The 57,671-nt window shown below is 43.5% G+C and carries 55 protein-coding genes (1 of these 55 running past the window's edge); 34 read left to right on the top strand and 21 right to left on the bottom strand.

Translation table 11 applies throughout. The features are described from left to right. From WR49_RS03775 to dbpA, 7 genes are all read left to right on the top strand, one after another. Positions 1–149, top strand: the 3' end of a protein-coding gene (locus WR49_RS03775; protein WP_017057995.1) for an HlyD family type I secretion periplasmic adaptor subunit. 1,177 nt of this gene lie to the left of the window's left edge; 149 of the gene's 1,326 nt are visible here — the last part of the coding sequence; the start codon falls outside the window, past its left edge; the stop codon is at positions 147–149. A 34-nt stretch (positions 150–183) separates the two neighbouring features. Next, on the top strand, positions 184–1,497 hold the full coding sequence (locus tag WR49_RS03770; protein ID WP_046223117.1) for a TolC family outer membrane protein: 1,314 nt from the start codon (positions 184–186) through the stop codon (positions 1,495–1,497). Then, complete coding sequence (locus WR49_RS03765) at positions 1,497–2,135, top strand: OmpA family protein (RefSeq protein WP_017057997.1); 639 nt, start codon at positions 1,497–1,499, stop codon at positions 2,133–2,135. The genes WR49_RS03770 and WR49_RS03765 overlap by 1 nt, the downstream gene beginning before the upstream one ends. Then, the gene (locus tag WR49_RS03760; RefSeq protein ID WP_017057998.1) at positions 2,135–3,079 is read left to right on the top strand and encodes a PstS family phosphate ABC transporter substrate-binding protein; all 945 of its coding nucleotides are present in this window, start codon (positions 2,135–2,137) and stop codon (positions 3,077–3,079) included. The genes WR49_RS03765 and WR49_RS03760 overlap by 1 nt, the downstream gene beginning before the upstream one ends. Before the next feature lie 209 nt (positions 3,080–3,288). Continuing rightward, positions 3,289–3,882 carry a hypothetical protein gene (locus WR49_RS03755; protein ID WP_046223116.1) on the top strand — a complete coding sequence of 198 codons (594 nt, stop codon included), beginning with the start codon at positions 3,289–3,291 and terminating at the stop codon, positions 3,880–3,882. Positions 3,883–4,099: 217 nt separating this feature from the next. Next, positions 4,100–5,008 carry an aldo/keto reductase gene (locus tag WR49_RS03750; RefSeq protein ID WP_017058000.1) on the top strand — a complete coding sequence of 303 codons (909 nt, stop codon included), beginning with the start codon at positions 4,100–4,102 and terminating at the stop codon, positions 5,006–5,008. A gap of 148 nt (positions 5,009–5,156) precedes the next feature. Then, a complete protein-coding gene (dbpA, locus tag WR49_RS03745) occupies positions 5,157–6,536 on the top strand; it encodes an ATP-dependent RNA helicase DbpA (protein WP_046223115.1) in 1,380 nt (459 codons plus the stop codon). 72 nt (positions 6,537–6,608) lie between these two features. On the opposite strand, the gene WR49_RS03740 is transcribed toward dbpA, so the two are convergent. Next, entirely contained in the window at positions 6,609–6,782 is a 174-nt protein-coding gene (locus WR49_RS03740) for a hypothetical protein (RefSeq protein WP_017058002.1), read from the bottom strand. 286 nt (positions 6,783–7,068) lie between these two features. On the opposite strand from WR49_RS03740, the gene WR49_RS03735 reads away from it, so the two are divergent. Then, positions 7,069–7,905, top strand: coding sequence for a DUF6279 family lipoprotein (locus WR49_RS03735; RefSeq protein ID WP_046223114.1), 837 nt, complete (start codon positions 7,069–7,071; stop codon positions 7,903–7,905). An 85-nt stretch (positions 7,906–7,990) separates the two neighbouring features. Here WR49_RS03735 and WR49_RS03730 read toward each other — a convergent pair whose 3' ends face one another. From WR49_RS03730 to WR49_RS03715, 4 genes are all read right to left on the bottom strand, one after another. Continuing rightward, on the bottom strand, positions 7,991–8,614 hold the full coding sequence (locus tag WR49_RS03730; protein WP_046223113.1) for a 3'-5' exonuclease: 624 nt from the start codon (positions 8,612–8,614) through the stop codon (positions 7,991–7,993). An 85-nt stretch (positions 8,615–8,699) separates the two neighbouring features. Then, positions 8,700–9,104 carry a PPC domain-containing DNA-binding protein gene (locus WR49_RS03725; RefSeq protein WP_046223112.1) on the bottom strand — a complete coding sequence of 135 codons (405 nt, stop codon included), beginning with the start codon at positions 9,102–9,104 and terminating at the stop codon, positions 8,700–8,702. 108 nt (positions 9,105–9,212) lie between these two features. Then, complete coding sequence (locus WR49_RS03720; RefSeq protein ID WP_046223111.1) at positions 9,213–10,412, bottom strand: DEAD/DEAH box helicase; 1,200 nt, start codon at positions 10,410–10,412, stop codon at positions 9,213–9,215. A 175-nt stretch (positions 10,413–10,587) separates the two neighbouring features. Continuing rightward, positions 10,588–12,219, bottom strand: coding sequence for an NAD(P)/FAD-dependent oxidoreductase (locus tag WR49_RS03715; protein WP_046223110.1), 1,632 nt, complete (start codon positions 12,217–12,219; stop codon positions 10,588–10,590). 254 nt (positions 12,220–12,473) lie between these two features. On the opposite strand from WR49_RS03715, the gene fdxA reads away from it, so the two are divergent. Continuing rightward, entirely contained in the window at positions 12,474–12,797 is a 324-nt protein-coding gene (fdxA, locus tag WR49_RS03710; RefSeq protein WP_017058008.1) for a ferredoxin FdxA, read from the top strand. A 96-nt stretch (positions 12,798–12,893) separates the two neighbouring features. Here fdxA and WR49_RS03705 read toward each other — a convergent pair whose 3' ends face one another. The 3 genes from WR49_RS03705 to WR49_RS21425 all read right to left on the bottom strand — a co-directional run bounded on the left by WR49_RS03705 (position 12,894) and on the right by WR49_RS21425 (position 15,356). Continuing rightward, positions 12,894–13,628 (bottom strand): RNA methyltransferase, encoded by a 735-nt coding sequence (locus WR49_RS03705; protein WP_046223109.1) that lies wholly within the window; start codon positions 13,626–13,628, stop codon positions 12,894–12,896. Between the two features lie 172 nt (positions 13,629–13,800). After that, a complete protein-coding gene (locus WR49_RS03700) occupies positions 13,801–14,853 on the bottom strand; it encodes an aldo/keto reductase (protein WP_046223108.1) in 1,053 nt (350 codons plus the stop codon). 356 nt (positions 14,854–15,209) lie between these two features. Further along, complete coding sequence (locus WR49_RS21425; protein ID WP_197078518.1) at positions 15,210–15,356, bottom strand: hypothetical protein; 147 nt, start codon at positions 15,354–15,356, stop codon at positions 15,210–15,212. A gap of 346 nt (positions 15,357–15,702) precedes the next feature. Here WR49_RS21425 and pepT point away from each other — a divergent pair, with 346 nt between their 5' ends. The 3 genes from pepT (at position 15,703) to WR49_RS03685 (ending at position 18,423) form a co-directional block, all read left to right on the top strand. Continuing rightward, positions 15,703–16,935, top strand: coding sequence for a peptidase T (gene pepT / locus WR49_RS03695; protein WP_046223107.1), 1,233 nt, complete (start codon positions 15,703–15,705; stop codon positions 16,933–16,935). A gap of 76 nt (positions 16,936–17,011) precedes the next feature. Beyond that, positions 17,012–17,479: a DM13 domain-containing protein gene (locus WR49_RS03690; protein WP_046223106.1), complete on the top strand. Its 468-nt coding sequence runs from the start codon at positions 17,012–17,014 to the stop codon at positions 17,477–17,479. A gap of 101 nt (positions 17,480–17,580) precedes the next feature. Then, a complete protein-coding gene (locus WR49_RS03685) occupies positions 17,581–18,423 on the top strand; it encodes a mechanosensitive ion channel family protein (protein ID WP_017058014.1) in 843 nt (280 codons plus the stop codon). A 96-nt stretch (positions 18,424–18,519) separates the two neighbouring features. Here WR49_RS03685 and WR49_RS03680 read toward each other — a convergent pair whose 3' ends face one another. Continuing rightward, the gene (locus tag WR49_RS03680; protein WP_017058015.1) at positions 18,520–18,963 is read right to left on the bottom strand and encodes a dCMP deaminase family protein; all 444 of its coding nucleotides are present in this window, start codon (positions 18,961–18,963) and stop codon (positions 18,520–18,522) included. A gap of 259 nt (positions 18,964–19,222) precedes the next feature. Between WR49_RS03680 and WR49_RS03675 the strand changes: the two genes are divergently transcribed. From WR49_RS03675 to WR49_RS03665, 3 genes are all read left to right on the top strand, one after another. Continuing rightward, on the top strand, positions 19,223–20,359 hold the full coding sequence (locus WR49_RS03675; RefSeq protein ID WP_046223105.1) for an efflux RND transporter periplasmic adaptor subunit: 1,137 nt from the start codon (positions 19,223–19,225) through the stop codon (positions 20,357–20,359). A gap of 11 nt (positions 20,360–20,370) precedes the next feature. Beyond that, positions 20,371–23,523: an efflux RND transporter permease subunit gene (locus WR49_RS03670; RefSeq protein WP_046223104.1), complete on the top strand. Its 3,153-nt coding sequence runs from the start codon at positions 20,371–20,373 to the stop codon at positions 23,521–23,523. Positions 23,524–23,809: 286 nt separating this feature from the next. Further along, a complete protein-coding gene (locus WR49_RS03665) occupies positions 23,810–24,496 on the top strand; it encodes a MaoC family dehydratase (RefSeq protein WP_017058018.1) in 687 nt (228 codons plus the stop codon). Between the two features lie 114 nt (positions 24,497–24,610). Here the strand turns inward: WR49_RS03665 and WR49_RS03660 are convergent, their stop codons facing one another. After that, entirely contained in the window at positions 24,611–25,426 is an 816-nt protein-coding gene (locus WR49_RS03660; protein WP_017058019.1) for a phosphate ABC transporter substrate-binding protein, read from the bottom strand. Between the two features lie 253 nt (positions 25,427–25,679). On the opposite strand from WR49_RS03660, the gene WR49_RS03655 reads away from it, so the two are divergent. Beyond that, positions 25,680–26,042, top strand: a complete 363-nt coding sequence (locus WR49_RS03655; RefSeq protein ID WP_017058020.1) for a DUF3024 domain-containing protein — start codon at positions 25,680–25,682, stop codon at positions 26,040–26,042. A 99-nt stretch (positions 26,043–26,141) separates the two neighbouring features. Here WR49_RS03655 and WR49_RS03650 read toward each other — a convergent pair whose 3' ends face one another. After that, positions 26,142–26,966: a helix-turn-helix transcriptional regulator gene (locus tag WR49_RS03650; protein ID WP_046223103.1), complete on the bottom strand. Its 825-nt coding sequence runs from the start codon at positions 26,964–26,966 to the stop codon at positions 26,142–26,144. Positions 26,967–27,093: 127 nt separating this feature from the next. Continuing rightward, positions 27,094–29,100 (bottom strand): exoribonuclease II, encoded by a 2,007-nt coding sequence (gene rnb / locus WR49_RS03645; RefSeq protein WP_046223102.1) that lies wholly within the window; start codon positions 29,098–29,100, stop codon positions 27,094–27,096. Between the two features lie 308 nt (positions 29,101–29,408). On the opposite strand from rnb, the gene WR49_RS03640 reads away from it, so the two are divergent. The 3 genes from WR49_RS03640 (at position 29,409) to WR49_RS03630 (ending at position 34,851) form a co-directional block, all read left to right on the top strand. Beyond that, entirely contained in the window at positions 29,409–31,487 is a 2,079-nt protein-coding gene (locus WR49_RS03640) for a DEAD/DEAH box helicase (protein WP_082082738.1), read from the top strand. 703 nt (positions 31,488–32,190) lie between these two features. Then, complete coding sequence (locus WR49_RS03635) at positions 32,191–33,384, top strand: acetate/propionate family kinase (RefSeq protein ID WP_046223100.1); 1,194 nt, start codon at positions 32,191–32,193, stop codon at positions 33,382–33,384. A gap of 741 nt (positions 33,385–34,125) precedes the next feature. Continuing rightward, on the top strand, positions 34,126–34,851 hold the full coding sequence (locus tag WR49_RS03630) for a hypothetical protein (protein WP_046223099.1): 726 nt from the start codon (positions 34,126–34,128) through the stop codon (positions 34,849–34,851). A 275-nt stretch (positions 34,852–35,126) separates the two neighbouring features. On the opposite strand, the gene WR49_RS03625 is transcribed toward WR49_RS03630, so the two are convergent. Together WR49_RS03625 and WR49_RS03620 are read right to left on the bottom strand one after the other, a co-directional pair. Beyond that, a complete protein-coding gene (locus WR49_RS03625) occupies positions 35,127–35,420 on the bottom strand; it encodes a hypothetical protein (protein ID WP_046223098.1) in 294 nt (97 codons plus the stop codon). Positions 35,421–35,733: 313 nt separating this feature from the next. Continuing rightward, complete coding sequence (locus WR49_RS03620; protein WP_017058026.1) at positions 35,734–36,636, bottom strand: LysR family transcriptional regulator; 903 nt, start codon at positions 36,634–36,636, stop codon at positions 35,734–35,736. Positions 36,637–36,720: 84 nt separating this feature from the next. Between WR49_RS03620 and WR49_RS03615 the strand changes: the two genes are divergently transcribed. Continuing rightward, the gene (locus WR49_RS03615; RefSeq protein WP_046223097.1) at positions 36,721–37,644 is read left to right on the top strand and encodes a DMT family transporter; all 924 of its coding nucleotides are present in this window, start codon (positions 36,721–36,723) and stop codon (positions 37,642–37,644) included. A 287-nt stretch (positions 37,645–37,931) separates the two neighbouring features. After that, positions 37,932–38,138 carry a hypothetical protein gene (locus WR49_RS21295; RefSeq protein WP_137027431.1) on the top strand — a complete coding sequence of 69 codons (207 nt, stop codon included), beginning with the start codon at positions 37,932–37,934 and terminating at the stop codon, positions 38,136–38,138. Positions 38,139–38,523: 385 nt separating this feature from the next. Here WR49_RS21295 and WR49_RS03610 read toward each other — a convergent pair whose 3' ends face one another. Then, on the bottom strand, positions 38,524–38,868 hold the full coding sequence (locus WR49_RS03610; protein ID WP_046223261.1) for a hypothetical protein: 345 nt from the start codon (positions 38,866–38,868) through the stop codon (positions 38,524–38,526). 162 nt (positions 38,869–39,030) lie between these two features. Between WR49_RS03610 and WR49_RS03605 the strand changes: the two genes are divergently transcribed. The 3 genes from WR49_RS03605 to WR49_RS03595 all read left to right on the top strand — a co-directional run bounded on the left by WR49_RS03605 (position 39,031) and on the right by WR49_RS03595 (position 40,927). Continuing rightward, the gene (locus WR49_RS03605; RefSeq protein ID WP_017058029.1) at positions 39,031–39,558 is read left to right on the top strand and encodes a DUF2975 domain-containing protein; all 528 of its coding nucleotides are present in this window, start codon (positions 39,031–39,033) and stop codon (positions 39,556–39,558) included. Position 39,559: 1 nt separating this feature from the next. After that, the gene (locus WR49_RS03600) at positions 39,560–39,787 is read left to right on the top strand and encodes a helix-turn-helix domain-containing protein (RefSeq protein ID WP_017058030.1); all 228 of its coding nucleotides are present in this window, start codon (positions 39,560–39,562) and stop codon (positions 39,785–39,787) included. Between the two features lie 336 nt (positions 39,788–40,123). Then, positions 40,124–40,927 carry a MetQ/NlpA family ABC transporter substrate-binding protein gene (locus tag WR49_RS03595; RefSeq protein ID WP_046223096.1) on the top strand — a complete coding sequence of 268 codons (804 nt, stop codon included), beginning with the start codon at positions 40,124–40,126 and terminating at the stop codon, positions 40,925–40,927. A 158-nt stretch (positions 40,928–41,085) separates the two neighbouring features. Here the strand turns inward: WR49_RS03595 and WR49_RS03590 are convergent, their stop codons facing one another. Continuing rightward, entirely contained in the window at positions 41,086–41,709 is a 624-nt protein-coding gene (locus WR49_RS03590; protein ID WP_046223095.1) for a bifunctional 4-hydroxy-2-oxoglutarate aldolase/2-dehydro-3-deoxy-phosphogluconate aldolase, read from the bottom strand. 124 nt (positions 41,710–41,833) lie between these two features. Here WR49_RS03590 and WR49_RS03585 point away from each other — a divergent pair, with 124 nt between their 5' ends. Beyond that, complete coding sequence (locus tag WR49_RS03585) at positions 41,834–42,511, top strand: DNA alkylation repair protein (RefSeq protein WP_017058033.1); 678 nt, start codon at positions 41,834–41,836, stop codon at positions 42,509–42,511. Positions 42,512–42,724: 213 nt separating this feature from the next. Here WR49_RS03585 and araH read toward each other — a convergent pair whose 3' ends face one another. Genes araH through WR49_RS03570 form a run of 3 tightly spaced genes read right to left on the bottom strand, consistent with a single transcriptional unit; the run spans position 42,725 to position 46,315 of the window. Beyond that, positions 42,725–43,714, bottom strand: coding sequence for an L-arabinose ABC transporter permease AraH (araH, locus tag WR49_RS03580; RefSeq protein WP_017058034.1), 990 nt, complete (start codon positions 43,712–43,714; stop codon positions 42,725–42,727). A gap of 24 nt (positions 43,715–43,738) precedes the next feature. Continuing rightward, a complete protein-coding gene (araG, locus tag WR49_RS03575; protein WP_046223094.1) occupies positions 43,739–45,256 on the bottom strand; it encodes an L-arabinose ABC transporter ATP-binding protein AraG in 1,518 nt (505 codons plus the stop codon). Between the two features lie 60 nt (positions 45,257–45,316). After that, positions 45,317–46,315: an arabinose ABC transporter substrate-binding protein gene (locus tag WR49_RS03570; RefSeq protein ID WP_136997110.1), complete on the bottom strand. Its 999-nt coding sequence runs from the start codon at positions 46,313–46,315 to the stop codon at positions 45,317–45,319. Between the two features lie 370 nt (positions 46,316–46,685). On the opposite strand from WR49_RS03570, the gene WR49_RS03565 reads away from it, so the two are divergent. The 7 genes from WR49_RS03565 (at position 46,686) to WR49_RS03535 (ending at position 53,504) form a co-directional block, all read left to right on the top strand. Further along, positions 46,686–48,389 carry a ribulokinase gene (locus tag WR49_RS03565; protein WP_046223093.1) on the top strand — a complete coding sequence of 568 codons (1,704 nt, stop codon included), beginning with the start codon at positions 46,686–46,688 and terminating at the stop codon, positions 48,387–48,389. Continuing rightward, positions 48,382–49,122: an L-ribulose-5-phosphate 4-epimerase gene (locus tag WR49_RS03560; protein ID WP_046223092.1), complete on the top strand. Its 741-nt coding sequence runs from the start codon at positions 48,382–48,384 to the stop codon at positions 49,120–49,122. The genes WR49_RS03565 and WR49_RS03560 overlap by 8 nt, the downstream gene beginning before the upstream one ends. Before the next feature lie 9 nt (positions 49,123–49,131). Next, entirely contained in the window at positions 49,132–50,619 is a 1,488-nt protein-coding gene (gene araA / locus WR49_RS03555) for an L-arabinose isomerase (protein ID WP_046223091.1), read from the top strand. A gap of 48 nt (positions 50,620–50,667) precedes the next feature. Next, a complete protein-coding gene (locus WR49_RS03550; protein ID WP_082082736.1) occupies positions 50,668–51,180 on the top strand; it encodes a hypothetical protein in 513 nt (170 codons plus the stop codon). Positions 51,181–51,244: 64 nt separating this feature from the next. Further along, entirely contained in the window at positions 51,245–52,084 is an 840-nt protein-coding gene (gene araC / locus WR49_RS03545; RefSeq protein ID WP_017058041.1) for an arabinose operon transcriptional regulator AraC, read from the top strand. Between the two features lie 51 nt (positions 52,085–52,135). Continuing rightward, entirely contained in the window at positions 52,136–52,963 is an 828-nt protein-coding gene (locus WR49_RS03540) for a Cof-type HAD-IIB family hydrolase (protein WP_046223089.1), read from the top strand. A gap of 154 nt (positions 52,964–53,117) precedes the next feature. After that, entirely contained in the window at positions 53,118–53,504 is a 387-nt protein-coding gene (locus tag WR49_RS03535) for a hypothetical protein (RefSeq protein ID WP_017058043.1), read from the top strand. 145 nt (positions 53,505–53,649) lie between these two features. Here the strand turns inward: WR49_RS03535 and WR49_RS03530 are convergent, their stop codons facing one another. Further along, the gene (locus tag WR49_RS03530) at positions 53,650–54,582 is read right to left on the bottom strand and encodes a LysR family transcriptional regulator (protein WP_046223088.1); all 933 of its coding nucleotides are present in this window, start codon (positions 54,580–54,582) and stop codon (positions 53,650–53,652) included. A 268-nt stretch (positions 54,583–54,850) separates the two neighbouring features. On the opposite strand from WR49_RS03530, the gene WR49_RS03525 reads away from it, so the two are divergent. Together WR49_RS03525 and WR49_RS03520 are read left to right on the top strand one after the other, a co-directional pair. Next, complete coding sequence (locus WR49_RS03525; protein WP_082082740.1) at positions 54,851–55,618, top strand: glycine betaine ABC transporter substrate-binding protein; 768 nt, start codon at positions 54,851–54,853, stop codon at positions 55,616–55,618. Between the two features lie 155 nt (positions 55,619–55,773). Beyond that, positions 55,774–56,799, top strand: a complete 1,026-nt coding sequence (locus tag WR49_RS03520; protein ID WP_017058046.1) for a zinc-binding alcohol dehydrogenase family protein — start codon at positions 55,774–55,776, stop codon at positions 56,797–56,799. Between the two features lie 168 nt (positions 56,800–56,967). Here the strand turns inward: WR49_RS03520 and WR49_RS03515 are convergent, their stop codons facing one another. Next, entirely contained in the window at positions 56,968–57,234 is a 267-nt protein-coding gene (locus WR49_RS03515) for a DUF3081 domain-containing protein (RefSeq protein ID WP_046223086.1), read from the bottom strand. Between the last annotated feature and the right edge of the window lie 437 nt (positions 57,235–57,671).

Raw genomic sequence — 57,671 nt, 5'->3', positions numbered from 1 at the left:
TAAACGAAGACCAACAACAAAACTCTGCTTTTAGCATTATCCCTGGGATGCAAGTCGCGGTTGATATCTTGACCGGAGAAAAAACAGTATTGAGCTATTGGTTAAAACCTATTTTGCGAGCTAAGGCAAATTCACTTCGCGAACGATGAAGTGAATTAGAGCATAAACATAAAAGGAAGTGTAATGCATTCAAAATTCTTACTCTCTTCTTGCTTACTAATGAGTGGGCTGTCTCAAGCCGCCTCATTAGAAGAGTCAGTGGCGTTTGCTATCGACTATAGTCCAGAGATATTGGCGCAGTATTCCCGATACCAATCGATGATAAGAGACGGAGACGCTGCGGGTGGTTTATATATGCCACAAGTTAACCTTTATGCGGCGGCAGGTTACGAAGAGACGCGCTATAACAGCGGCAGCAAACTTGATACCGATGACCGTGGCCTAACGCGAACGGAAATTGGCGTTAAAGTATCTCAGTTACTATTCGATGGCTTTAAAACCACGTCGAATGTTGATCGACTAACGTACGAAGCAGAAGCTGAACGTTTAACTCTGATTTCACGAGCTGAAAATGTATCGTTAGACGTAGTTAGAAACTACTTAGATATCCTGAAAGCCGAAACGCTTTTGGAGCTTTCTAAACGTAACGTAAAAGAGCACCAAGAAATCTATCAAGACATCCAAGATAAAAAGAGCAAAGGGTTGAGTAGTAACTCGGATCTGGCTCAGATCTCTGCTCGCGTCGCGACCGCGCAATCTTCACTAATTGCCGCTCAGAACAATCTGTTTGATTTACAAACTCAGTATCTACGGCTAGTCGGCAAGCCTGCGGTCAATATGGTTTACCCACGTTTTGATTACGCGTTGTTACCGAGTTCTGCACAGGTAGCCCTTGAACAGGCGATAGAGAATCACCCTGAAATCAAAGCCGCTTTGCTTGATATCGACGCAGCTCGTAAAGAGATGCGTCGCGAGAAAGGGGACTACTATCCAGAGGTGAAACTTGAGCTTCATGCTAATAAAAACGACAACGTGTCTAACCCGCCAGGCGGTGTCGATGAAGATGCTCGACTAATGCTAACGATGGATTATGACTTGTTTAATGGCTTCTCTACTGATTCTAGAGTTGAATCATCGGCTTGGCGAGTTGAAGAGGCTAGGGCGATACGGTTAAGAACGGAGCGTGAGGTTAAAGAGGGTACTCAGCTAGCTTGGAATGCATATAAGATGCTTGAACAGCAAAAATCCCTACTTCAACAGAATGTTGATGCTGCCAAAATCGCAGAGCTTGGCTATATCCAACAATTCAATGTTGGTAGGCGGAGCCTTTTAGATGTGCTGGATGCGAAGGTCGAAGTATTCTTGGCTCGACGAAATTTCATCAGTACTGAATATGATCAAACATTAGCGGCATATCGAGTACTGAATGCGATGGGCATGTTGACTTACGCATTAAGGATTGAACATCCAGATGAGTGGCAAGGGGAGAATAAGTAATGAGATATTTTAAACTAGCGCTACTTAGTTCTATCTTGTTGATGGGATGTGCGGAAACGCCTGATACCACAATGACTCGACATCAAATTGATGACTTAGCGGATAATGATCGCGATGGTGTGATAAACCAGCGAGACCTTTGTGATGATACGCCAGAAGGCGTACTTGTTGATATTAAAGGGTGTGCCGATTGGAAGATTATCGAAGATGTTGAGGTCTTAAGCGTGGCATTTGATTTTGATAAATATGACCTTAAACCAGAGCACACAACCGTGTTAAATGAGTTAGTGCGTTTACTGGGTGAGCAGCCAGAGACCTCAGTTACCTTGGTCGGCGATACAAGTTCAGAAGGCACCAACGTTTATAACAAAGCTCTGGCTAAGAAAAGAACGGGTGTCATTCGAGATGCACTGGTTGATAGAGGTGTCGATGGTGAGCGAATTTTCGAACAAGAATTTACTCAGATAACCAGCTTAACTCAGCACCTTCACAAGCGTAAGCGCAGAACGATAGCGGTGTTAAAAACAGAGAGCATGGAAGTTAACCCATCTTGGAACATATTCACCTCAGAGATGCAACTCGACAGTAACAGCGATGTTGAATCTAAGACACCGATTGATCCAGTAGGGGGCATGTAATGAAGCGTCTATTTAATAAATCGGGCGTGCTGCTTGCTGCTGTGCCTGTGCTTTTTTCGGTATCGGTGTTGGCTAGTGATGTCCGTGATATTGGTTTGGTGGCGATTGAACCGAATATGCAGGGGCTCGTTGAAGACTTGCTTAAAAGCCAAGAGATCGATCTAGAGCTTTTACTGAGTGACAGTGTTCCAGAGCAGATGATCATGCAGCGCTCGCGTGTTGGTATCACTTCTAAAAAGTGGACTGACAAGGAGATGGCTAGATTTGACATGCGTTATGGTTATAGGCCGACAGAGCTGATGTTTACCGCTGATGTGATTGCGATTCTAGCGAATGAGAATAACCCTGCGACGTCAGTTACTGTAGCAGAATTAATAGATGTGTTTGGTTGTTCTAATGAGCTTAAACATCCCAAATGGAAACCAAGCAGTGATATTCGCGATGGTGAAAGCTTAGATACCCACATGTTGCCTTTTGCTATCGACCACAATCTGCAAGGCCATACTACGTTTTCGAGTTGGGTCGAGTGTGGAACTAACGGGGAATATGCGAATACGCAATTCTTAGCGGATCTGCCTGAGCTTGTTAATAAGATTGAAGGCGAAGAAGCGGCAATTGGTTATACCGTTTACTCGGACCAAATCTCGGATGTGAAATGGTTGAGCGTGGTCGATAACCTAGGCGTGAACTACGACCTAAACAAGGAAACGATCCTCTCTGGTCGCTACCCGTTAGCAACGGTTTATTATATGTACCTGAATATTCCGGCGCACCGAAAGGGGTTCACTGAACAAGAGAAGTTCTTTATCGGGCTCACGCTCTCACAAGACCATCAAGCAGTGTTGAACCGTTACGGTTTCATCAGTTTGCCACAGGAAGCGATTCAGCGTAATAAAGTTAGGTTATCGCTTGAAGAACCAGCGATCGAAGGCGGTTATAAGTAATTGATGAGACGTTCTGTACTGAAGTTGACGGAGTGATCTTGTCACTATCGTAATGGTTGTCAATGTGACGGGTTATGTGATTCGGCGATAGAATTTATTTAGCGGGCATGTATGCCCGTTTTTTTGCCTAAAATTTGTGCCTTGATCGGTTGTTTGGTCATTGGTCACGTATAATGTGTGCTCCATAGTAAGCAAAATAAGCACAATTAATGAGAACTCGTCCTGTCTTAATTCTCCCTTTTTTATTGGCTCTGAATGTTATGTCACTTTCCGTACAAGCGACCGAGGCTTGGTGGCTACGAACGGTATTCAACAGCAGTTCAGTTCAAGCGAGTTCCAAACACTATATTAACGATATCGACCTTATGGATTGCGGCGAGATCGAAGGCACTGTGTTGTGCAGTGACCTCACTCAATATTACGACCTGGATGTTTACGTTGAACTGGAGTTGGATGAATCGAGTATCGAAGTGGTTCGCTTAAGCCTACCGTATTCAAAATTAAGTTATACGAAGCTTCAGGCTTACCTTCGTCAAGATGGCTTTGCTCTGAGTTCAATTCGTATAGGGGAAGATGAGTTCGATGTCGTCGCTCAACTCGAACAAGCGGAACGTGAAGGCGTAGGTTTTGGTGAGGTAGATAAGCAGCTCGTTGAGTTTATCAATGCGCCACACCATTCATCCGAGCAAATGAGCCTATGGAATGTTCCTAATTCTTCCTCATCTTCTTCTCGTACTTCAGAGCCTTGGGTTCAGTTGCATACTGATGGTGGCGACTTAACTGTTGAACTAAATCGTTTTTAATCGCTCAAATTTATAGATACTCTCGTATTTCATTAGAGCAACAAGCCTTTTGGGTTAACGGTTCACGGGCAGACAGCAAGCTATTCTTCATTTCTGTGCTCGTTTTTCATGTGGCTCTCACATTTTTAGTAAGCGTTTAGTTTTGCCAATTGTTATACGTTGAGCCTTCAGTAAAACGAGCATAGGATACGCTCAGTATTGATAAAGGAGACAACCCATGGTTGCAAAAGTAACGACAGCGCCGCAAGGCTTAGAACTTTCTGAGCTGGTGCAAGGATACTGGCGTACAGCAGAGTGGGGCATGACCCCTAAACAACGCCTGACTTTCCTTAAGCAGCATATTGATCTTGGTATCACAACGGTTGATCACGCCGATATTTACGGTAACTACCAATGTGAAAAGTTATTTGGTGAAGCATTAGCGCTTGAGCCAAGCCTTCGTGATGAGATCCAAATCGTCACCAAGTGCGACATCAACTTGTGTGGTGACCACACTCCTGTTCGTAAGATCAATCACTATGACACCAGCGCGCACCATATTTACCAATCCGTAAATAATTCTCTTGAACGTTTGGGTGTAAGCGAACTTGATGTATTACTGATTCATCGCCCTGATGTACTTATGGATGCGGATGAGGTTGCAGAAGCTTTTGCAGAATTGCATAAGGTCGGCAAAGTTAAACACTTCGGTGTATCAAACTTTTCACCGCGCCAGTTTGAACTGCTGCAATCTCGACTAGGTAAGCCACTCATTACCAACCAAGTAGAAATTAACCCGTTGAACTTCGAAGTTGCCCATGATGGCACCTTAGATCAACTGCAGATGAATCGTATACGCCCAATGGCGTGGTCTTGTTTAGGTGGTGGTAGCATTTTCAATGGCGATTCAGAGCAAGCGATTCGCGTACGTGATGAACTAGAAGCGATTCGCCAAGAAGTGGGTGCAGACAGCATTGACCAAGTTATTTATGCTTGGGTTCGTCGTTTGCCGTCTAACCCAATTGCGATTATCGGTTCAGGTAAGATTGAACGTGTGAAGACAGCCGTTGATGCATTGAAAATTGAACTGACTCGCGAACAATGGTATCGCGTTTGGGTTGCATCTAAAGGTCACGGTGTGCCATAGGAAGCAATTCGAAAATGACTATAAGCCAGCTAACAAAGCTGGCTTTTTTGTGTCTGCCTAACATGTTTCTTCAAAACTGTGATTAAGGTGGAATAATTTTCAAAAACACTCATAATGCACTCTGTTTTTCACCAGTTGGATATTTCCATTGAGCATTTCAAAATTCTCTTCAATCGCCCTTAAGCCAGAGCTTCTAAATACGTTAGATTCTCTTGGTTATACTGAAATGACGCCGATCCAAGCGTTAAGTCTTCCTACAATCCTAAATGGTAAGGACGTTATCGGTCAGGGTAAAACGGGTTCAGGTAAAACAGCTGCTTTTGGTTTAGGCGTGCTGCAGAACCTACGCGTTAAGCGTTTCCGTGTTCAGTCTTTAGTGTTATGTCCGACTCGTGAGCTTGCAGACCAAGTAGCAAAAGAGATCCGTACTCTTGCTCGTGGTATTCACAATATTAAAGTGCTGACACTATGTGGCGGTATGCCAATGGGCCCACAGATTGGTTCACTAGAGCATGGCGCACACATTCTTGTGGGCACGCCTGGCCGTATCCTTGACCATCTAGAAAAAGATCGTATTGACCTATCTGAGTTGAACACGCTTGTGTTGGATGAAGCCGACCGCATGCTAGAAATGGGTTTCCAAGACGCTTTGGATGCAGTGATTGAAGCGGCTCCAAAAGAGCGTCAAACTCTGCTCTTCAGTGCAACTTTCCCTAAACAGATGAAATCTGTTGCAGACCGCATCATGCGTGATCCAGAAATGGTGAAGGTTGAATCAACGCATGATCACTCAAGCATTCAGCAACACTTCTACAAAGTGGAAGGGACTGAAGCTCGTGATGACGCGTTAGAGTTACTTCTTCTTCATCATCAACCAGAATCAGCGGTTGTGTTCTGTAACACTAAGAAAGAAGTACAGAACGTAAACGATGAGCTAAGCCACCGTGGTTTCAGCGTGATCGAGCTTCATGGCGACATGGAGCAGCGTGAACGTGACCAAGCTTTGGTTCAGTTCTCAAACAAAACGATCTCGATTCTAGTCGCGACAGACGTTGCGGCTCGTGGTCTTGATGTTGATAACCTAGATGCTGTATTCAACTTTGAGCTATCTCGCGACCCTGAAGTTCACGTACACCGCATTGGTCGTACTGGCCGTGCAGGAAGCAAAGGCGTAGCTATCAGCTTCTTTAGCGAAAAAGAGATGTACCGTGTTGCTCAAATTGATGAGTACATGGACATGCCTATCGAGCCATCTGAGCTTCCAGCAAAGCCAATTGCCAAGCCTTACTACTCAAATATGGTAACCATCCAGATTGATGGCGGTAAGAAAGCTAAGCTTCGTGCAGGTGATATTCTTGGTGCATTGACGGGTCAAGGTGGTATTGATGGTAAATCAGTCGGTAAGATCAACTTGTTTGCAATGCGTGCTTACGTAGCGGTAGAAAGATCTGTGTCTAAGAAAGCGCTAGGTAAAATAGAATCAGGAAAAATGAAGGGTCGCCAATTCCGCGCCCGAATCCTGAAGTAATTCGAGACTAAAGCCCTTTACTGCAAAGTGCAATATTTACGACAATGCAGTAAAGGGGTTTCCACAGTTGATCTATTCATCAGGTCTGATGGAATAAAGATCGTTGATATGTTTTCCTTCGCTAAGATACCAAGTCATCGCTTCCTGTCGATTATTAGCGAATATCGTAATTGTGGTTATTTTTCCAGCGTCAAAATAGCAAAGCTCATATTCTAACTCGCTTGTATGATGAGGAATAGCGGCCATAGCTTGCCTCCCAAATACTAACCATTATAATTCTATGCAAAATACATACCGTTAATATGTATTGCATTGTTCTTCAATGAACAATAAAAAGTCGAATAATATCACTGCTAGTCGTAATTTTTATTTTAATCATTTGCCTAAATAGACGGTTTAGCAAGGTGAAGTCTCAATTTATCTGAAAGTTTTTACGATAAGGTGCTTTTATAGCTAATGTTATAAGGTCAACAGTAATCTGATAAGACCATTTTGGTGTTCGTTGACCAGTAACATGTGATGAGAGGGTGTAATGAGGAAATGCCGTTGGTTAGTCGTATTCGTGTGCTTTCTATTTGCTGGGTGTGGGACGAAATTCGCCTATAACAATATCAGTTGGTTTGCGGTTAGCTATATCGAAGATTTTGTTTCTCTATCTAATAGTCAAGAATCAGAGCTCGAAGAACGCTTCGATTTATTACAGCAATGGCATAAAGAAACTCAACTGCCGCTGTATATTTCGCAATTAGAAGTGATTCAAAGTATTGCTCGTTCCGATATTAATTCTGCGTTTATCGTTGACCAGAGTGAGCAAGTTAAACATCATATTCGTTCTATCGTTAATAAATTAGCTCCCAATGTTTACGGATTAAGTATGCAGCTTACCCTTAAGCAAGATAACGAATTCTTAAAGAACTTCAGGGAAAAGCAGCAAGACTATTACGAAGAAAGATTATCATTGAATGATGAAGACTCGAGGGAACGTTATCGAAGTCGAATAGAAGATAGGCTAGAGCGGTGGCTTGGGTCTGTATCGAAAGAGCAACAACAGATTATTTCTACTTGGTCTCAAGAGTGGATTAATACCAATGATAGCTGGCGCCAATATCAAAATAACACTTATCAAGATCTATCGACACTGATGCAAAAGAAGACCGATCTGCATATTGCGCAGCCAATTATTATGAACCTGCTTTTGAATAACGAAGCTTATTATCCAGAGCAACTGAAGTCTCAGCTTAATAAGAATATGCAGACATCAGCTAGGTTCTTAGTCGAGATCGCCACAGTGAGCAGTGAGAAGCAATGGTCTTATTTCATGAGTGAATTAGAAAGTATCAAATCAACGCTGGTGACACTGCAGGAGTAGGGAACAAGTAATCTTCGTTAATAGATGATAAGGCTGATCTTGTTAAATCAATCAACTTTCCAGCCATTATCGTACTGTAAGGGTATTAACCTCGATTACTCATCAACAGTTTTGGAATAGAGCCTTTAGCGGTCTTCGATATTTTCTGCATCAATTGAAAGCTCGGTTGTTGAATACCGTGATCACTTTGCAGTTCATCAATCATTAATAACCATAAGCGTGCTGTCATTTCTGAATCGGCTAACGCTCTGTGGAAAGTACCGTCGTTGTCGATATTCTTAAAGCGCACAAGGTCGCCTAGCTTATGGGTCGGTGCATCTTGGATCAAGCGGCGAGCAATCAACATTGAGCAAGCGAACTTACCTGTATAGTCTCGGCCAATAAAGTCGAACTCGGCATCGAGAAAGCGCTTATCAAACGACGCATTGTGAGCAACAAGTTGGCTGCCTTGAATGAAGTCTGCAAACTCATCCATCACTTCACTACAACTGGCCGCTGTGATTAACATACGGTTACTGATCCCTGTATAACCTTCAATGAATCCACTGACACGAAACCCAGGGTTCATGAGTTGTTGGAAGGTGTCGACAACTTCGCCGTTAACGAGCTTAACTGCACCGATCTCAATCGCTCGGTCGCCCATGTTGGGAGATAAGCCTGTGGTTTCGAAATCGAGAACGATAACGGAATCTGCGGAGTTTGAAGCCATCGTATTTCCTAATTGCTGTTTAGTAGTATTGCTTTATATGGGGCGTTTGCTGTTGCTATGGGTCAATCTATTGCGTGTTGTTGTTCTATTGAGTGTTGCTACTGACAGTGAGCTCAGTGTAACCCGTCGAATCATCATGCTCTCTGTTGAAGGTCAAGGTATCGTAGCGGTGAACAATCAATTCAGCGGTGGTCGCTATAATCGTTCCTTCAAGTAAATGCCCGCCAATCACATCGCCATTTTCATCAGCAACGGATATATGAACGTGCTGGTGGTTAGGCGTTAGGGTTGCCATTACTGATACGATTTCGAACGGAGCTTTGATTAGCTTGGTGTTGTTCGCATTGGCCAAACGAATATTGAGTTGAGAAACACACCCGACACAAGACGCAATAGAGCCTGCCGAGACATTATGTGCTGTGACTAACCTCTGGATCTCAAGCTTTAGATCTTGGCCTCGGGTTAATCTCTTTGCGATAGGAGTGAGCATCTTATTGCCTCCGTTTTATTTGTATTTCAAGAACAAAACGAAGCCACATTGGGCTTCGTCTTATTTTTGTTTTAGCTAACGCGACTTTCGCATTTTCTAAATCTGAAATTACTCAGGTTGCTGCAGATCTCTTTTCTTTTTAGGCACGAAGTTCAATACAGAGATTGGCACTTCTTTGCGTGGTTCGAAACCTTCAACTACGCGACGCTCAATCAAGTGACCAAGACGTTTTTCGATAATGCACAGGTTCTTAAAGTTGTCTTTCGATAGGAAAGAGATCGCTTCACCAGACGCATCAGCACGGCCTGTACGACCAATACGGTGAACATAGTCGTCCGCTGGGAATGGTATGTCGTAGTTGACTACGCGGCTTAGGTTGTCGATATCAATACCACGAGCAGCAACGCCTGTCGCTACTAAGTATTTTAGGCGACCTTTCTTGAAATCAGCCAAGTTCTTTTCGCGGATCGCTTGGCTACGTCCACTGTGGAAAGCTTCTGCCTGAATGCCACGCTTTTCAAGTTGAGCCACCAACTTAGCCGCACCATGCTTGGTTTCGATAAAGATAAGCGCTTGGTCCCAGTTACCTTCGGTAATCATGTGGCTCAATAGTGCTGACTTACGGTCTTTATCTACGGTCACTAACCATTGCTCAATGTTCGCTTTAGACGCATCAGTCTTGGCAATCGAAATCTCTTCCGCTTCACTGATTGCACTTTTCGCTAGCGCACGCACTGGCGTTGAAAGTGTTGCCGAGAACAGCAGGTTTTGGATGTCTTGTGGTAGACGTGCGATGATCTTGTTGATGTCTTCAATGAACCCCATGTCTAGCATGCGGTCAGCTTCATCAAGAACCAGAACTTCAACTTCATCAAAATGAACCGCGCGTTGTCCGTACATGTCGATTAAACGACCTGGTGTTGCCACAAGAATATCGACGCCTTCAATCAAGCGGTCTTTCTGGTGCTGGTAAGACACGCCACCGTACATCGCTAGTGATGTTAGGTTTAGGAACTTCGCGTACTTAGTAATGTTCTGCTCAACCTGAATCGCAAGCTCACGAGTTGGTGTCAAAATAACAGCACGAATACGTTTTTTACGTTGTGTTTCACCTTTACTTAGCATTTCTAAGATAGGGAGAACAAAGCTCGCAGTTTTACCTGTACCTGTTTGTGCTGCCGCAATAAGGTTCTTACCAGAAAGCACAATCGGAATTGCTTTTTCTTGAATAGAGGTTGGCTTTTCATAGCCTTGTTTTGCAACGGCTTTAACAATAGGTGAGCTTAATCCAAGCTTGGAAAATGGCATAAGTTTCTCGGTATGATTTGGCTAAATAGCGATGGAAAGGTTCAACAATCTTATACAAGGATAAGATTAATGGCGGCATTCTACCATGTTGCTTGTGTACCGCTAGTCACATGCACATAAAAAATCCAGTGCGTTTAGGGCACTGGATTTTTTGGTTTTGGCTTATGGTTAACAGCTAAGCAATATCAACCTTCTCAGCTTGGTTCTGTTCTGCCATAGACAGTGCTAAAGCTTCAGCGACTTTAATGCCGTCGATACCAGCAGACAGGATGCCGCCTGCGTAGCCTGCGCCTTCACCTGCAGGGAAGAAGCCCTTGAGGTTGATGCTTTGGAAGTCTTTGCCACGCTTGATACATACAGGAGAAGACGTGCGAGTCTCAACACCGGTTAATAGGCCGTCCGGCGTAGAGAAACCTTTGATCTTCTTCTCGAACGCTGGGATGGCTTCACGAATCGCTTCAATAGCAAAATCAGGCAGCGCTTTTGAAATATCAGTCAGGTGGATACCTGGCGTGAATGACGGTTGTACTTCACCGATTGCACTTGGATCGCGACCTTTCAAGAAGTCACCGATTTTCTGAGCTGGGGCATCGTAGTTTTCACCGCCAAGAACATAAGCGCCGCTTTCTAGTTCACGCTGTAAACGGATACCAGCCAGTGCATCACCAGGGTAATCACGTTCTGGGTCGATACCTACAACGATTGCGCTGTTTGCGTTACGCTCTGCACGAGAGTATTGACTCATGCCGTTCGTTACTACACGGCCTTCTTCAGACGTCGCAGCTACTACAGTACCGCCTGGGCACATACAGAAGCTGTATACAGTGCGGCCATTCTTACAGTGGTGAACGAGTTTGTAGTCCGCCGCACCAAGAATAGGGTTGCCTGCGTTCTTACCGAAACGCGCTTCATCAATCATTGATTGCTTGTGTTCGATACGGAAACCCACAGAGAAAGGCTTCGCTTCCATGTAAACGCCACGGTCGTGTAGCATTTCGAACGTGTCACGAGCACTGTGGCCAACAGCCAGTACAACGTGACGAGATTTGATCTCTTCACCGTTAGAAAGCGTTAAGCCAGTGATTTGGCCATCTTCCATATGAACGTCGTCAACACGAGTGCTGAAACGGATTTCGCCGCCGAGTTCAATGATAGAAGCGCGCATCTTTTCGATCATGGTAACCAGTTTAAAGGTACCGATGTGCGGCTTACTTACGTATAGGATTTCTTCTGGTGCACCCGCTGCAACGAACTCTTCGATTACTTTACGGCCGTAATGTTTTGGATCTTTCACTTGGCTGTACAGTTTACCGTCAGAGAAAGTACCTGCGCCGCCTTCACCAAACTGTACGTTTGATTCTGTGTTTAGCGTACGCTTACGCCAGAAACCAAAGGTATCTTTCGTACGTTCACGAACTTCTTTACCGCGCTCAACAATAATTGGGTTGAAACCCATTTGAGCAAGCACTAGGCCAGCGAACAGACCGCATGGGCCAAAACCGATAACCACAGGGCGCTCAGTTTGGTTCTCAACGGCCTTAGCGACAAACTTGTACTCCATATCAGGAGTCACTTTTACGTGCGGGTCGCTGATGAATTGTTCTAGCAGCTCAGCTTCGTTTTCAACAAGAACATCCAGCGTGTAGATCAGTAGGATATTCGATTTCTTACGAGCATCGTAGCCACGTTTAAAGATATTAAAAGAAAGTACCTGATCAGAGTTAATACCAAGCTTCGCTTCAATCGCGTCTTGAATGGCAGACTCTTCGTGGTCTAGTGGGAGTTTAATTTCGGTTAAACGTATCATTTCGATGTCTCGTTTTTTATAGGTGTCTTAGCTAGACCACATCTAAACACAGAGTTTGATGAAAACGCTGATGTTGAAAGAAGCGATAAGCTCACAATGGCGCGCATTTTACGAGAAATTGATTTATCTGTCATACTAATTTGGAAACATGGAGCAAATAGACAGGATATTAGAGTCGTATGATGTTGAATTTTGCTTTGGGATGAGTATTATCCCCATTCTTCAATTTTGACTAACTTATAGAGCAGAGCATCATGGCATTTGTCGTAGGCGATAATTGTATTCAATGTAAATACACAGACTGTGTGGCCGTGTGCCCCGCAGATGCGTTCCATGAAGGCCCGAATTTCATGGTAATTAACCCAATCGAGTGCATTGATTGTGGTTTATGTGTACCTGAATGTGATGCTCAAGCAATCTTCCAAGAAGATGAACTGCCAGAAGATCAAAAGATCTTTATCGAAGTGAATGCAGAGCTCGCTGAGGTTTGGCCTGTGCAAACGGAAGTAACAGCACCGATGGATGACGCTGAAAAGTGGAATGGGGTAGCTGATAAGTTGGCAATGCTAGAAAAGTAATTGTTGAAAACAACTCAAATAAAAAGGCGTACTGATTTAATCAATACGCCTTTTTTAATATCTGAACACTGTCGATTGGCTAGTTAGCTTAGAGGTCTAGCTATGCTGACGACGCATGTTGTCGAGAATGATGCCAGTCGCCATAGCAACGTTCAAAGACTCCGCGCCGCCGAATGCTGGAATCGTAATCTTATCAGTCACGTATTTAGCCGCATGTTCACGAATACCGTGAGACTCGCTGCCCATCAACAAAATACCGTTGGCAGTAAACTCAGTCTTATGAACACTTTCGCCTTCTAAGAAAGCACCGTAAACAGGTAGATTCGCTTGCTCTAAGTAAACTGGCAAGTCAGTTTGGCTTACGTGTACACGTCCAAAGCTGCCCATGGTCGCACTGATCGTTTTAGGGTTGTATGGGTCTGCGCAATCGCTGCTCGCAATGATATGCTTAATGCCATACCAGTCTGCCACGCGAATAATCGTACCTAGGTTGCCAGGGTCTGAAACGCCATCAAGCGCAATCATCAGTCCTGTTGCTTCTGGTAGTTCAAACGTTGGGATCTCAACAACCGCAATCGCGGCATTGTTGCTTACCAAAGTGCTCGCTTTGGTGAGGTCATCCAGCGAGGCTTCAACACAATCAAACTCAATCAGTGAAGCATGATTTTCAGATAAGAAATCAGCAGTAGCAAAGACGTTCTTCACCACTAAGTCACTATTGAACAGCTCAAGAACGTTCTTTTCACCTTGAACTAGAAACAGGCCGTGGGCTTTACGTTGTTTCTTTTGACCCAAAGCACGAAGGAGTTTTAATTGGTTTTTTGAAATCATGTTTTTATCCTAGATATAAGCCCGCGCATTATAGAGCAAAGGTTGGATAACCAAAAGCGTGATAGCTCAATGCGATCCATATAAAAAGCAAAAGCGATCCACTTAAAAAAGAAAAGCGCACTAAATAGCGCGCTCTTATGGGATTCTCACCTAAGTTAAGCTGAACTGCACCCTAATACGGAGCAGGATAGCGCTTAAAGACCGTGTTGATATCAGTCAGGATCTCTTCTGAAAGCGGCTTACTGAAAGCGGCTACGTTTTCTTTAAGCTGTTCCATGGTGGTTGCACCAATAATGGTCGAGGTAACACCGTCGACTTGATTACACCACGCTAATGCAAGCTGACTCGGAGTGAACCCGTGAGCGTTTGCCACTTCAACATAGCCTTTAACCGCTTCATTGGCAGATTCAGTATCACGGAAAATGCCTTTACGCTGCATGTATGTCCAGCGGCTACCTTTTGGTCTTGCGCCATCAATGTACTTTCCACTCAACATACCTGCGGCTAAAGGTGACCACGGCAGGTAAGCGACGTCTTCATGCACACAGTTCTCAATTAAATATGGCCAATCTTTCGCGTGTAGTAGGCTGAATTCATTCTGAATCGAGACCATTCGTGGCAAATCATGTTTTTCACTTAGCTTAAGATACGTGTTAATGCCCCAAGTGGTGTCATCTGAAAGACCGACATGGCGGATCTTACCCGCTTTAATACAGCTCGCTAATGCTTGTAGGATCTCCAACATCTCCGCTTCATGCTGTTTTCGGTCGATATCGCTGAATCGAATGTGATTTGGGATATGTTTGCCAAAGTGAGGTGTGGTGCGATTTGGCCAATGAAGTTGATAAAGGTCGATATAGTCTGTTTTAAGGCGTTTTAATGATGCATCAACGGCTGCAATCACTGCTTCACCGGTTATCGGGCCACCATCTCGAACCCAAGGAAGCCCTGGCCCGGCAATTTTGCTCGCAATGATCAACTCTTGACGACGCTGTGGGTTACGCGATAACCAGTTACCAATGATTGCTTCTGTTTTGCCATAGGTATCTGGAGAAGGTGGAACCGCGTACATCTCTGCCGTATCGATAAAGTTAATACCTTGGCTTAATGCGTATTCGATCTGTTGGTCGGCTTGCTGTTGCGTATTTTGTAGCCCCCAAGTCATGCTACCAAGGCAAATACGGGAAACGGGAATTTGACTACTTCCTAGTTTTGAATATTCCATTGAATTAGGGATTCCTGTGGTTAAGTTCTCTGGTACTCGCATAAAATCATTTGAAAAGACGGCGAGTGAGGAATGAAAACGAATATGAATTATTAGCACAAAATTGCACGACAAGGTATGGCTGGGGGATGTTTAATGAGTCATTTTTCAGCGCGATAAGCTAGCGTGTGTCATGCGTGAAAATACATTCGCGAGAAATTACGAGCCGAACGGTGAGCGAGAAGTGAAGAGCAAGAAGCGACGAGTGAAGGTTTAATGTTCAGCTTTTTTGGTAGTTGGGGAGAGGAGAACAGTTCAAAAATAAAAAAGCTCTACAGGATAGAGCGCAGAGCTTTTTTATAGGGGGCTTTATTGAGTTACGAGGTCGCGTTTGTGTCTAACCCACCCTGGGTCTGCGCCTGTCTTAGAGCTTCTTGCCTTTGAACTTCTTTCTCAGTCAATATTGGTTGAAGCGTTTCCTTAGAGGCTTGAGGAGAGAAAATAAAATACTTATTAATCGTCATAACTGTGTCTCCGTGTAACGTATGACAGATACTGCATGAAGGATAAACCGTGATCATCATCCCCTTTGTACTTTTTTAGGCTGAGAGCGGAGGGCGTAGAATGCGTACAAAGTCATCATTTATCATCCTTATACAGGGTGTAACTGACGAAACCTTCTTTTTACAGTATAGGCGGCTCATTTAACTTCGATCAACAATGATTTAGAGCAATTACATACGCGGTCAGGGGCGTAAGATGAAAACCTCGTGACTGACTCTACGTAAGTAACTCTTCAATAATAAATTACTTAACTACATTTATTATTAAGTCAGTGAACCAATTACTTAATCCATGGTGAGATGAATTATGGAAAAGCTTGTCGAACGCTTTCTGAATTACGTTACTTTTGATACCAAATCCGATCCCTCTCATCCGCTATGTCCAAGTTCGCCGGGTCAAACCACGTTTGCTGAAGCCTTAAAGTCAGAATTGAATGAATTAGAGTTAGCTAACATTTCTTTAGATGAAAATGGCTATTTGATGGCGAAACTGCCATCGAATGTCGATTACCCAGTGCCAGCGATTGGTTTTGTGGCGCACATGGATACCGCTCCTGATGCTTCTGGTGCGAACGTGAAACCGCAGGTGATTAAAGATTACCAAGGCGGATCCATTGAACTAGGAGCAAGTGGTGAGTGCTTAACCCCGAGCCAATACCCAGACCTCGATGCTCTGCACGGTCATGACCTGATCACGACCGATGGTACGACTCTGCTTGGTGCCGATAACAAAGCGGGCATCGCTGAAATCATCAGCGCGATTGCTTACCTGAAAGCGAATCCAGACATCAAACATGGCGATATTTGTATTGGATTCACGCCAGACGAAGAGATTGGCCGCGGTGCGAACCTGTTTGACGTTGAACAATTTGGCGCCGAGTGGGCGTACACCATCGACGGTGGGCCAGTAGGGGAATTTGAATTTGAGAACTTCAATGCCACGAGCGCTGACGTTATCTGTCATGGCGTGAACGTTCACCCGGGTACCGCAAAAGGTAAAATGGTGAACTCGATGAATATAGCGGCGCAATTCCAACTGATGATGCCAACGCAAGAAACACCAGAATGCACCGAAGGTTATGAAGGTTTTTATCATCTGAAATCGGCTGAAATGGGCGTGGCTCGCTCTGAACTGGGTTACATCATCCGTGATTTTGAGCGTGATGGCGTAGAAGCGCGTAAGATATTCATGCAGCAGAAAGTGGATGAACTGAACGAGCGTCTTGAGAAAGGTCGTGTCGAGTTAGTGCTAACAGACGGCTACTTTAATATGAAAGAGATGGTTGAGCCGCATCAACATATTATTGAGTTGGCGAAGCAAGCAATGATTGAGTGCGATGTTGAGCCAATGATCAAGCCTATTCGAGGCGGTACAGACGGTGCTCGCCTATCATTCATGGGTTTACCCTGCCCGAATATCTTTACTGGCGGTTATAACTTCCACGGTATTCATGAGTTCATTACCATTCAAGGTATGGAACAGGCAGTGAAAGTGATTGTTGAGCTGTCTCAACGTACTGCTTTGTACTACCAAAAATAGCAGCTTATAACGCGATATCTCTTTGTATTTTTGGGACTATTCAATAATACTCTCTTTAAGTATAAGGGAGTACGCGATGAAAAAGTTAGTTTTACTTTGCACCCACCTAGCCGTGGGTGTTGTTGGTTTTGGGCTTGGTGTTTACGCCTTACCTATCTTAATTGAGCCTGATTCTCCATCTTCGAGTTCGGTTGAAGCTATCTCACAACAAGCTATTTACACGGGCGAATTTAGCAAAGATCGCCAAGACAGTGATTTCTTGCATTGGGGAGTGGGCATCGTCTCGGTGTCTGAAAGTGCGATTGCGTTTGAAGGCGAATTGGCTCCGGGACCTGACTACAAGGTTTATCTCTCACCTAAGTTTATTGAAACTGAGCAAGCCTTCAATGACAGCAAGAGTGAGTTACTTAAAGTCGGAGATGTGAAAACATTCGACCGATTTATGGTTGAGCTTCCCGAAGGTGTTGATTTTAATAGATTTAATACCGTAGTGATTTGGTGTGAAACTTTTGGCCAGTTTATTACTTCTGCCAAGATAAAATGATAGCCTAATAGCTGATATCAGCATGAAAGAGCGTTCTACAATTGAGTGCTTTTTCATAGCGCAGTTTTTCGCTAATCGTTGTAATGCTAAAGGGATAAGTAATGGAAAAGATGTGGCAAGTAATAGACTTTCTACTCACTCATAAGTTTATTTTTAGTGCTCTGATCATTTGCATTATTTTGATCATTCGCCGAATCACTTTGTCTCAAATTCGAGGTGATGTTGCTTTTCTAAGCGAAGACCAACGTAATTGGATGTCACGAACTAAGAACGGTACGGTTGCCGTGGTTGTGTTTACGATGTTTGTTTTATGGAAATCTGAAATCAGCGAATTTGCACTGTCGGTAACCGCTATTGCTGTCGCGATCGTTGTAGCCTCGAAAGAGATTATCTTGTGCTTCACTGGCTCAATTCAACGGGCAAGCTCACGTTCATTTCGAATCGGTGATTGGATTGAGGTAGGGAAAATAAGTGGTGAGGTGATAGAGCATAATCTGATGGCGACTGTGATCCAGGAAATTGATCTTTATCATGGGCAATATCACTTCACAGGTAAGACAGCAACACTACCCAACAGTATGTTTTTCACTTATCCCGTGAAGAACCTTAATTTCATGAAGCGGTACGTCTATCATAATTTTTCAGTGACGGTGAGGGACTTTGTCAACTTGTATCCTATGTTGCCAGATCTTACCGTTAAAATTGAAGAGCATTGTGAAGAGTTTATTGATGTTGCGCGTCGTTATAACGGTATGATTGAGAAACACGCAGGTGTCGATCTTCCAGGCTCAGAACCTCATATCCACATCACTAGCAGCCCTACGGGTGAGCAAGAAGTTCACTTTATGATTTTCTGCCCAACCGAAAAAGCGGTCCACCTAGAGCAAGATATTCGCAAAGATTTTATGGAAGCGTACGCTGAAGAGTTTCCTGTTACCGCTTAATCCTCGTTTTTGTGAATGAAATTAGCCGAATAAAAAGAAAGCCGAGAGCGATATAATCGACTCTCGGCTTTTTTGTCTGTTTCTAATCAATCGAGACTAGTCTAAGTCAGCAATTGGCAACCAATCGACTTGCACGCCAGCTTGTTCGAACATATCTTGGCTAACTTTGATTTTATCTCCCCAACGAGAAAGGAAGTCTTCACTTTGCTCAGGACAGTGAACCGCGGAGATACCCGTTTGGATGATCTTTGCAGCACAGTTTGGACAAGGGAAGTGAGTCACCCAGATTTCACAACTGTCTAAATCACGCTTAGCGAACAAGATTGCGTTTTCTTCTGCATGCAACGTTTTTAGGTATTTCATTTCACGATCATCAGTATCAGCACTATCAGATACGCCATGAGGGTAGCCGTTAAAGCCTACTGAAACGATACGGTTGTGTTTGGTGATGACAGCACCAACTTGAGTGGATGGATCTTTACTCCAAGAGCCAACCAGCTCTGCCATTTGATAGAAACGTTTAGCCCATTTTGAAATCATGAGAATTACCTTAAGTAATTAAATATGAATGCTTATGTTGGAAGATACATGATGTTAGTCAAAACACCTAGTTACTAAGCGCGAGAAAGGTTCATTTGAGGCAAATTTGTTATCTGTTTGTAAGTGTTTTATAAGCATCAGGTTGCCCGTTACACGTTGAAACACTTTTCAAGTGATAATTGATACTCCTCGGACATTTTAGACATTTGTGTTACGTAACTTTTATGCTGTTCAATTTATCATAAGTGACGGTATAACCATGCGTAAAAAGTTAATCCTTACGGCTCTTGCAAGCTCTCTTATTCTTGCTGGGTGTGGGCAAGATGCTCAAAATGCCAAGCAAGCGCCATTACCTCTCGTAGCTGTACAGGATGTTAGCGTCGTTTCTCACCAACAAAGTAAGTCGTACATCGGTCGTATTGAAGCGGTTGAAGACACGGCAATTACTGCACAAGTCTCTGGCTACCTGCAAAGCCGCCATTTCAACGAAGGTCAAATGGTCGAAAAAGGGCAACTGCTTTACTCGATTGAGCCTTCATCATTTGAAGCTGAAGTCGCAAGTGCTAAAGCGGCTGTTGCTCAAGCTAACGCCAATCTTAAGAAGGCTGAGCTAGATTTTAACCGTGGTAAGAACCTACTTCCTAAAGGCAGTATTTCTCAATCGGAATTCGATGCTTTAACCGCAAACTTGTTAGGTTCTCAAGCACAGCTTGAAGCTGGTCAAGCTCAGTTAAATGCTGCTAACGTTCAGCTTTCTCATACTAAGATTGTTGCGCCTTTCTCTGGACGTATTAGTGATACCAAAGTCAGCACGGGTGACCTGGTTTCTCCATCTTCCGGCGTATTAACGACTTTAGTTATCTTAGACCCAATCCATGCATCGTTCAGCATTAGTGAGCGTGAGCGTATCGAGCTAGGTATGGATCGTATTGAAGGTGACGGTACTGGTGACAGTGAGCGAGTGGAAGTTCAGATCATGTTTGAGAATGGTGAAGCGTTCGAACACCTAGGTCAGCTTGACTTTTTGGGTAACCGTATCAACCTCAATACTGGTACGATTGCGATGCGTGCGATTGCTAATAACCCAGATCAACAACTGCTCCCGGGTCAGCATGTTCGTGTTAATCTTCGTGAGAAGCAATCTATTGATGTAGTGACCATTCCTCGTCGCGCAGTGCAGACCGACCTCGAAGGTGACTTCGTGATGATATTGGTTGAAGGCGAAGCTGAACCCGTTGCTGAGCGTAGAAACATCGAGATGGGTCGCCAGGTTGAAGGTGGCGTGATTGTTCGCTCTGGACTAGAGAGGGATGATGCGGTCATCACTCAAGGCTTACAGCGTGTACGTAATGGTATGTCTGTTCGTATTCAAGCTTCTGCTGACCAAGCTGAGTAAGGGGGCTATTTATGTTAAGTCGTTTCTTTATTCAAAGGCCTAAGTTTGCCCTTGTCATATCCATAATATTAACGCTGGCGGGTGCGATCTCTCTCGCTATCTTACCAGTGGCCGAATATCCAAAAATTAGTCCCCCATCGGTCAGTGTATCGGCATTCTACACAGGTGCCAGTGCTGAAGTGGTGGAACAGGCGATAGCTGACCCCATAGAAACGTCGGTTAACGGTGTAGAAGATATGATCTATATGTCTTCCAAAAGTGCGAACGATGGTTCATACAACCTTAACGTGACCTTTGATGTTGGTACTGATCCAGATATGGCTCAGGTCAACGTTCAAAACCGAGTGGCTCAAATCGAATCGAAGCTTCCACAAGAAGTTAGAATGGTAGGTGTAACGGTTAAGAAGCGTTCACCTGACCTGTTGATGGTATTGAATTTCTATTCGCCAAACGGTGAGTACGACGACCAGTTTCTTATCAACTACATCAACTTAAACGTTAAAGACCAGTTAGCGCGTGTTACTGGTATTAGTGAGGTGAATGTACTGGGTGGTGGTGAATACGCAATGCGTGTTTGGTTAGATCCTGAAAAAATGGCTAACCTCAATATCACCACCTCTGATGTGAATCGTGCGTTGGCGGAACAGAACGTTCAAGTCGCTGCTGGCCGTATTGGCGCAGCACCTTATAACAACGCGCAAGAAGTGCAGTTTAACTTGGTAACAAAAGGCCGACTAGAAACGGCTGATGAGTTTGAAAATGTAGTGCTTCGCGCAAATCAAGACGGTTCGACGGTTTATTTAAAAGACGTGGCGCGTGTTGAGCTTGGTAAAAAGTTCTACGATGGCAATGGTAAATACCGTGGTCAAGACGCTTCAATCGTAGCACTGTCACTTCAGTCAGACGCGAATGCGCTGGAAAGTGGCCAAGCGGTAATGGCGATGCTAGATAATCTAAGTAAGAACTTCCCTGAAGGCTTTGCTTATGAAGCGAGTTATGACACCACACTGTTCGTTGCTGAATCGATCAAAGGGGTAGTAAAAACGTTGATCGAAGCTATCTTGCTGGTTATTGCGGTGACGTACCTGTTCTTGGGTAGTGCTCGTGCGACCTTGATTCCTGTGGTCGCGATTCCCGTATCTTTGATTGGTACTTTTGCTGTTATGCAGATGACGGGTTTTACCATTAACACGGTAACCCTGTTTGGTTTGATATTGGCGATTGGTATCGTAGTCGATGATGCGATCTTGGTTATTGAAAACGTTGATACCACAATGGCAAAAGATCCAACGATTTCACCACGTAAAGCCACGCTTATCGCGATGAAAGAAGTAACGGGTCCGATTATTACGTCTACTTTGGTACTGTTAGCAGTATTCATTCCAGTCGCGATGCTGCCAGGTATTACCGGCATCATGTATCGTCAGTTCGCTCTGACTATCTGTATTGCAGTTGTTATCTCTTCTATTAACGCTCTAACGTTGTCACCAGCACTGTGTTCATTGGTTCTTAAACAGGGCGGTGGTAACACAGCACGTTGGTATCAAGCGTTTAACCGTGGTCTTGAATCCGTAACTAACAAATACGGTCAAGTTGCAGGTTTCTTAGTCAAGAAAGGCGTTCTGCTGTTCACTTTCTTCGTTGTTGCTTTGGCGGCTGTTACTTACTTCGCGAAAACCACGTCTACGGCATTTGTACCTCAAGAAGATAAAGGCATCTTGCTGGTTAACGTGCAGCTTCCTGACGCGGCATCACTGTCTCGTACAGAAGATGTCACCGAGCAATTGCTAGAGATGGTTGAGCAAGAACCGGGAGTTGATGGTGTGACACTGGTGAACGGCTACGCATTCATGACGGGCGCTTCTGCTTCGAATGGTGCGTCGATGTTCATCAAGCTTCACGATTGGGACATGCGTAACGCATTGGATGGTCAGCATTCTGCGCAGGCTATCTCACAACGTATTAATGGCCAAGCAGCGACTGAACTGCCTCAAGCTATTGTGTTTGCCATGGGGCCTCCTGCAGTGCCGGGCATGGGTGCAGCGTCTGGATTTGAGTTTGTTCTAGAAGATACATTAGGGCGTAGCCGAACTGACCTGGCGATGGTAATGAATGACGTGATTGCTGAGGCGAACAAACAGCCTGAGATTTCACATACGTTCAGTACTTTCCGTGCCAACGTTCCTCACTACTATGTCGATATCGACCGTGAGAAAGCACAACAGTTAGGTATTCCATTGTCGGAAATCTTCCAAACTCTGCAAGGTAATCTTGGTTCACTGTACGTGAATGATTTCACCATGTTTGGTAAGAACTTCCGCGTAACCATGCAAGCTGACAGTGAACACCGTAGCAGCATGGATGACCTACAACGATTCCATGTACGTTCGTCTAATGGCGAGATGATCCCGCTAAGTACGCTTGTGACTTACGACCAGATCTTTGAACCAGATGTCGCATGGCGTTACAACATGTACCGCAGTGCGGTGATTCAAGGTCAACCAGCGCCGGGTTATTCAAGTGGTGATGCGATTGCGGCAATGGAACGTGTAGCCGCAGAAGTATTACCTCAGGGTTATCAGTATGAATGGACAGGCATGGCTTACCAAGAAGTACTAGCCGGTAATCAAGCTATCTTTGCTTTCGCACTGGCTCTGATTTTCATTTACCTGTTTATGGTGGCTCAATACGAGAGTTGGACAATCCCGATCGCGATTATCTTAGTGGTACCGGTTGCAACCTTAGGTTCCTTCTTAGCGTTGAACCTGACAGGTACACCGTTGAACCTCTATGCACAAATTGGTTTGGTTCTTTTAATAGCCTTGGCCGCGAAGAACGCAATCTTGATTGTGGAATTTGCAAAAGTAGAGCGTGAAGAGAAAGACGCACCGATTGAAGATGCGGCGGTGAAGGGCGGTACGCTACGTTTCCGTGCTGTGAACATGACGTCTTGGTCGTTCATCTTAGGTATTTTCCCACTGATCTTCGCTGCGGGTGCCGGGCACGTGAGCCAGAACTCTTTAGGCATCTCACTGATTGGTGGTCTGCTATGTGTGTTACTGGCAGGTACGTTCTTAATACCAGGTTTCTACGCATTCGTGCAACGTAAGCGTGAAAAAGCACACGGTGGCAATACCAAGTTGATTCCACTCGATGATGAATAAACGAGTTATTCATATATAAAAATTAAGACTTAGTGTAGAGCTAGGTCTTTTTTATTCATATTTGGAATGGCAAGTCTTGTTTATATAACAAAATGTTTGTTATGTGACGGAACTAACACTCTAATTGGGGCTGTCTAATAAAATGATGTTTTATTTATAAGTGATTGTTTTAAAATTAAAAAACAAGGTTGAGCTAACGGTTGTATGCTCGAAAATGTTTGCACAATAATGTGAAGTGTTTCAAAATTAACGGATTGTATTGAATTTTTTGTGAATTGAGGTTCTGATGAAAGTCATTGATTTATTTAAACACCGAGGCGATAGCATGTCTTCGCAACACTCAGAGTTTATGCAATGGATGTCTCCAGCTCTTAGAGATTACTGGGACGACTTTCTTAATCGTACGCAAAATAGCCATTTCTTTGCGTGGGTTCGTGATCACCATAAACCTGCAGTAAATGAAGATACACCAGAGATGCCGATAGAACAGCCGATCGTGTTAAAGCCAGAAGCGCAGCTTGTGTTTGATGAGCTTAACCAGAAAATCGGGCAAGTCATTCATACTGGCGACTGGATCAATGTAAGTCAAGAGCGTATTAACCAGTTCGGGCTTGTGACAGAAGATATGCAGTGGATTCACACTGAGCCTACTAAAGCAGAAACAGATTCTCCATTCAAAACAACTATTGCACATGGTTTTTTAACCTTGTCACTGCTTCCTAGACTGACTGACAGTGTTGACCCTGATAAGTCTCAATTCCCGACAGCGAAGATGGTTGTAAACATTGGTCTTAACCAAGTACGTTTCCCATACCCTGTAAAGTCAGGCAGTAACGTTCGTGCTAAAAGTACGCTAACAAAAGTGACGCCAATTAACAAAGGCCTAGAAATTGAACGCGAAATTCGTGTAGAGATCGAAGGCATTCGTCGTCCAGGTGCTGTTATCGTTTCGGTGATTCAACTTCACTTCTAAGCGATATCTATAGATTCCTAAATAAAGAGAGAGCGTAATGCCCTCTCTTTGTGTTTGTGCCATATCAAATCGATCTTGCCAGCATCATTAATAACATCACTAAAAGCATTTCGCTTACTTAATGCGTATGTAGCCGTACTCTTCGATAAGATCTTGCCCGCGTTTCGATGTCACGAATTTGATGAAATCTTGGCTTTCTTCAGAAACAGAGTCTGTTTTGTGCAGCAACAAGAATGGGCGAGCCAATTCATAGCTGTGGTTGGCAATGTTCTTAGATGTTGGCTCTACGCCTTCAAATGTGATTGCTTTAATCGAGCGGTCAACAGAACCAACAGAGATAAAACCAATGGCGTGTGGGTTATGGTTAACAATCGTTTTCACCATGCTGTTGCTGTTCACAACCAAGTTATTTGGGTTGATGTCAGACACAAGGCGGTCATTAATGATTTTCGTTAAACCAAGTAAGCTCTCGAAGCTGTAGCGTGAACCAGAAGACGCTTCGCGAGTCACAACTGCGATAGGTTTATCTGCTCCCCCTACGGCTTTCCAGTTAGTGATTTTTCCTTTGTAGATATCGAACAACTGATCGCGAGTAACGTTACTCACAGAGTTTGAACGGTTGGTCACCACGGCCAGGCCGTCAAAGGCAATTGGAAATACCGTCAATTTCTCGTTTTGTTCAAGCTCGGTTAAGTAGCGTGAGCTCATACCGATGTCAGACACACCTTTATCAACCATGGTAATACCAGCTGTGGAACCAATCCCCTGAACCGCAATATAGTTATTAGGGTGAGTCTTGTTGTACTCCTCAGCTAATACATCCATCACTCGTGACACCGAAGTGGACCCCGAAATATTGGTTTCTTGTGCAAAAGCGGCTTGAGAAGATAGGGCCAAGGACAAAAGAGAGGCAAGCGCGACTCGTAACATAAACAACTCCTAGTGAATAATATATGTAGAGCATGATAAGTCGGTTATGTGACGCTTTTGTGAAATTCCATTTGCTCGACGTATAGCTGTTTGCTTGATGAGTGATAGCTTTCTGGGTTTACGAAAGCAAGATTCGTTTCTGGGAGCAGGGCGGGTATTTTTATTGCGTTTGTTCGCTAAAATGTTTGTTGAGTCCTAAGCTAAGTAGAGGAATTCACTACTTAGAAGTTTCTATGAAGTTACAAGGGGTGTTATGTCCGTCATTCATATAGAGCGGAATCGTCTTTTAATTGGGGCTGAAAGGATCTGTACTTCTCGAAATTGCAGCTTACCCGTAGAGCTAGGCAAGTCTCTATATGAAGAGTGTGAGAGAGGTGTACTGTTTTCTCAGGCGTATTACTTGCTTGATTCATCTCATAGCTATTATATAAATGAGATCGCCCGCGTTACCTTTGATGAGTCGCTATCTTGTTGGTGGGTGACAGTGCCACTTGAAGATGATACGGAAACAGATTCAGTGAATTGGGGACCTTATCCCTATCTTCCTAAATCGAAGGATCTTGATGCAATTCTAACTGAAATAGAAAAAGATCCTAAATCGTACTTCTGGTCATAACTCTTTTGCTTTTTGATGGTGTAATGCCAGAGTGGAATTGTCTGCATAAGCTTTTAATTAAGACACTTCCAGCGAATACGTCCAGTATCATTTTTAGACTCACGGTTTTATTTTTTGCAGTTGTGCTTGCGCTATTACTGCTCGGAAATCTTTTGGTGTTTGACCGTGATGTGTTTTAAATGCGGTACTGAAGTGAGCTGCACTTTTAAAGCCAGACTCATAGGCTACTTGAGTAATCGACTTATTCGATGTTCTGAGTTGTGTTGCAGCATGGGCAATTCGCTTTATCTTCAGTAGATTTGAAAACGACAGATTTTCAGCAGACAAGCGGCGTTTCAGAGTGGCAGGGGACATCTCCATGTAACTGGCTAGTGATTCTAACGAAATGTTGTTTTCAATGTTCTGCTCGATGTAATGTATAACCTTTTGCACCACTGTTAAACTGGAAGCTCGTGCAATGAGGACTAGTAATGCAGGGTACTTCTCTACCATTAGGGATAATAGAGCCAAACTCAGTTGAACAAGTGCATAGTCATTTTGAGAAGCCGAGTCAGCAAGCGATATGATCAGCTCTTTTAAATGAAAGATCTCAGTGTCAGTTTGATTGAACTTAAGGTACTTGCCTGGAAGTTGAGCCGAGTCTAAATCGCTGAACTGATTGATGAAATTTTGGTAAATAGCCGAGTCAAAATCTAAGCAGGTTGCGCTGAATTCACCATTTTCAGTGTTAACTGTGATGTCTTTAATCTGACCAGAATTGTAAAGTGTGAAATCGCCAGCTTGTAACGAGGCTTCAGTGCCGTTAGGCAGCTTGAAAGAAATACTGCCCTTCGATACCATGAAGATACCGTTTTTTGAAATGGGGTAACGCTCCCGTTTTCTGGGGATAAAATTGCTAAACTGAGTAATAGTGATTGATGGCATAGCGTGCTTCTTTGAGGTTGTAATTTGATTGCTTATTGATTGCTTTTTTAAGTATTGTTTAAGCATGAGACATTTACAAAAAAGGCGCTAACAATTAGCGCCTTTAGAAGGTTGAACTCAGAAGAATTTAAGCTTCTGTTCCATTGGTCGTTTCAGGTTCGTTAGGTAAGTCTGCAAAAACTTGAGTAGGTTTTGCTACTAAGTTACGGTTTTCCTGATTAACTTCAGAGAGAACTACTTCTAAAACGTCTCCCAGTTTGTATACCATTTCTTTATCGACAGATACAGTGCCCATATCACTGTTGCATTCGATTCTTTCTTTATTATCAATAATAAGAGAACCAGGGATAAATGCAGCGGCACCATTTTCGAGCAGGCGCACACGCATACCTGCACGGTTAATGTCGAAGATCTCTGCTTGGAAGCGAGTTTCATCTGCTGGAGCATTCGCTAGAGTACGAGCATATAACCAATCGCCTACATTGCGCTCTGCCATACCGTGGTGACGGCGGTGTAAGGCAAGCTCATCACCGATGGTTTCATCCGGTGTTTGAATTGGCGCTTTACCTAAAATGTGCGCTTTAAGCATACGGTGGTTAATCATGTCACCGTATTTACGGATTGGAGAAGTCCAAGTTGCGTAAATGTCTAAACCCATCGCGTAGTGCGGCGCAGGCTCATTGCTGATTTCGCTGTACGCTTGGAATTTACGAATACGGTTGTCGTAGTAGCTGTTGTCCAAAGAACCCAACCAACGACGTAGAGTAGCAAAACCTTCTAGAGAAACGATTTGCTCTTCAGTGAATGGTGTTTCCGTTTGCGGGTTTACTAGCTCAAGCACGTCAGCGACTTTCTCAGCCTTGAAACCAGAATGGCAGTTAAATACACCTTGGTTGAAGCTTTCTTTTAATACTCGACCTGCACAGATGTTTGCGCTGATCATAGACTCTTCAACTAACTTGTTCGCGCTACGACGCATGTCTGCATGAATAGCAACAACATCATTATCTTCGCTAAGTTCAAAGCGGTAATCGGGACGGTCAGGGAATACAACTGCGTTTGCTGAGCGCCAGGCTGAACGTGCTTGAGCGAATTGGTGTAAGTCAGAAACAATCGCAGCGATTTCTTCTGATGGTTGCCACTTCTCTGATGCGCCGGTTTCTAGCCAGTCTGATACGTTGTCGTAGGCAAGACGAGCGTGAGACTTGATGTTTGCAGCGAAGAAGTTGATGTCGTCGCCAATAACGCCATCTTTAGATACTGTTACTGTGCAACATAGAGCAGGGCGAATTTCATTCTCGATAAGAGAACATAGGTTGTCTGCGAGATCTCGAGGCAACATTGGGATGTTACGACCTGGAAGGTAAATCGTGAAACCACGCTCACGAGCTACTTTATCCATTGTGTCATCTGGAGAGATGTAAGCCGTAGGATCAGCAATCGCGATAGTCAGTTCAAAATCGCCGTTCTCTTTCTTTTTCGCGTAAAGTGCATCGTCCATATCTTTTGTGCTTTCGCCATCGATAGTCACAAAAGGTACGTGAGTCATATCTACACGTTCAAGATCGGCGTCATCATTGATCTGCCAGTTGTCGATGCCTGCAGGCTCACTGTTTGGCAGATCGTTCTGTGCCAGCGTAACCCACCAAGGAGCGATCTTATCATCAGCGTCTGTGATTTTTTCGGAGATCTGAGCCAGAAAGCCGTTGTCACCTTTTAATGGGTGCTGAACGATGTGAGCAACAACCCAGTCACCTTCTTTTAGCGTTTCAGGGTTTAATCCCTTCATTGCTTTCGCTTTAAGTTGCAGCTTTTTCAGTTGCGGGTGATCAGGAACAACGTTCAGTCGGCCTTTAAAAAGCTTAACTCGTGCGATGAAGCGAGTAAGACCTTGTTCAACCAGTTCCTCTGGCTCGGCTACTTCGCGTTCTTTCTCTGTACGAATGATGGCAATGACTTTGTCGCCATGCACACATTTTTTCATGTACGGAGGCGGGATGAAGTAGCTTGTTTTGCTATCGACTTCGAGAAAACCAAACCCTTTCTCAGTGGCTTTGATCGTACCTTCCTTTTTAGGGAGGGTTTCTTGGATTTGCTGTTTTAGCTGAGCGAGCAGAGGATTATCTTGAAACATCTTACTTTTATCTAACGAGGATACTTGAGCATACTATAATGATTGCGAGGCTCGATTACTACTTAAAGCCGAAGTGGGAGTGAATTAATTGCGCACTCATTTAAGTCTATCAATTTGACGATTGAAGCAAGCAGTGGCGAGATGTTCATCAAGTTTTGACGATATGGTAGCCAATAATGGTATAAAACCGAAAAATATGTGATGTATTTCAATTTTTTCTGGATTTTTTTATGCATTTAGGGAATAATCCGCCTCCCTTAGACGTCCCTAATGGCTTGAAGTGTTTTATTACTGCTTCGTAACTCTGAATGGAATCAGTATCTGATTGGATCAGTATTGGAATTGGTAGAGCTCCCGGGACCTTTTGTTTACTTATATATAGTGGGATCCCAATGTCCGAATCTGTAATTCAATTTAATGAATTAGCCCTAAACGATAACATTCTTTCAGCTCTTGATAGTATGGGTTTCGTTTCTCCAACTCCAATCCAAGCAGCAGCTATTCCTCTTCTTCTCGAAGGCCGTGACGCACTAGGTAAAGCACAGACAGGTACTGGTAAAACAGCTGCATTCTCTCTGCCTTTACTTAACAAAATCAACCTAAATCAACACAAACCGCAAGCAATCATTATGGCTCCTACTCGTGAGCTAGCGATTCAAGTTGCTGCGGAAATCAAAAACCTTGGCCGTGATGTTAAAGGCCTTAAAGTTCTTGAGATCTACGGTGGTGCTTCAATTGTTGACCAAATGCGCGCTTTAAGCCGCGGTGCTCACATTGTTGTTGGTACTCCAGGTCGTGTTAAAGACTTACTAACTCGTGACCGTCTACACCTAGATGAAGCGCATACATTTGTTCTTGATGAAGCAGATGAAATGCTGAAAATGGGCTTTGTAGATGACGTAACTTGGATTCTTGAGCAGGCTCCAGAAACTGCACAACGTGTACTTTTCTCTGCAACTATGCCTCCAATGGTTAAGACTATTGTTGACCGTTACCTACGTAACCCTGCACGAGTTGATGTTGCAGGTACTAATCACACCGTTGATAAAGTAGCGCAGAATTACTGGGTTGTTAAAGGCGTAGAAAAAGACGAAGCAATGTCTCGTCTTCTTGAAACTGAAGAAACTGACGCGTCAATCGTATTCGTACGCACTCGTCAAGACACTGAGCGTCTAGCTGATTGGCTATCTGCACGTGGTTTCAAAGCTGCTGCATTGCACGGTGATATTCCTCAGTCTCTACGTGAGCGCACTGTTGATCACATCAAACAAGGTGTTATCGACATCCTAGTTGCAACTGACGTTGTAGCACGTGGTCTTGATGTTCCACGTATCACTCACGTATTCAACTACGACATCCCATTTGATGTTGAATCTTACATCCACCGTATTGGTCGTACTGGCCGTGCTGGACGTAAAGGTAAAGCGATCTTACTCGTTCGCACTAACCAAATTCGCATGCTTCGCACTATCGAGCGCGTAACTAAGTCATCTATGGAAGAGATCCAACTTCCGCTACGTGATCAAGTTGCCGCAGCTCGTGTTGCTAAGCTTGGTGCTGAACTAGAAACTGAGAAAGAAAGCAAAGCAATAGAAAACTTTGCAGGTCTTATCTCTACGCTTCAAGAGTCTCTAGAAGTTGATGCTGCTACTCTAGCTGCAATGCTTCTTAAGCGTCAGCAAGGTAAGAGCCCACTATTCTACGTTGGCGAAGACCCAATGATCGCTGCTATTGAGCGTGATAAGAACCGTCGCAAAGAGCGTCGTGAAGATCGTGACAACGGTCGTGACGGTGGTGGTCGCAACTTCAATACTCAAGATTGGGATACTTACCAACTACAAGTTGGCCGTGAGCAAGGCGTTCAGGTTAAAGACATCGTTGGCGCACTAGCAAACGAACTTGGCCTAACTAAAGGTTCTATCGGTGCTATCAAGCTAGACCAAGGTTCTACTTACGTTCAACTGCCTAAAGCAATGAACTCAGAAACGGCTGGTAAGCTAAGCAAGCTTCGTATTCGCCAAAAAGAAGCTGGCGCTGTAGTTGTTGATTTCAAAGACTTCCGTGAGCCTCGTCGTGGCGGCGGCGGTCGTGATGGAAACCGTGGTGGTGGTCGTGGTGGTCGTGATGGTGGCGGCTACCGTGGTAACCGTGAAGGCGGCAATCGCGAAGGTGGTAACCGTGAAGGTGGAAACGGCGGTCGTGGCGGCTACCGTGGTAATCGTGACGGTGCACGCGATGGTAACTCTGCTGGTGGACGTGATGGCGAACGTCGTTTCGACCGCAACCGTGGTGGTGATCACCGTGGTAACTTCCGTGGCGAACGTGGCCATGGTAACGGCAATGGCGGTGGTAACCGTGGTCGTCGTCCAGAGCGCAGCGAAGGTTAATTAACCTGTCTCTTAGACGCGTTAGTCTAGACCCTGAATTTAAAAGCCGAGCGTAATGCTCGGCTTTTTTGTGCCTGCTATTTGAACTTAAGCTTTGGTTGGTTCGATATATGCAGCCAGCTTACTTCAACTAAACTTCGCGCTTATAACTTATGTTAGCGCTTAAACTTAGCTGTATCGCGTTCTAAGCCTATACTGAAAGAATGTGCTACAAGATACTAAAACAAAGAGTAAAGGCTATCTAAGCGACGTTACAGTGCATCTATTAGTAGAGTTGTGCTCGAAGGCAATCAAAAGAAGATCGGATCACTATTCTGAACTCCTGTGAGCTTTTTGATGTAAACACTGAGCAATTGAGAAATCGAGCAACAAACGATCAGTAATGATAAGCAGACGGAAGGGAAGGGCGGTGTTTTCTAGGCGGGTTGCCTGTATTTGTTCGAGTTGCTCTAATTAACGGAACCAAGTTAAAAATAACGTGATCACTTGTTTTCGTCACCTGTTCATTAATTTTATTATTCAACTATTTTTTAATTTCCCTCTCGAAATAAATGGTTTTATGACTAAGGTCAACTTAATTGTGTTCATTTGGTGATTTTTTCAAAACAAAAGTTGAAAGATTCAAAAAATATTGAATAATGGACTTAACTAAAATTGAAGTAAACACTTCATCCAATTCGTACTAAAACAGGATCCATATCCAATGTCTAATTCGTTTGTTCTGGTTATTAACTCGGGTAGTTCATCCCTAAAATTTGCTGTAATCGATTCTGTTTCTGGTGAAGCAGTATTAAGTGGTCTAGGGGAGTGTTTTGGTCTTGAAGATGCTCGTATGAGCTGGAAATATCAAGGCGAGAAAACTGAGATTGCCATTCAAGGTGAAGATAACCACCACAAAATTGCCATTGGTAAATTGGTTGGTCTAATGGAAGAGTTGGGCTTCACTACTGATATCGTGGCGATTGGCCACCGTATCGTTCACGGTGGTGAGAAGTTCACTCAGACTGTTCGTATTACTGAAGAAGTAACAAATGAAATTGAAAGTCTATCAGACCTAGCACCACTTCACAATCCTGCTGGTGCTACTGGCATCCGTGCTGCGATTGAAGCTTTTCCTTCTCTACCTCAATTTGCAGTATTCGATACGGCTTTCCACCAAACAATGCCACAACGCGCATTTACTGGTGCAATAGCAAAAGAACTGTACACAGATTTCGGTGTGCGTCGTTACGGTTTCCATGGTACTAGCCACTACTTCGTTAGCCGTGAAGCTGCAAAAATGCTGAATAAGCCAGTGGAAGAATCTAGTTTCATCTCTGTTCACTTAGGTAACGGCGCATCTGTATGTGCAATCAAAGACGGTAGCAGTGTTGATACTTCAATGGGCTTCACACCACTTTCTGGGCTAATGATGGGTACACGTTGTGGTGACCTAGATCCAGGTATTATCGAATATCTACTTAAGAAAGGTTGGTCACAAGAACAAGTATTCAACTCTCTAAACAAGGAGTCTGGCTTCCTTGGCGTGTCTGGCCTAACGAGCGATGCTCGTGGCATTATAGAAGCCATGGAGGAGGGGCACGAGGGTGCCAAGCTTGCATTTGAGGTATTTACCTACCGCGTAGCGAAGTACGTTGCATCTTACCTTGCAGCGCTAGATTCTCTAGACGGCATCATCTTCACGGGCGGCATCGGAGAGAACTCTTTACCAATTCGTCGCGAGATCCTAAATAACCTTAAGGTTCTTGGTTTTATTGAAGACGTTGTGGGTAATGAATCTGCTCGCTTCGGTTCTGACGGCATCATTGCTAAGTCAGAAATGTTAGGTGCAGTAGCAATGGTTATCCCAACCAATGAAGAGTTTGTGATTGCTCAACAGTCGGTAGAACTTCTGTAATCGAAGCTAAAGCCTGAGCAAGAAAAATATTGAAAATCAGCGAGCCCAAGTGGCTCGCTTTTTTGTTTTATATGTTGGTTAAACCATCACGAACGATACTTTCTTCATCTAGTAGTTCTTCCAGTCAACGAGGCTAGAGCTGACTTATTTATACCCCAAGATGTGTTTAAAGCGCAAGAAACCATCATGAGATTTATTTGTGAAACAAGCTGTTTCCCAATTGTCCAACAGGTTGTTGGACAAACTCTAGTAACCAATTATGCAAGAGGGTCTGCACAGTTGCGAAACAGGTTGTTTCGAAAATCACCTCTGCTCCAACCCGGTTCTGATCTCGTCGTTTCGGCAATAGTACAAACTAATGTGCAAAATATGCACATTGCTTATCAAGCAACTATCGAGGATTCCTCGGTAGTTGAACTGTTGTAATTTTTGCAATAGTTGCCCGAGCAACGAGAAAGCTCAGTGATTGCAGATTCTGCAACAACTTATATCTTGCCCCAAAGCCATTTAGACTAAATACCTAACACAATGCAAATGACGTGCGTTTACCTTACTAAAACTTATTTGATTGAGTTGATAACCTATCATTCCCGTTATTAGGCGACATCTTGCAGCCTAACTTCCCTTCATGTGGCATAACTTATTGATTATCAGTTGAGTTAATATAAAAAAGACTGGATCATCGAAGGATGAAAGACGATTATTTGTCGCCTAATAAGCGTTATGTTTTAAGAGGATTCTATGGGGTTAAATGATTTTCAGAAGAAAGTGTTTGAAATGTCATCGGTTACAAAGGGGCATTCAGGTTTCGCTGCAAAGTCGAGCATTCGCTATGTCGAGCGATCCTTTGAACTTGCGGGAACAATGCCTGAAGTGGCTGCATTTTTAGCTATCACTGCTGAAGAAGAGGCTGCAACAGCTCTATTTCTTGCTCTGAAAAGTAAAGGGTATCTTCGTTCTAGTGAACTAAAAATGCATGATCATAAGCATAAAGGGGGCTTGTACCCATTTTTAACTCTGTTAGGTGTTGCATTAGAGTTAAGTGAAGTTCCATATCAGCTAGTCGTCGATAACAATAATGGGCGAGATACACTTAGGACTCAGATGCAGATCGGTGACTTTGTTTTACAGCCAGACCCTCCACTTAATCAGGTTAATGTGGATGCTTCAGGTGATGCTAAAAATTACCTACACGAAGTACGTGCGGTTGCGTCCGAGAGAGGAATTACTTCAATATTTCAATATATTAAAGACACTGCTAACAAAAGAAATTTATTATTATATGCATCTGCTACTGCGTTACCTAGTGTTGAAAATGTTAATGCAGAGCTTCAAAGGCATATCGGTGCAACGATACTGATCCACATAATTTATCTTTTAGTTATTCAGCATAGTAAGCAGAATTTGGTTGAAGAGTGTGTGAATGTGTACTTGAAGATCCAGCATAATCTTGAAAATAAAACATAACAAACGACGTTTAAGGTTTTAAGATACTTTTTCTAATCTGAACGAAATGGTTTAGAGCAACACACCTAAAACATTCTGTCCAAAGGTGTGCTGACGGGGCATGAAACATGAAAATGGCGTATTCCCTCTCAGCGCGAAAGTCTCTACTCACAATCTGTAGTTGTACGTCTGTCTTACTAGTAAAAAACCGTATAGAGACCGTTATATCAATGAGTATGGGGTATCATTAAGATGTTAGTCAGTGAAAACTATAAATATAATCAGCTAAAGTGGCTCTATTCTGCGTTGAGTGGATTTTGTGCAGCATATTTCTTAGCACTTTTTAGTGGGTCAAGTAGCATTGATGACTCGACATGCTTATTTATATCAACACTACTTTTTTCGATATGTTTTCCTGTGTTTACTGCTTTTGCAATAGCACATGTGCATATATCGGAGATTGACCTGTCAGTTGAGCAGTGTGAAAAGGTATTAGGAGCTAGGATAGTAAGTACAATAGCAACTTTGAGCTTTTTTCTTCTTTTCTTTGCTGTAGCTTTCTTGATGGCTTTCTTCTCACTATGGTTCATGTTTATGTTCGTTATTACTGCGATATTTTGCTTTGTCGCATTTGGAGTCTTGATTTTAAAACTACGTGAAGCATAAGCGCATAATCATCGATATAACAAACGTTTAAATTTTCAAGGTACTTTTTCTAATCCAAATCTCGCACGCTAGGGCCCATATTCTAACGTGCTTTTGTCCAGCTACCTGCCAGAGACAATCTGTCTGACAGTTATTGCCCCACAGTTGTTTAAATGACGTGACTATTTGAATTTTATTCAAGCCACTTTTCATTACCAAGTTTAGCAATGAATGTGTGAAAAAATTGACCTAATGAGGTTAATTCGCTTCAAAGCGCTGCATGACAAATTCGATAAATAGGCGTACCCGCATCGGCAGATGATCCCGATCGCGATAGAGCATAAACAGTGTGCGTTCTTTGCTACGCCAGTTGGGCAATACATGGCTCATTTCACCCTGCGCGATCATTGGCAACGCAAAATAATCCGGTACATACCCAATCCCTAAGCCCGTCTTTATAGCGTGAGTTAGCATCACAATTTCATCCAATTCCAGTCTGACGCTTTTTTGCGAGTAATAGTTGAATTCTTCGCCACTCTCTTTGTGTATCAGTTGCCATGGTGTCATCGGATGGCAAATGATTGTTGGATGATCGCATAATTTGTCTGGTGTGATTATTGTCGAAATATCGTAATCAGGATGAGAGCACAAGATGAAGTGAATGTGTTTTAACTGCCGAGCAATCCAGTTATCGACTACTACGTTTCCGACACGAAAAACCACATCCATTCCTTCGGCTTCGATATCAATCAATGAATTTGATAGGTTCAGATCCAGCTTAATATCCGGATACTGAAGTAAGAAATCATAAAAAATCGTGCGCAGAAATTGCGAACCTGCGTTGATTGGCGCGGATATACGAATTTTTCCCTGTGGTTGATGTTTATCTCGATGCAGGTCTTCGTCGATATTATCAAGTTCATCAAATAATAAGGCTGAACGTTGAAAGTATTGCTCGCCAGTACTGGTCAGGACAATCCGGTGTGCGTCGCGGTTGAGCAGGCGAAGTTGCAAATCGGCCTCTAACTGACGGATGCGGCGGCTTAAGGTTGAGAGCGGCATACCCAAAGATAGTGCTGCGTCTTTAAAACTGCCTGAACGTGCTACAGCACAAAAACAACGCAGATCGTCTAACGAATAATTAGGTTTCATAAATGGCATTTACCGTCTTAGTTTTGCTTGTTTATCTAACTATTGAAATCAATACACTAGAGAACACATTTTGACAAGTCATTCGGAGTGACGATGAAATTTGATTCAACTTTTAAAGCAGCTGTTCTGCTCATTATCTGTACTTTCTTTTGGGGCAGTTGTTTTCCTATTGGTAAACTCGTATTAAACGAAGTGCACGCGCTGACACTAGTGTTCTGGCGTTTTATAATTGCGGCTTCGTGTCTGGCGATATACCTCAAAGCGGCGCGGATGCCCAAGCCTTACTTAAGTTTGTGGCAATGGTGTTGGGTCATCGCCGTTAGCGTTGTGGGCGTGGGTGGGCTCAATCTTTGCTTATTTACCGGATTAGCTTACACCAATGCGACAAATGGCTCGTTAATCATGGCGCTCAGCCCACTGATGACTTCGCTGATTACGTGTATTGCTTTGAGAACGCTGCCGTCTTTCGCCCAGTGTTTTAGTCTGCTAGTTAGCTTGACCGGCGTACTGATCGTAATCACCAATGGGCATCCGAAAGAACTGCTCTCAATGCAAATCAACCACGGTGATAAACTCATCTTTTGCGGCATGTTGGCTTGGAGTTTGTACACTTACTTCAGTCAGGGTATCAGTCGCTGGATGCCTGTTATTTCTTATACTTTTGTCGGTATGCTAAGCGGAGCGACGGTGATTGGTGCGATGTGTCTGGCATCGCCAGAAGTACTTCCGTTCACTGAGCTTTGGAATAGTAGCGCGTTGGGAGTATCGGAAGTGGTGTATATCGGAGTTTTTGGTACGGTTGCTGGTTATTTGCTGTGGTTAAATGGTGTGCGTCACCTCGGCTCGGCGAATGCTGCACTGTTTTTTAACTTTGTACCGATTTTCTCTGCGCTGACTTCATTTATGCTCGGACAGGCAGTCACTCCGTTACAATTGATCGGTATTGCGATTGTTATTGCAGGCCTACTGCTACCATGTATTAAAAGTTTTAAACGCACGTCGCGAACCTGCACTTAATTTTAAATCAGGAACTTAATCTATCAATATACAAAGGCAGGAGGTCTCTTTTCCTTACCAAAAGCTATACGAAATTCTCGAATTATCTGCATCTTGATTGTGTAAGTGGTGCTGTCTGAGCATTAAGTTCTGTTCAAAGCTGTTTAGTTTTAGTTCTAATAATCATAATTTAAATGAAAGCATAAGAATGGTGTTATTTGAGGGCTTTAGATATTGAGGCTTAATTGCTCTCTTGTATTAGAATCAGGTGAGCTATTTATCGATGGCTTGAAGGTATCGGATAGGGTGTGAACAACACTGGATACTGTCGAGTCGACCACGAAGCGGGTAAGACAGGTTTCATCGAGACGGTCATAATAGAGAACCTGGTATTCTATTATGACCGTCTACTTGTTCTTATTGTTGTCCAAATCCGTGTTAGTAGGTGCAGTACTAATGCCTTGCCAACCAATGAAGAGTTTGTGATTGCTCAACAGTCGGTAGAACTTCTGTAATCGAAGCTAAAGCCTGAGCAAGGAAAATATTGAAAAGCGAGCCCAGAAGGCTCGTTTTTTGTATCAAATTTTTGCACGGTTGTCCTATTTTACTTCTTCATCACCCCTGAATTTCAGTGAACAATGATTGATCAAAGAGCTTTGTTGTGTTGCTTCCTATTAGGCCTTTCAGCAACGGCTTTAGCATGTAGGGTTATGATTGCAGAGAAATGTGAAACGATGGCTAATATCGACTCTCTTCATTATTGCATGTGAAAGTATACACGTTCCTCTTTAGCCTATTTATCCTTTTATGACAGTCAAGGTGGATATGGATCTAGGCACTATCTCGCTGAGCGTGTTTATGGATTGTCGCCTGTCGGATATCGGCGGGGTCAAGTCACGCTCAATCAAAGTCCCAAGAAAAACCAACACTCACATCACCATCCTCATTCGACTGCATACGAGTCCTGATATCACTTTTCGGAAAGTGAGTGACGTAGCATTTTACATCTTGGTTTTTAGTCGAGTCTGGATGCGAGCCAAGCTGCTCTTTGCTTATCTGTGTGCATTTGTCTCCAGTAAAAGCATTTGATTCGGATGTCGCGTCAATAGCATAGGGGGAGTTTTCCCATGAGTTGTCGTTTGCGATCTTGTACTCAGTATCAAGGTTATCCACAAATATGCCATTGGCTATACTAGGCTCTGCGGTCATAAATAATGCAATGGATAGGAAAATGTGTTTTTTCATAATGGTCATTTTTATTCATCATTCTGTTTACTAAGGTGGTATATGTTAAGTAGTAGTCATCAAAAAATCAATAATAATTTATCGTTTTACGGTAAATTATTATTGATTTTTATTTTTAACTGATTAGTATTGCTAAAAAGCTAATCAATTATAAGGTCTATCATGTCGAAACAATCCATCAGCAACTTTAGCCGTAAACTTCTTACTCTATTCTGGTTTTCTATAGTGTTTTCAGTTGTGCTGAATACCGTATTCTGGTTTAGCGCTACTATGTTCAATGCAGAGTGGTTTAATGCCAGTTTTCCGATTGAAGTGTCACTCCCTTTATCTACAGGGCGCTCTTTGATCGGTTACTTCCCTAGCATGATTTCTACACTACTTACAGTGGCATTATTGTGGCAGTTAATTGTGCTATTTCGTTTGTACGAGAAGGGAATTATTTTTGAACTTCAGAACTCTGAGTGCTTTAAAAAACTCAGCTATCTATTAATTGCTACGCCGTTTGTTGAACTTCTGATGGACGTACTTCTTAGCTTAGCTCTATCTTTCAATGATGGTAATTGGAACATGTCGTTTACAATCGACGATAGCGATATAACTATGATGATCATCGGTTTTATTGTGAGAGTAATTGCAGTTGTGATGGAAAAAGCAGCCGTTCTACAAGAAGAAAGCGAGCTGACAATTTAGTATGGCGATTATAATCAATCTGGATGTCATGTTGGCAAAGCGGAAGATGCGATCAAATGAGTTAGCCAAGCTCATTGGTATTACTGAACAAAACTTATCCGTTCTCAAAAATGGGCGAGCAAAGGCGGTCAAATTAGCGACGCTGGAAGCTATATGTACTCATCTAAATTGTCAACCGGGAGACATTTTAGAATATGTACCGAATAGCCAAGAGGATTCACCATCGTGACGTATCGCTGATAAAATTAATCTCAAAGGTGAGGAGTTTCAACATCTCTTTACCTTTGTCTACTTGAGCCACTATTGCTCCCGAAGCAATGTATTCTTAACGTCGAAACGTATTCCTGTGCATTTCCGTATTAGTTTCTAGCGAATTTTGTCCATATTTATAGTGAATATCAATTTATAGTTATTTACTCATTCCAATCATTAGAAAACAAGTCTGCCTTACTTATAAGTAACAATACTTTACTTAATTCTTAACAAGCCTATTGACCCAATCACACCGTTCGATATTATGGACGTCTAGATATCTAAGTGTCTTTATTTTTTATATGGAGTGACCATGAGAAGCTGTAAAAAAATCACAATATTGCTACTGGCATTAACATTTGTATTGGGCGTAACAGGATGCGAGAAAAAAGACGAATCGGTTATCAAAATTGGTGCAACTGTGGGTCCACATGCTCAAGTTGTAGAGGCGGTCGCTAAAGAAGCAGAAAAGCAAGGGATTAACATTGAAGTGGTTGAATTTTCGGATTATATCACCCCGAATGCTGCGTTAAGCGATGGAAGTATTGACCTTAATAGCTATCAACATCAGCCGTTCCTCGATAACTATAACGATAATCACAACAGTAATTTAGTCTCGATTGGCCGTTCAATCTTGATGCGTATGGGAGTTTACTCCAACAAATATACTGCACTTGACGCGCTCCCCGAGAATGCTCGTATTGCGATCCCGAACGATCCGACTAATGGCGGCCGTGGGTTACTGCTACTTGAAGATGCAGGATTGATTTCGTTGAAAGAAGACGTTGGCTTTAGCGCCTCTTTGAAAGATATCGTCGCCAACCCAAAAAACATTATATTTGTTGAAGTAGAGGCTGCTCAACTGCCACGTACACTTGATGATGTAGATGCAGCAGCAATTACTATGAACTATGTGATGTCTTCTGGACTTGACCCGAAGAAACAGGGGATTTACTTGGAACCCAAAAATGCACCTTTGGCGGTAATGGTTGTTGCTGCACGAAATGAAGATAAAAACAAAAAAGTGTTTGAAACAATCCTCTCGATTTATCACTCTAAAGAAATGAATGACTTCTTAGATGCTACCTTTAAAGGCACCATCGAAGCGGCTAATTAAGCCAGACAGCAAGGTCCATCTCATTGTGTAACAAAGCCGGGTAAGTCATGAGTGACTGGTAGATAGTTGTACAGTGAGGGTATGTATTGTTAGTAAGCAGAGCATGTGTCTAATGCTCTGCTTGCTATCTCATTTGTAAATGGTTGGATTCAGAGTCGCTATTTAATAATGTCAGCAACATTTGCGATTAAACGACCAAGTTCCTCCCATTTTTCGTCATCGATAAGATCTGATGGGATCATCCATGTTCCGCCACAGGCAAACACGGCAGGAAGGGCTAGATAGTCATTGACATTTTTAGGGCTAATCCCGCCCGTTGGCATAAAGCTTACAGGATAAACCGCTGTGAGTGCTTTTAGCATATTCACACCGCCTGAAGGCTCAGCTGGAAAGAATTTTAATGTATCGAGGCCGAGTTCTATAGCTTGTTCAACAAGGCTAGGGTTATTGACACCTGGTACGATTTGTACGCCACGCTGCTGACAGTATTTGATGGTTGTTGGATTGAGCCCTGGGCTTACCACGAAATCGACCCCCGCTTCTATTGACTCGTCTACTTGCTGAGTGGTGATGACCGTTCCCGAGCCGATTAGCATGTCAGGGTAAGCTTTGCGCATATTTTTAATCGCTTGTGGCGCGGCTGGAGTACGGAAAGTCACCTCAGCGCAAGGAAGGCCATTCTCAACGAGAATTTTTGCGAGCTTACCCGCTTTACTTGCATCTTTAATAGTAATTACAGGGACGACTTTTATATCACTTAAACGTTGTTTAACAGTGGTCATGGCTTGTCCTTAGTCTAATCGAAGTTTGTCGAAATAATATGAATTAAAAAATGCCCTAACGCTATGATTAAATGCCATTTTTATTTAGAGTTGAACTCTGTTTATACTTAGGGATACCGACTAAATGCATACTTGGAATAATGCGATAAAAACAGCACTTGAACCTTTGGCAAATAGTGACAAAGCGCTACAGATGCAAGCTTACATGCGTCATCGGTTTCATTTCTATGGCATTCAGGCAACACAAAGAAGAGAGGTTTTGAAGCCTCTTTTTACAAAAGAACAGCTCCCCAATATCGCTGACTTACCTCGTATTATCAGAGAGCTATGGTTACTTCCTGAAAGGGAGTTTCAAATGGTTGCTGTCGACTTGCTCATTAAACGCAAAAAGCAGCTTCCAGAAACATTCTTAGCTGAAGTAGAGTGGTTGATCATAACGAAATCATGGTGGGACACAGTTGATTTGCTCGCTTCACACATTGTTGCCGCCCTGCATATCAACCATACTGCTCAAACTCAAGACTATATAAGCCGTTGGCGCGTCTCTGATAATATTTGGTTAAGGCGGTCCGCATTGCTTTATCAATTAAAGTTCAAACAGCAGACTAACGAAAGCCTTCTTTTTGAAGTAATCAAAGAAAATCAAGCTGATGAGGAATTCTTTATACAAAAAGCGATAGGTTGGGCATTACGGGAGTTCTCGAAAACTAACGCAAATTCTGTGGAGTCGTTTATTGACCAGCAAAACATTCAAGGGTTGGCAAGGCGAGAAGGACTGAAATGGCTGAATTGTGATGATTAGTTTCAATCCTTCATATGTAAGTCTTGAGATGATTTCCCTGATTCTTCGACCTAGATTGAATACTTGTCCCTCAGGGCCAATTACCTTATGCTTTTTACCAGTCAAACATTGAGGAATGCCAGCGAGGATTCACTGGCATTGCTACTAAATGTAATGTCTAACCCCTTACCGTGTTATACATGAATAACCTAATGATCCTGAGATCTTATCAACTTATCCTTGATTACTCTGCTTGTAACGGTCAAAAATAACAGCGGCTAGTAATATAATGCCTCGGACGACATATTGAGAAAACGGCGACATGTTAAGCAGGTTCATCGCATTTTCTACCGTTCCCAGAATCAATACCCCAGCAATAACATAGGACACTTTGCCTATGCCACCTTTGAGAGATACTCCCCCGAGCACACAAGCTGAAATGACGACCAATTCGAAACCTACGGAGGTCATTGGTTGACCACTTGTCATACGCGCCGCCAAAATAACCCCTGCAAGCGCTGAGATTAACCCTGATACGGTGAAAATGATCATCTTAGTTTTGACCACATTGACACCAGCCAAACGCGCCGCTTCTTCGTTACCACCTATCGCTAACGTATTGCGACCGTAAACAGTACGATTGAGAAGAAAAGCGAATAGAGCAAAAGTAATCATGGTCAGCCATATCGGTGTCGGAATTCCTAGGATGGATGAGTTGCCCAAAGCAAAAAATTTCTCTTCTGTGATACCTACTGCTCTGCCGTCGGAGATGATGTAGCCGAGACCACGAGCGATCTGCATGGTTGCTAACGTAGTGATTAACGCATTGATTTTCAGTTTCGCTATCACGAAACCGTTAAGTAGCCCAAATGCTGCACCAGACAATAAGCCAGCACCAATACCAAGTACCAAACTGCTCGTTGCATTAATTGCTACTGCGGTCACGACACCTGAACAGGCGATAATTGAAGCGACAGACAGGTCGAGATCACCGCAAGCTAAGCAGAACAGCATCGCACATGCCACCATGCCACTCATCGAAATTGCCAGACCAAGCCCTTTCATATTGATGAAAGTCGCAAAGTAAGGCACAAATAAGGCACATAGAATAAATAGGGCAGCGAACACGATCAGCATTCCGAATCGGTCCCAAATTCCGGCCAAATTAAAGGAGCGTTTTGCGTCCTGTGGTTCAAGAGGTTTTGTAGAGCTTGTTACAGACATAATAATATTCCTTAATTTTAAGCGTTAAGCGGCGGCCGAACCTTCTTGGTCTAACATTGCCAGACGAAGCGCAGTTTGCTCGTTAAATTCGTCGCGTTGTAATTCACCGGTCACAGCGCCTTCTTTCATGACAACGACGCGATCTGAGATACCCAATACTTCCGGTAAGTCGCTGGAAACGACGAGTACGGTCACCCCGTTTTCCGCCAGCTTAAAAATGAGTTCGTATATTTCTGACTTTGCTCCAACATCGATACCGCGGGTAGGCTCATCTAACAAGATGACGCTCATTGCTGTTGACAACCAACGGCCAAGAATGACTTTCTGCTGGTTACCACCGGACAGTTTTCCAATAGGTTGTTCTAAAGAAGAAGTTTTTACATTAAGTGCTTCTTTTTGCTTCGAAGCGTTTTTTTTCTCCCAGTCGAAATCAATCAAGCTTTTGAACTTTAGATTCCAAGGGCGAGCGCTAATGTTGGTGTTTTCTTGAACCGACATGATAGGAACGATGCCGTCGGCTTTGCGGTCTTCCGAGCACAGCGTAATGCCAGCTCGAATGGCATCTTGCGGGGTTTTCACGCCAATTTTGATATTGTGAAGAAACAGATCTCCTGCATTTTTCTTATCGGCACCAAAAATAAGGCGAGTTAGCTCGGTTCGTCCAGCTCCCACTAAGCCAAATAGCCCTAAAATTTCACCTTGTTTGATATCCATTGATAGCGGCTGGCTTAACCCTGGGCCTTCGAAGTTTTCTATACGCAGGCCACTTTGACCATGCTGACGTGAACGATAGTTGTAGATATCGTTGATTTCGCGACCTACCATCAATTCCACTAAGCGGTCATGAGTCAGTTCTGACATATCATGGAATGATTGCACGTGCTCACCATCTTTGAAGATAGTAATTGCATCACAAAGGTCGAATATTTCTTCCATACGATGTGATACATACATGATGACTTTTCCAGAATCACGCAGTTCACGAATAACCTTAAATAGATTCTTAATTTCTCGTTGCGATAAGCTACTGGTTGGCTCATCAAAAGCGATAATTTGTGCATTGCGACTCAATGCTTTGGCAATCTCAACCATTTGCCATTGGCCAATAGAAAGATCCTTTAGTTGGCATGAAGGATCGAAGGTTTCACCTAAGCGTTCTAACTGAACTCGTGCATTTCTGTTTAGAGTTTCGGTGTCCACTCGGCCGCCCTTGGTTGGCAACTGTCCAAGATAAATATTCTCGGCAACCGTCAGCTCAGGAACGAGGTTGAGTTCTTGATAAATAATGGCAATACCGTGAGCAAGGGCATCATTAGTTGAGTTTAGCACTACTTCTTTACCGTCAATGGCGATATGACCGTCAGTTGGTTGATGAAATCCGCTGAGAGTCTTGAGAAGCGTTGATTTACCAGCACCATTTTCGCCCATCAAAGCGTGAACACTGCCCGCATCGGCGCGGAAGCTAACGTTGTTCAATGCTTTAACACCGGGGAAGTGCTTAGAGATATTGCGAAACTCTATGTAAGAGGGGGACTTAGCCATGACATTCTCTCCGTTTAGTCAGGTGGTGACGACCCCATAAGGTCGCCACCGAAAGTGAGCTTATAGCCCTTTCTTAGCTAGTTCGTCTTTGAAGTTATCACGCGTGATAAGTACAACGTCTGTAACTTCTACAAACTTCTCTGGCTGGATATCGTCGGTCACCCATTTGTAAAGTGACTCGATACTTTTGTAGCCATGTACGTCTGGGCTAGGTAGCAGTGAACCGTAGAACCCTGTCGGCTGAGATTTAGCCAGTTCGTTCACTGCATCGACGCCATTGATACCAATACCGATTACGTCGTTTGCACTGAACCCCTGACCTTCAGTAGCTCGTACACCGCCTAGTACAGTATTGTCGTTCATGCCTAAAACTAGCCACTGTTTAACGGTTGGGTATTGAACAAGCAGAGAGTTTGCTGCGTCTAGCGCACCTGGGATGTCGTTGGTTTTCGTTGGTACACGATAGATCTGATCGACAGGGAAGCCAGCTTGTTCTAGTGCCGAAATCGAGCCATCTACACGACGACGTGCTGTATCAAGCTCGTCAGCGGTGATTGCCATTACACCTGTTGTAGAGGCATCCCAGTTACGTCTCTGCATTTCATTGTAAAGCTCCGTTCCTTGGCGCTCGCCGATAGCGGTTGCTGCCATCATAACCAATGGAACGTTGGTCATCGGCTCGCCTTTCGCATTCAGGAATTGGTCATCGACTGTCACAACTTTCAGGTCATAACTTTTTGCCTTCGCCATAATTGCAGGACCTAATTTAGGATCAGGTGTGCAAATAACGAAACCTTTCGCACCTTGTGCCGCCAGTGTGTCGATAGCATTAAGGGTTTTTTCGCCATCGGGCACAGCCATTTTTACGACTTCAAAGCCTAAATCTTTACCTGCTTTTTCAGCGAATGACCATTCTGTTTGGAACCATGGTTCCTCCGGTTGCTTAACTAGGTAGCCTAATCGAGTTTCATCGTTAGAGCCGAAAAAGGCATTGGCAGAAGCGCTTAGTAAAGTAATGCCAGATAAGGCCGCGACTGTGAGTAGTTTTTTTAGTTTCATTGTTATCCATCCGCTGGTAGAGGTGAGTGTTCGCCCTACATATTTGTGGATCTTGGAATAATTATTAGTGATAAGAATCACAGCTGAGGAATGTAGCGTTTTTGTCCATTTATTTAGCCGCAGAGACTATGATGTAGCTCTCGGTTAGTGGTTTTTAGTGATTTGAGATTAATTTTCCAGCACTTGAAATGTTAAATTTGCTAATTATTGTGTGATTCTAGCTCGATTACCCCAGGTGTTAGAGAGAACACAAAAAATGTCTCGTGGCGTTTTTGTCCATAAAGTTAGCGAGCCTATTTATGGGATAACGGCTTCGCTCTCGCTATAACTGCAAGAGGATTTAGTTTGTTGACCAAAAGTTGGAGCTCTTATGGACACATTGAAAACACATCAGCAGCATGTAATTGGTTTAGATTTCGGATCGGACTCTGTACGTGCTCTTGTCGTTAATACAGACACAGGCAAAGAAGTATCTTCGTCTGTTGTCTATTACCCAAGATGGATCAAAGGACTTTATTGTCAGCCTGATCAATCTCAGTTCAGGCATCACCCCCAAGATTATCTGGATGCGATGACCGACGCTATCCAAGAAGTGTTGAGCACAGTTTCACCTGCCGTAACTTCTTCTGTCGTGGGTATTGGTGTTGATACAACTGGTTCGACACCTGCGCCAATTGATGAAAACGGTACCATTCTCGCTTTACTTCCAGAGTTCGAAAACAGCCCCAATGCGATGTTCGTTTTATGGAAGGATCATACATCGGTAACTAAAGCCGATTTGATTAATGAGCTAGCACACTCGGGAACCTATACCGATTACACCCGCTACATCGGTGGGGTGTATTCATCGGAATGGTTCTGGGCTAAAGCTGCGTGGGTCAGTGAACAAGATGAACAAATTGCAAAGCGAGCCTATAGCTGGGTAGAGCTTTGTGACTGGATTCCAGCCACTCTTTCCGGTAATCAACATCCTCAAAAACTACGCCGTAGTATTTGTGCTGCTGGGCATAAAGCCATGTGGCACGACAGCTGGGGTGGTTTGCCTGACCAAGCGTTCTTAAGCGCAATTTCTCCAACACTCGATGGTATTCGTGACCGCATGTTTTCGGATGTATTCACATCAGATCAAGCGGCTGGGTATCTCTCGAAAGAGTGGGCAGAGCGATTGGGACTACCGGAAGGTATTGCCATCGCCATTGGTGAGTTTGATTGCCATATGGGTGCCGTTGGAGCGGGGGCTGGCGCCAATGACTTAGTGAAAGTCATTGGAACCTCGACCTGTGACATTTTAATGGTGGAAGCAGAGCAGGTCGGTGACCGCACTATTCATGGGATTTGTGGCCAAGTAGAAGGCAGTGCTATGCCCGAGTTGCTCGCTTTAGAAGCGGGGCAATCAGCGTTTGGTGATATGTACGCTTGGTTTAAAAACGTATTGATGTGGCCATTGCAGGCTTATGTAGAGCGTAACCCAGACTTTGCGTTGACCGCGGAAGAAATCGCTTCTGACTTACTGCCCATGCTTTCGGAAGCGGCAGAGCAGCAAGGCATTGATCAGTACACACCAGTGGCAATGGATTGGCTTAATGGTCGACGTACACCCTATGCAAATCAGCGTTTAAAAGGTGCAATTTGCGATTTGAATCTTGGCAGTGCTTCACCCGCTATATTCTCAGCGCTTGTAGAGTCGACGGCGCATGGTGCAAAAGCGATTGTGGATTGCTTTATTGAACAAGACGTAACCGTTGAACGCGTGATTGCCATTGGTGGTATTGCTCAGAAATCACCTTATGTGATGCAAATGTGTGCTGATGTGATAGGCCGCGAAATCGTCGTCGTAGAGTCGGAGCAATGCTGTGCCTTGGGGGCTGCAATATTTGCTGCAGTAGCCGCAGGCGTTTACCCAAATACCAAAGCAGCACAAAGTGTGATGGCCAGCCCCGTTCGTCAAGCCTATTTACCAAACCCAGAAGTACAAGCGATGAGAGCGGAGCGATATGCGACCTATCGTCAATTAGGGCAGCACATGGAGCAGCTTGCTGAATTTCATCAATCTCAGGAGCGTGACAATGTCTGAACAAACAGTATGGACCGACGTTGATTTAACCGCAGAACGCCTTAAAGCACTTCGTCATCAAGTTTGGCAAGCCAATATGGACCTCCAGCGCCATAACCTTGTGACCTTCACTTGGGGGAATGTTTCAGGCATCGACCGTAAGTCAGGTTTGGTCGTCATTAAACCGAGTGGTGTTGAATACAGCGAACTCAGCGCCGCCAACATGGTAATTGTGGATCTACAAGGCCGAATCGTTGAGGGAGAGATGAATCCTTCTTTAGATACCGCGACGCATTTAGAGCTTTACCGTCAATATCCCGATATTGGAGGTATTGTCCATACTCATTCGCCACAAGCGACAGCATGGGCTCAAGCAGGTCGCGCCATTCCGGCACTGGGGACCACCCACGCGGACTATTTCTATGGTCAAATCGATTGTACTCGAGCATTGAGTGACAAAGAGATTGCTGAAGATTATGAGTTAAACACCGGCAAAGTAATTGTTGAAACCATTGGTGACGGAGACGCGATGGCTGCTCCCGGTATTCTTGTTAAAGAGCACGCGCCGTTTACTTGGGGGAAAGATCCACATCAAGCTGTACATAATGCTGTGGTGGTGGAGGTGGTTGCTGGTATGGCATTACAAACATTACAAATCAACTCGAGCGTAAGTTCGATTAATCCATCGCTCTTGGATAAACACTATTTACGTAAGCACGGCACAAACGCCTACTACGGTCAAACCAAAAAATAAGGATACATGATGAATATTTTCAATGAGAAACAAATATGGTTTGTAACAGGTTCTCAGCATCTGTATGGCCCAAAAGTTTTAGAAAGTGTGGCAAATAACAGTGAAGAAATCATTGCTGGCCTAAATGCAGCTCCAGGAATTTCTGTGGACATCGCTAACAAAGGCACAGTAAAAACGCCTGACGAAATCCTTGCTGTGTGCCGTGCGGCGAACAACGATCCGAATTGTGTCGGCTTAATGCTCTGGATGCACACCTTCTCTCCCGCGAAAATGTGGATTGCAGGCTTAACTCAACTTAACAAACCATTCCTACATCTACATACACAGTTTAATGCGCAACTGCCATGGGATGAGATTGACATGGATTTCATGAATCTCAATCAAAGTGCGCATGGTTGTCGCGAGTTCGGCTTTATTGGTACTCGTCTGAATATTGAGCGAAAAGTGGTTGTGGGCCACTGGAAAGATGAGCAAGTGCATAAAGATGTCGATGAATGGTGCCGCGCCGCAATTGGTGTAGAAGCCGGTAAACAACTTAAAGTCGCACGCTTTGGTGACAACATGCGCCAAGTCGCCGTAACGGAAGGCAATAAAGTCTCTGCACAAATTCAATTTGGTTACGAAGTGAATGCTTATGGGCTGGGTGAGCTGAGTGATGTAGTCAACTCGGTATCAGAATCAGATGTAAATCATTTGCTTGACGAATATGCATCAACCTATGAGATGGCGCCAGAGCTTCTAAATGATAAAGACCAAAAGATATTGATGGTGCAAGAAGCTCGTCTCGAGTTGGGTATGGAATCTTTCCTCAATTCGGTTGGTGCGAGCGCTTTCACTAATACGTTCGAAAACTTAACGGGCCTAACTAACCTACCAGGACTCGCGACACAGCGATTGATGAGTAAAGGCTTTGGTTATGGTGGTGAGGGTGACTGGAAAACGGCTGCTATGACTCACATTATTAAAGTAATGGGGCAAGGCAGGGAAGGTGGAACTTCATTTATGGAAGACTACACCTACAACTTTGGCGGGAAAGGCCAGGTTTTGGGTGCTCATATGCTCGAGGTCTGCCCATCTATCGCCGCGGCAAAACCTAAACTAGAGATCCACCGTCACACAATAGGTTGTCGTTGTGATATCCCACGTCTGATTTTTAGTGGTCAATCTGGTGAAGCACTGAATGTATCTGTTATCGACCTTGGTGATCGCTTTAGAATGGTGGTGAATATGGTTGATACTATTACTCCACCAGCATCATTACCGCATCTTCCTGTTGCTCATGCATTGTGGGAGCCACAACCTAGCCTTAATGTGGCAGCGGCGGCTTGGATTCACGCTGGTGGCGCGCATCATGCGGTTTATAGCCAAGCGGTAACCTTGTCTACACTGGCTGACTACGCAGAAATTCTAGGCATCGAAATGGTCGTGATTGATAATGACACTAACTTGCGTCAGTTCAAACAAGACTTACGTCACAACGGCGTTTACTACCGCTAATTAATCTCAATAATGTGCTCCTACAAGGGAGCACTTTGGAGTCAATTTGTGAATGATACAGATGTAGTTGCTACGCCCATTTATCAATTGGATAAATCATGCTGGGTACTTAAGCTCGACAGTGCGCACCCCACGAGTTTTGAACTTCAATTTGATGGTGAAATTCATTATGTTGGTGTTATTGAGGTTATGAATAACGGAAACCTGATTTCAGTATCGGAAGCTAACTGGAAGTTTCGTCACAAAACGGATCGGCTAGAGCAATGGTGTCAGGTGCAACATTCAGAAACGTTGTCGATTAACATGAATTACTATTTTTCTGACGATGCTCTGGTGATTGAATACCTAGCGCGCAATAGCGTACCTACACGTTTAGATATCCACCATGAAATTCAACATCTACCGCGCCCTATTGATAAGGAAGCCCCCCCTAAACCTCACTTTCCTTGGCAACATAGAAGAGACGGTCTGCCGAGTGACTTTCTATCCAAAACGGAGAAGACCGATTTTTTCAGAGAAGCGTTTTCTGCTAAACAGTGGATTATTCTGGATAAACTGTGAGGAATCACGGTGACACTATTTCGTAGCCAGAATAGACTGACATAAACCTCAATATAGATAATGCATGCAAAACAACGATCCATTAAAGCCCGGGTATAACTTTGACGCTCACCTTGTGGCTGGCCTCACTCCTATTATTGAAGGAGATGAGCTAGATTTTGTCATTGACCGACCAAATGGGATGAAAGGTTTCATTATTAACCTCACCAGCCAAGGAGAGGGTACTATTTTCCATGGCGATGAGGCTTTTGATGTAAAAGCGGGTGACTTACTGCTCTTTCCACCGAGTGCGACTCACTTTTATCATCGTAAAGAAGACAATGCCTCTTGGTTCCACCGATGGATTTATTTTCGTCCACGTGCATTTTGGAACGAATGGCTTTGCTGGCACGAACAGCATAAAGGGGTATATCTCACCAAGGGAATAGAAAGCAGCACGGTTTCAATGTTAGAGAAGCTGTTTATCGATATAGAATATATTTCCAAATCCGATATGCCTTATCGCGATGATTTAGCGATCAACCTTCTTGAACAACTGATTATTCGCTGTAAAAGTATCCAGCCAGATGTCGTCAATAAACCTCTCGACCCACGTGTGATTGAGGCGATGAACTATATGGCACAAAATTTAAGTCAAAGTTTCTCTCTAGAAGACATTGCGGATTTTACTTGTTTATCCGCTTCACGTTTAGGTCACCTATTTCGTGATGAAGTTGGTATGACGATTACTCAATGGCGAGACGACCAACGAGTCAGCCGAGCTAAGCAACTCTTGGTGACCACTAACTATTCGGTCAACAGGATAGGCAGGGTTGTCGGCTATACCGATCCCCTCTATTTTTCACGAGTCTTTAAACGCAAGTCTGGTGTTAGCCCTAAGCTTTATAGAGAGCAAATCACTTAGTCGCGGCAAGAAAATATCTTGCTTTCCCACATAATAAACTCGGTATATCGCATGAATTACCAATTGCTCGCTTTGGACCTTGATGGTACGGCACTCAGAAATGATCATACTTTAAACCCTTGGGTCAGAGACTATGTTCAAAAAATTGTAGATAAATATCATGTTGTGGTTGTTACAGGGCGCCACCATACCGCAGCAAAACCTTATTATGACCAATTGGGTGTTACCTTGCCGATTATCTGTTGCAACGGTGTTTACCAATACAACTATGTAAATAAGCAGGTTGAAAGCGGGACACCAATTCCCCCAACCTTGGCTAATGCGTTCCTGCAACTCGCTTTTGACTATGACTTGAAAATAGTGATGTACACTGATTCTGGTATGGCGGTTTGGGACCAAGACCCCATGCCATATATCTTACCTCTAAAACAATGGGCTGATAGTTATCCCATCGATAAACGACCTAAAATTTACTTTGTGGAAAACCTAGTTGAAGAACAGCAAAGAGCGGAGTGCATTTGGAAGTTTGTGGTTCAAGGCAGTACGGATAACTTCAACCAGTTTTTGCAAGAAGAGCTAATTACCACTCATTTTTCGGGTTCTATTTCAGGAACCAACCGAATTGATTTAGCCATTAAAGGACACAGTAAAGGCCGAGCGCTACTGGACTATGCATCTAATATGTCGCTTGATATAAACCGAATTGTTGCGATCGGAGACAATTTCAACGATGTTTCAATGCTTTCTATGGCGGGTTGTGGTGTCGCGATGCTAAATGCTAGCGAGAAAGTACAAAACTCCGCTGATCGGGTGACAAGCACGGACAATCAAGGAGAAGGGTTAGCTTTATTATTAAAAGAACTTTTTCCATTGAAGTGAAGCGTTAACTAGTAAATGACTCGCTTTGTAGCACTTTTTCTCATGTCTTGTATGAAGACGTAGTAAGTATTTGGTCTTCGGTGTCTATTGAGATAGTATTTTACAAGAAAACGCGCATAATCTTGCTATACAACACCTAAAGAAGAAATTACCTATGACTACCTTTCAATACTACTTTCACCAACTGCCTTGCTTCGATTGTAAAAAAACAACCGTAAGTACTGATCTGGGTTGGTTAACGCCTGCGATGAAAGATGATGCTATCGCACAAATAACGGCGACGCTTGCGCAAGGTGAGGTTACGCCTGATCTTTCAGCAAACGTGGTATGTACTAAAGAGGAAGCTCGTGATTACTTATTACTGAATTTTTTCGGTTATTCGGAAGAAGAGCTAGAGAGTGGGATCGAAGCGGAAGATGAGAAAGAAGTCGCGGATGAAATCGTCGAGTTGCTAGAAGAAGGTAACGATACCATCACCTTTGAACATGAAATCGCACTGCAGTGCTGTGCAGACTGCGACGTTGAAGAAGAGTCAAACTAACTCTCGTATTAGACTAGGCACTCGCATTAAAGTCAGCGTGTTTATCAAACACGTATGATGTTTAAATGATGGAAGGCGTTAGCGGATTGAAGTTCGCTAACGCTTTTTTGTATCTCTATGACCTATTTCTAAGCTGAGTTAGATCCTATGGTGTCTTACTTTCTACAATACCTTGTGCATTCAGTTGGGAAATGATCTCCGCAGTTTTTTCTCTGAATAAATCTCTTAATAAGCGTACGGTCGGTGTGATCGATTGTCGGCTTGGACACACTAACCATAGCTCCGTAGGTGTTGGCTTAAACGTGCGCATCACATTGACGACATCACCAGAAAGTAGCTCGCTTGACATATCTAGACAAGATTTTATCGCAACCCCTTTTCCCGCAACACACCAACGTCTCACAAGGTCGGCGTCGTTCGAAGCTCTATTTCCTTTCAACTTCACTTTATGGTCATGAATTCCATCATTAAATACCCACTCATCTTGCAAAATGTCATGGAGTTGGTAGAGCAACCCATTGTGTTGAGACAAGTCTTTGGGTTCATTTGGTGCTCCCTTTTCAGCTAAATAATCAGGGCTAGCACACAGGATTCTGGGGACATCACAAATTTTAAAACCGTACATATTGGCGTCAGTCGGGGAGCCATAACGCAGCGCCATATCAACAGAATCTCGATAAAAATCTATATTACTATCACTGATGTTAGTGCGGAGTGCAGCGTTAGGGTATTCAAGTAAAAACTCATCAAGCCAAGGTGTGACTAAGTTTCGGCCTAGATCGGATGAAAGCGCAATACGAATTTCACCATCGACAATACCAAGCTCTTCGCGGATGTTGATCTTAGCTTGAGCTAATATTTTTAAGGCTTGTTCACATTCCGGTAAATAACGTTCACCTGCTGAAGAGAGCCTTAGGTGGCGAGTCGTTCTTACAAATAATTCAGAGCCCAACGCGGCTTCAACACGTTTCACGGCGGCGCTTGCAGTCGCAGTGCGCATGTCAAGATTGGTTGCTGCTGCGGTGATACTGCGAAACTCCGCTACTTTTAAAATGACCTGTAAGTCTTCAAGAAGCATATTATCTACCTGTATTGAATTATATTCTAAACATGGAGTTGGGATATTTCCTTATCCCAATCTGCAAATGGGTTATCTCTACTTATCTCTTCTAAGTTAGCTTCAAACAGTTAATTTTCAAAACTAATTTGATAATAATTCAAATGTGAGGCTGTTTTTCATTAGCAATCTTTTCACTATCATTTTTCCATATCGACAACGTAGCGCAATACACATTGTATGGACGAAATCTACGATCTAGGGAGACAAGATGACTAAGAAAATCACAATGGGTGTAACGGATTTGTCGTTCCACCGTACAACGGCATCACTGGTTACCAATGTATTGAAAGCGTTGGGGTTCGAGGTAGAGCGTGTTTTCTCTCCTCATCAAGAAAACTTTGAGAAACTGAAAGCGGGTGAAGTTGACATGCTCTCTTCGGCTTGGCTTCCATCAAGCCATGGTATCTACAAAGCTGGTGTTGAGGAAGTCGAGCCATTGATCGAGCTTGGACTTCATTATGAACCTTATGCGTTGTGGGGGGTACCTAACTATGTACCCAAAGAAGCGGTGTCTGAAGTCGCCGATCTTTTGAAGCCTGAAGTAGCAAAGAGAATGAAAGCCCAAATTCAGGGTATTAACCCAGGTGCTGGCATAACGCGTTTCTCGATCCAGATGATGAAGGAGTATGGGCTTAGTGATTCGGGTTATGAGTTTTTCACGGGTAGCGAAGGCGATTGCTTCGATGCTTTTGAAAGTGCAGTCGCAAACAAAGAGTGGGTGGTAGTGCCACTGTGGAAACCACAATTCCTGCATTATCGCTATGACATTCGGGAGATTAAAGAGCCTAAAGGTTTGCTCGGAATTGTTGACAGAGCGGTACTTCTTTTAAGACATGACAAGAAGCATTTGTTTAGCGAAGAACAGATTCAGAAGCTCGATTCATTGCGATTCTCAAACGATATTATTGCCGAGTTGGATTATAAAGTTTGCCGTGAAGGTAAGTCACAAGATGCAGTAACACATGCTTGGTTGGTTGAGAAGGACCTGATCTAGTCGCTATGTCGTCTGCAATACCGTTACATTTTTATGTTACCTAATAATGGTAATACGATTATCAAATATTAATTGGTAATAATTCAAATATTAGGCGGTTTATCTGGAATGGAAATTCACTAAGATTAACTCGTCTAATTCAAGGAGAAAGCACAATGTCAGTACCATCAAAAATGAAGGCGATCGGATTTACTCAATCACTTGCGATTACAGAACAAGACAGTTTATTTGAGTTTGAAACGAGTCTGCCAGAACTAAAAAATAATGACTTACTGGTAAAAGTAAGCGCGACTTCAATCAACCCTGCCGACGCAAAAATTCGTATTCGTAATGCCAAAGATAAAACTCTTGAGCAGCCAAAAGTGCTGGGTTATGACGCAGTAGGAGAAGTGGTTGCCAAAGGCCAAGACGTGGAAGGTTTTGAAGTAGGCGACCGTGTGTACTATGCGGGCGACGTAACACGTATGGGGGCTAACGCAGAATATCAAGCCGTAGATTACCGCATTACTTCTCAAGCGCCTAAGAGCTTATCTGACCAAGCTGCGGCTGTTATGCCATTAACAACACTTACCGCTTGGGAAGCGTTGTTTGACCGCCTGCGAGTTCGCCCTGAAGAGAAAAAATCTATCCTGATCATTGGTGGAGCGGGCGGTGTTGGTTCAATTATGATTCAACTGGCTAAGCAATTGACCAACCTAGATGTTATCGCAACAGCTTCAAGACCTGAAACCGAAAAGTGGGTAAGGGATATGGGAGCGGACTATGTGGTGAACCACCGTAACCTTGTCGAGTCGGTGCGAGAGCAAGGCATTCAGCATGTCGATTACATATTTAATGTCGCCGATACCAAAGGGCACTGGGATGCAATGGTAGAACTGATTGCACCACAAGGCATGATAAGTTCGATTGTTGAGTTCGATGGCGGAATCAACCTATCGGCATTACAAGGTAAATCTGCAGGCTTTATTTGGGAGCTTATGTTTACACGTTCACTGTTCAACACAGACGATATCCAGAAGCAGCAAGATATCCTATTCCAAACGGCTAATCTGATTGATGCGGGTCGCATTAAATCGACGCTTACGACAACGTTGCATGACTTTAGCGTCGAGACACTTAAAGAAGCACACCAGCGTATTGAAAGTAGTGCATCTATTGGTAAAACGGCTATTAAATATTGATCTTGATAATTAAATACTTATCTTGATAGTTAAATAATGGTCAGTTCGAATAGAAAAGCCCCTGAACTCTGAACTGAATTGATTTCTGATCGAAACTTCAACAGGGGCTTTGTTTTATTGTCATTCACTTTGCTTCTAGAACCTTCTTGAGTTGAAGCTGGAATAAACTTAATGCAAAGATTTATTAGCGAGTATTGCTAAGCAATGGTTGATGAAGTCTTCATAGTTAGATGCCTGATCGTATTCAATTTTCAATGAACCGTGGAACATCAGTGTCACTGTTACGTCTTTATAGCTTAACCAACAAGTGTAGCCATCATAATCGTGCCGAGCAGAAATTTCTCCCAATTGATATTGGTTATCCAGTTGCTTGCCAGATGAACGAATATAATCAAACACTCGAAGAAACTCTTTAGTTGTGATTTTGTTGTCCATATATCGCTCCAGCTACGTATTCAATGAAAATTTATTAAGTGCTTGTATTTAAAATCATTACGGCTTAATTCTACATTCCGATCACAAAAATAACTCTATGTGCTTTATATAAACCACCTCTTAATTGAACAAGGTGCTACTTCCGACTATTCACTTTATTTTTTCTACATTGGGCCGCTTTTTAGTTTATCCACTATTCTGCCATACACCTTAAATATGGCGTATGTCATAAACAGGCATAACGACGCTGGCTCTTGGATCTAAAGATAACGAGCAGGGAGGTATGGTAGCGTAGGGGGAACTTCGTAGAACAGCGCTTAATAAAACTGATTTAGAAAAGTCACTGAGATGGAAATGCCCAATTGTCAGTTAGAGTAAATGGTTATTCCCTGTGATCACCAAGGGATTCTGTCGTACCTTAATTACCAAGCGACTTT

It is taken from the genome of Vibrio sp. ECSMB14106, from assembly GCF_000972265.1.
GTDB classification, from domain to species: domain Bacteria; phylum Pseudomonadota; class Gammaproteobacteria; order Enterobacterales; family Vibrionaceae; genus Vibrio; species Vibrio kanaloae.
This window is presented reverse-complemented; position numbering and strand designations above follow the sequence as displayed.

Bases quoted from the DNA above. Each gene is read 5' to 3' on its own strand.
- WR49_RS03770 (WP_046223117.1), top strand. From the start codon at position 184: ATGCATTCAAAATTCTTACTCTCTTCTTGCTTACTAATGAGTGGGCTG.
- WR49_RS03765 (WP_017057997.1), top strand. From the start codon at position 1,497: ATGAGATATTTTAAACTAGCGCTACTTAGTTCTATCTTGTTGATGGGA.
- WR49_RS03760 (WP_017057998.1), top strand. From the start codon at position 2,135: ATGAAGCGTCTATTTAATAAATCGGGCGTGCTGCTTGCTGCTGTGCCT.
- WR49_RS03755 (WP_046223116.1), top strand. From the start codon at position 3,289: ATGAGAACTCGTCCTGTCTTAATTCTCCCTTTTTTATTGGCTCTGAAT.
- WR49_RS03750 (WP_017058000.1), top strand. From the start codon at position 4,100: ATGGTTGCAAAAGTAACGACAGCGCCGCAAGGCTTAGAACTTTCTGAG.
- WR49_RS03740 (WP_017058002.1), bottom strand. From the start codon at position 6,782: ATGGCCGCTATTCCTCATCATACAAGCGAGTTAGAATATGAGCTTTGC.
- WR49_RS03735 (WP_046223114.1), top strand. From the start codon at position 7,069: ATGAGGAAATGCCGTTGGTTAGTCGTATTCGTGTGCTTTCTATTTGCT.
- WR49_RS03730 (WP_046223113.1), bottom strand. From the start codon at position 8,614: ATGGCTTCAAACTCCGCAGATTCCGTTATCGTTCTCGATTTCGAAACC.
- WR49_RS03725 (WP_046223112.1), bottom strand. From the start codon at position 9,104: ATGCTCACTCCTATCGCAAAGAGATTAACCCGAGGCCAAGATCTAAAG.
- WR49_RS03720 (WP_046223111.1), bottom strand. From the start codon at position 10,412: ATGCCATTTTCCAAGCTTGGATTAAGCTCACCTATTGTTAAAGCCGTT.
- WR49_RS03715 (WP_046223110.1), bottom strand. From the start codon at position 12,219: ATGATACGTTTAACCGAAATTAAACTCCCACTAGACCACGAAGAGTCT.
- fdxA (WP_017058008.1), top strand. From the start codon at position 12,474: ATGGCATTTGTCGTAGGCGATAATTGTATTCAATGTAAATACACAGAC.
- WR49_RS03705 (WP_046223109.1), bottom strand. From the start codon at position 13,628: ATGATTTCAAAAAACCAATTAAAACTCCTTCGTGCTTTGGGTCAAAAG.
- WR49_RS03700 (WP_046223108.1), bottom strand. From the start codon at position 14,853: ATGGAATATTCAAAACTAGGAAGTAGTCAAATTCCCGTTTCCCGTATT.
- WR49_RS21425 (WP_197078518.1), bottom strand. From the start codon at position 15,356: ATGACGATTAATAAGTATTTTATTTTCTCTCCTCAAGCCTCTAAGGAA.
- pepT (WP_046223107.1), top strand. From the start codon at position 15,703: ATGGAAAAGCTTGTCGAACGCTTTCTGAATTACGTTACTTTTGATACC.
- WR49_RS03690 (WP_046223106.1), top strand. From the start codon at position 17,012: ATGAAAAAGTTAGTTTTACTTTGCACCCACCTAGCCGTGGGTGTTGTT.
- WR49_RS03685 (WP_017058014.1), top strand. From the start codon at position 17,581: ATGGAAAAGATGTGGCAAGTAATAGACTTTCTACTCACTCATAAGTTT.
- WR49_RS03680 (WP_017058015.1), bottom strand. From the start codon at position 18,963: ATGATTTCAAAATGGGCTAAACGTTTCTATCAAATGGCAGAGCTGGTT.
- WR49_RS03675 (WP_046223105.1), top strand. From the start codon at position 19,223: ATGCGTAAAAAGTTAATCCTTACGGCTCTTGCAAGCTCTCTTATTCTT.
- WR49_RS03670 (WP_046223104.1), top strand. From the start codon at position 20,371: ATGTTAAGTCGTTTCTTTATTCAAAGGCCTAAGTTTGCCCTTGTCATA.
- WR49_RS03665 (WP_017058018.1), top strand. From the start codon at position 23,810: ATGAAAGTCATTGATTTATTTAAACACCGAGGCGATAGCATGTCTTCG.
- WR49_RS03660 (WP_017058019.1), bottom strand. From the start codon at position 25,426: ATGTTACGAGTCGCGCTTGCCTCTCTTTTGTCCTTGGCCCTATCTTCT.
- WR49_RS03655 (WP_017058020.1), top strand. From the start codon at position 25,680: ATGTCCGTCATTCATATAGAGCGGAATCGTCTTTTAATTGGGGCTGAA.
- WR49_RS03650 (WP_046223103.1), bottom strand. From the start codon at position 26,966: ATGCCATCAATCACTATTACTCAGTTTAGCAATTTTATCCCCAGAAAA.
- rnb (WP_046223102.1), bottom strand. From the start codon at position 29,100: ATGTTTCAAGATAATCCTCTGCTCGCTCAGCTAAAACAGCAAATCCAA.
- WR49_RS03640 (WP_082082738.1), top strand. From the start codon at position 29,409: ATGGAATCAGTATCTGATTGGATCAGTATTGGAATTGGTAGAGCTCCC.
- WR49_RS03635 (WP_046223100.1), top strand. From the start codon at position 32,191: ATGTCTAATTCGTTTGTTCTGGTTATTAACTCGGGTAGTTCATCCCTA.
- WR49_RS03630 (WP_046223099.1), top strand. From the start codon at position 34,126: ATGGGGTTAAATGATTTTCAGAAGAAAGTGTTTGAAATGTCATCGGTT.
- WR49_RS03625 (WP_046223098.1), bottom strand. From the start codon at position 35,420: ATGAACCATAGTGAGAAGAAAGCCATCAAGAAAGCTACAGCAAAGAAA.
- WR49_RS03620 (WP_017058026.1), bottom strand. From the start codon at position 36,636: ATGCCATTTATGAAACCTAATTATTCGTTAGACGATCTGCGTTGTTTT.
- WR49_RS03615 (WP_046223097.1), top strand. From the start codon at position 36,721: ATGAAATTTGATTCAACTTTTAAAGCAGCTGTTCTGCTCATTATCTGT.
- WR49_RS03610 (WP_046223261.1), bottom strand. From the start codon at position 38,868: ATGAAAAAACACATTTTCCTATCCATTGCATTATTTATGACCGCAGAG.
- WR49_RS03605 (WP_017058029.1), top strand. From the start codon at position 39,031: ATGTCGAAACAATCCATCAGCAACTTTAGCCGTAAACTTCTTACTCTA.
- WR49_RS03600 (WP_017058030.1), top strand. From the start codon at position 39,560: ATGGCGATTATAATCAATCTGGATGTCATGTTGGCAAAGCGGAAGATG.
- WR49_RS03595 (WP_046223096.1), top strand. From the start codon at position 40,124: ATGAGAAGCTGTAAAAAAATCACAATATTGCTACTGGCATTAACATTT.
- WR49_RS03590 (WP_046223095.1), bottom strand. From the start codon at position 41,709: ATGACCACTGTTAAACAACGTTTAAGTGATATAAAAGTCGTCCCTGTA.
- WR49_RS03585 (WP_017058033.1), top strand. From the start codon at position 41,834: ATGCATACTTGGAATAATGCGATAAAAACAGCACTTGAACCTTTGGCA.
- araH (WP_017058034.1), bottom strand. From the start codon at position 43,714: ATGTCTGTAACAAGCTCTACAAAACCTCTTGAACCACAGGACGCAAAA.
- araG (WP_046223094.1), bottom strand. From the start codon at position 45,256: ATGGCTAAGTCCCCCTCTTACATAGAGTTTCGCAATATCTCTAAGCAC.
- WR49_RS03570 (WP_136997110.1), bottom strand. From the start codon at position 46,315: ATGAAACTAAAAAAACTACTCACAGTCGCGGCCTTATCTGGCATTACT.
- WR49_RS03565 (WP_046223093.1), top strand. From the start codon at position 46,686: ATGGACACATTGAAAACACATCAGCAGCATGTAATTGGTTTAGATTTC.
- WR49_RS03560 (WP_046223092.1), top strand. From the start codon at position 48,382: ATGTCTGAACAAACAGTATGGACCGACGTTGATTTAACCGCAGAACGC.
- araA (WP_046223091.1), top strand. From the start codon at position 49,132: ATGAATATTTTCAATGAGAAACAAATATGGTTTGTAACAGGTTCTCAG.
- araC (WP_017058041.1), top strand. From the start codon at position 51,245: ATGCAAAACAACGATCCATTAAAGCCCGGGTATAACTTTGACGCTCAC.
- WR49_RS03540 (WP_046223089.1), top strand. From the start codon at position 52,136: ATGAATTACCAATTGCTCGCTTTGGACCTTGATGGTACGGCACTCAGA.
- WR49_RS03535 (WP_017058043.1), top strand. From the start codon at position 53,118: ATGACTACCTTTCAATACTACTTTCACCAACTGCCTTGCTTCGATTGT.
- WR49_RS03530 (WP_046223088.1), bottom strand. From the start codon at position 54,582: ATGCTTCTTGAAGACTTACAGGTCATTTTAAAAGTAGCGGAGTTTCGC.
- WR49_RS03525 (WP_082082740.1), top strand. From the start codon at position 54,851: ATGGGTGTAACGGATTTGTCGTTCCACCGTACAACGGCATCACTGGTT.
- WR49_RS03520 (WP_017058046.1), top strand. From the start codon at position 55,774: ATGTCAGTACCATCAAAAATGAAGGCGATCGGATTTACTCAATCACTT.
- WR49_RS03515 (WP_046223086.1), bottom strand. From the start codon at position 57,234: ATGGACAACAAAATCACAACTAAAGAGTTTCTTCGAGTGTTTGATTAT.